49 protein-coding genes, 1 tRNA gene and 3 pseudogenes (1 of these 53 only partly in view) are annotated in these 57459 nt (G+C 64.4%); 17 read left to right on the forward strand and 36 right to left on the reverse strand.

What is annotated here, in order from left to right; genetic code table 11:
* Positions 1-267 precede the first annotated feature (267 nt).
* The 5 genes from GGD61_RS14695 to GGD61_RS14715 all read right to left on the reverse strand — a co-directional run bounded on the left by GGD61_RS14695 (position 268) and on the right by GGD61_RS14715 (position 6237).
* On the reverse strand, positions 268-1014 hold the full coding sequence (locus GGD61_RS14695) for an OmpW family protein (protein WP_092254143.1): 747 nt from the start codon (positions 1012-1014) through the stop codon (positions 268-270).
* 188 nt (positions 1015-1202) lie between these two features.
* On the reverse strand, positions 1203-1472 hold the full coding sequence (locus tag GGD61_RS14700) for a hypothetical protein (RefSeq protein ID WP_092254141.1): 270 nt from the start codon (positions 1470-1472) through the stop codon (positions 1203-1205).
* Positions 1473-1618: 146 nt separating this feature from the next.
* Positions 1619-3529 carry a propionyl-CoA synthetase gene (locus GGD61_RS14705; RefSeq protein WP_092254139.1) on the reverse strand — a complete coding sequence of 637 codons (1911 nt, stop codon included), beginning with the start codon at positions 3527-3529 and terminating at the stop codon, positions 1619-1621.
* A 373-nt stretch (positions 3530-3902) separates the two neighbouring features.
* A complete protein-coding gene (locus GGD61_RS14710) occupies positions 3903-5288 on the reverse strand; it encodes a tetratricopeptide repeat protein (RefSeq protein ID WP_183230851.1) in 1386 nt (461 codons plus the stop codon).
* 184 nt (positions 5289-5472) lie between these two features.
* Positions 5473-6237 carry a tetratricopeptide repeat protein gene (locus GGD61_RS14715; RefSeq protein WP_183230852.1) on the reverse strand — a complete coding sequence of 255 codons (765 nt, stop codon included), beginning with the start codon at positions 6235-6237 and terminating at the stop codon, positions 5473-5475.
* A gap of 116 nt (positions 6238-6353) precedes the next feature.
* Between GGD61_RS14715 and GGD61_RS14720 the strand changes: the two genes are divergently transcribed.
* Together GGD61_RS14720 and GGD61_RS14725 are read left to right on the forward strand one after the other, a co-directional pair.
* Entirely contained in the window at positions 6354-7931 is a 1578-nt protein-coding gene (locus tag GGD61_RS14720; RefSeq protein WP_092254132.1) for a sodium:proton antiporter, read from the forward strand.
* An 83-nt stretch (positions 7932-8014) separates the two neighbouring features.
* Entirely contained in the window at positions 8015-8785 is a 771-nt protein-coding gene (locus tag GGD61_RS14725; protein ID WP_092254130.1) for a hypothetical protein, read from the forward strand.
* 177 nt (positions 8786-8962) lie between these two features.
* Here the strand turns inward: GGD61_RS14725 and GGD61_RS14730 are convergent, their stop codons facing one another.
* The 5 genes from GGD61_RS14730 to GGD61_RS14750 all read right to left on the reverse strand — a co-directional run bounded on the left by GGD61_RS14730 (position 8963) and on the right by GGD61_RS14750 (position 14118).
* A complete protein-coding gene (locus GGD61_RS14730; RefSeq protein WP_092254128.1) occupies positions 8963-9769 on the reverse strand; it encodes an SDR family NAD(P)-dependent oxidoreductase in 807 nt (268 codons plus the stop codon).
* A 92-nt stretch (positions 9770-9861) separates the two neighbouring features.
* Complete coding sequence (locus tag GGD61_RS14735; protein WP_092254126.1) at positions 9862-10275, reverse strand: DUF1850 domain-containing protein; 414 nt, start codon at positions 10273-10275, stop codon at positions 9862-9864.
* Complete coding sequence (locus GGD61_RS14740) at positions 10236-12356, reverse strand: TRAP transporter permease (RefSeq protein ID WP_092254123.1); 2121 nt, start codon at positions 12354-12356, stop codon at positions 10236-10238. The genes GGD61_RS14735 and GGD61_RS14740 overlap by 40 nt, the downstream gene beginning before the upstream one ends.
* Before the next feature lie 156 nt (positions 12357-12512).
* The gene (locus tag GGD61_RS14745) at positions 12513-13460 is read right to left on the reverse strand and encodes a TAXI family TRAP transporter solute-binding subunit (RefSeq protein WP_018321299.1); all 948 of its coding nucleotides are present in this window, start codon (positions 13458-13460) and stop codon (positions 12513-12515) included.
* 178 nt (positions 13461-13638) lie between these two features.
* Positions 13639-14118, reverse strand: coding sequence for a hypothetical protein (locus GGD61_RS14750; protein WP_177237020.1), 480 nt, complete (start codon positions 14116-14118; stop codon positions 13639-13641).
* Positions 14119-14312: 194 nt separating this feature from the next.
* Here GGD61_RS14750 and GGD61_RS14755 point away from each other — a divergent pair, with 194 nt between their 5' ends.
* The gene (locus tag GGD61_RS14755; RefSeq protein ID WP_026202526.1) at positions 14313-14630 is read left to right on the forward strand and encodes a hypothetical protein; all 318 of its coding nucleotides are present in this window, start codon (positions 14313-14315) and stop codon (positions 14628-14630) included.
* Positions 14631-14801: 171 nt separating this feature from the next.
* Here the strand turns inward: GGD61_RS14755 and GGD61_RS14760 are convergent, their stop codons facing one another.
* A complete protein-coding gene (locus GGD61_RS14760) occupies positions 14802-16031 on the reverse strand; it encodes a hypothetical protein (RefSeq protein WP_018321297.1) in 1230 nt (409 codons plus the stop codon).
* A gap of 56 nt (positions 16032-16087) precedes the next feature.
* Positions 16088-16714, reverse strand: coding sequence for a CoA pyrophosphatase (locus GGD61_RS14765; RefSeq protein ID WP_092254121.1), 627 nt, complete (start codon positions 16712-16714; stop codon positions 16088-16090).
* A gap of 56 nt (positions 16715-16770) precedes the next feature.
* Here GGD61_RS14765 and GGD61_RS14770 point away from each other — a divergent pair.
* From GGD61_RS14770 to GGD61_RS14790, 5 genes and pseudogenes are all read left to right on the forward strand, one after another.
* Positions 16771-17225 (forward strand): annotated as a pseudogene (locus GGD61_RS14770) (PaaI family thioesterase).
* A gap of 313 nt (positions 17226-17538) precedes the next feature.
* Positions 17539-18549 (forward strand): aldo/keto reductase, encoded by a 1011-nt coding sequence (locus GGD61_RS14775; protein WP_092254117.1) that lies wholly within the window; start codon positions 17539-17541, stop codon positions 18547-18549.
* Positions 18550-18564: 15 nt separating this feature from the next.
* Positions 18565-19878: a tetratricopeptide repeat protein gene (locus tag GGD61_RS14780; RefSeq protein ID WP_092254115.1), complete on the forward strand. Its 1314-nt coding sequence runs from the start codon at positions 18565-18567 to the stop codon at positions 19876-19878.
* Positions 19879-20070: 192 nt separating this feature from the next.
* Positions 20071-20658 carry a hypothetical protein gene (locus tag GGD61_RS14785; protein ID WP_092254871.1) on the forward strand — a complete coding sequence of 196 codons (588 nt, stop codon included), beginning with the start codon at positions 20071-20073 and terminating at the stop codon, positions 20656-20658.
* Between the two features lie 142 nt (positions 20659-20800).
* Complete coding sequence (locus GGD61_RS14790) at positions 20801-22657, forward strand: sensor histidine kinase (RefSeq protein ID WP_183230853.1); 1857 nt, start codon at positions 20801-20803, stop codon at positions 22655-22657.
* Between the two features lie 35 nt (positions 22658-22692).
* Here GGD61_RS14790 and GGD61_RS14795 read toward each other — a convergent pair.
* Positions 22693-24270 (reverse strand): annotated as a pseudogene (locus tag GGD61_RS14795) (oleate hydratase); the annotation flags it as partial.
* 76 nt (positions 24271-24346) lie between these two features.
* Positions 24347-26173 carry a long-chain fatty acid--CoA ligase gene (locus GGD61_RS14800; RefSeq protein WP_183230854.1) on the reverse strand — a complete coding sequence of 609 codons (1827 nt, stop codon included), beginning with the start codon at positions 26171-26173 and terminating at the stop codon, positions 24347-24349.
* 247 nt (positions 26174-26420) lie between these two features.
* Between GGD61_RS14800 and GGD61_RS14805 the strand changes: the two genes are divergently transcribed.
* Together GGD61_RS14805 and GGD61_RS14810 are read left to right on the forward strand one after the other, a co-directional pair.
* Entirely contained in the window at positions 26421-26990 is a 570-nt protein-coding gene (locus tag GGD61_RS14805; RefSeq protein WP_092254105.1) for a cysteine hydrolase family protein, read from the forward strand.
* A gap of 167 nt (positions 26991-27157) precedes the next feature.
* Positions 27158-27481 carry a hypothetical protein gene (locus GGD61_RS14810; protein WP_018321286.1) on the forward strand — a complete coding sequence of 108 codons (324 nt, stop codon included), beginning with the start codon at positions 27158-27160 and terminating at the stop codon, positions 27479-27481.
* Positions 27482-27511: 30 nt separating this feature from the next.
* Here the strand turns inward: GGD61_RS14810 and GGD61_RS14815 are convergent, their stop codons facing one another.
* The 5 genes from GGD61_RS14815 to GGD61_RS14835 form a co-directional block, all read right to left on the reverse strand.
* Positions 27512-28786: an NAD(P)/FAD-dependent oxidoreductase gene (locus GGD61_RS14815; RefSeq protein WP_092254103.1), complete on the reverse strand. Its 1275-nt coding sequence runs from the start codon at positions 28784-28786 to the stop codon at positions 27512-27514.
* A gap of 9 nt (positions 28787-28795) precedes the next feature.
* A complete protein-coding gene (locus tag GGD61_RS14820) occupies positions 28796-29503 on the reverse strand; it encodes a dihydrofolate reductase family protein (RefSeq protein ID WP_092254100.1) in 708 nt (235 codons plus the stop codon).
* Between the two features lie 21 nt (positions 29504-29524).
* On the reverse strand, positions 29525-30199 hold the full coding sequence (locus GGD61_RS14825) for an FABP family protein (protein ID WP_092254098.1): 675 nt from the start codon (positions 30197-30199) through the stop codon (positions 29525-29527).
* A gap of 173 nt (positions 30200-30372) precedes the next feature.
* Positions 30373-30552 carry a hypothetical protein gene (locus tag GGD61_RS14830; protein ID WP_092254096.1) on the reverse strand — a complete coding sequence of 60 codons (180 nt, stop codon included), beginning with the start codon at positions 30550-30552 and terminating at the stop codon, positions 30373-30375.
* Positions 30553-30935: 383 nt separating this feature from the next.
* Positions 30936-31439 carry a TetR/AcrR family transcriptional regulator gene (locus GGD61_RS14835; protein WP_018321281.1) on the reverse strand — a complete coding sequence of 168 codons (504 nt, stop codon included), beginning with the start codon at positions 31437-31439 and terminating at the stop codon, positions 30936-30938.
* Between the two features lie 143 nt (positions 31440-31582).
* Here GGD61_RS14835 and GGD61_RS14840 point away from each other — a divergent pair, with 143 nt between their 5' ends.
* The 4 genes and pseudogenes from GGD61_RS14840 to GGD61_RS14855 all read left to right on the forward strand — a co-directional run bounded on the left by GGD61_RS14840 (position 31583) and on the right by GGD61_RS14855 (position 33950).
* Positions 31583-32281, forward strand: coding sequence for a type 1 glutamine amidotransferase domain-containing protein (locus tag GGD61_RS14840; protein WP_018321280.1), 699 nt, complete (start codon positions 31583-31585; stop codon positions 32279-32281).
* Positions 32250-32504 (forward strand): annotated as a pseudogene (locus GGD61_RS41655) (NAD(P)-binding protein); the annotation flags it as partial. The gene GGD61_RS14840 and the pseudogene GGD61_RS41655, both read left to right, overlap by 32 nt.
* A gap of 25 nt (positions 32505-32529) precedes the next feature.
* Positions 32530-33273, forward strand: a complete 744-nt coding sequence (locus GGD61_RS14850) for an SDR family oxidoreductase (RefSeq protein ID WP_092254092.1) — start codon at positions 32530-32532, stop codon at positions 33271-33273.
* 2 nt (positions 33274-33275) lie between these two features.
* On the forward strand, positions 33276-33950 hold the full coding sequence (locus GGD61_RS14855; RefSeq protein WP_092254090.1) for a cupin domain-containing protein: 675 nt from the start codon (positions 33276-33278) through the stop codon (positions 33948-33950).
* Between the two features lie 233 nt (positions 33951-34183).
* Here the strand turns inward: GGD61_RS14855 and GGD61_RS14860 are convergent, their stop codons facing one another.
* From GGD61_RS14860 to GGD61_RS14875, 4 genes are all read right to left on the reverse strand, one after another.
* Positions 34184-34432 carry a hypothetical protein gene (locus tag GGD61_RS14860; RefSeq protein ID WP_026202521.1) on the reverse strand — a complete coding sequence of 83 codons (249 nt, stop codon included), beginning with the start codon at positions 34430-34432 and terminating at the stop codon, positions 34184-34186.
* Positions 34433-34697: 265 nt separating this feature from the next.
* On the reverse strand, positions 34698-37253 hold the full coding sequence (locus GGD61_RS14865; protein ID WP_183230855.1) for an EAL domain-containing protein: 2556 nt from the start codon (positions 37251-37253) through the stop codon (positions 34698-34700).
* Between the two features lie 353 nt (positions 37254-37606).
* On the reverse strand, positions 37607-38386 hold the full coding sequence (locus GGD61_RS14870) for a DUF2182 domain-containing protein (protein WP_246785937.1): 780 nt from the start codon (positions 38384-38386) through the stop codon (positions 37607-37609).
* A 61-nt stretch (positions 38387-38447) separates the two neighbouring features.
* Positions 38448-39080 carry a DUF1326 domain-containing protein gene (locus tag GGD61_RS14875; RefSeq protein ID WP_092254084.1) on the reverse strand — a complete coding sequence of 211 codons (633 nt, stop codon included), beginning with the start codon at positions 39078-39080 and terminating at the stop codon, positions 38448-38450.
* 489 nt (positions 39081-39569) lie between these two features.
* Between GGD61_RS14875 and GGD61_RS14880 the strand changes: the two genes are divergently transcribed.
* Positions 39570-44399, forward strand: a complete 4830-nt coding sequence (locus GGD61_RS14880) for an NAD-glutamate dehydrogenase (RefSeq protein ID WP_183230857.1) — start codon at positions 39570-39572, stop codon at positions 44397-44399.
* A 247-nt stretch (positions 44400-44646) separates the two neighbouring features.
* Here the strand turns inward: GGD61_RS14880 and GGD61_RS14885 are convergent, their stop codons facing one another.
* From GGD61_RS14885 to GGD61_RS14895, 3 genes are all read right to left on the reverse strand, one after another.
* Complete coding sequence (locus tag GGD61_RS14885; RefSeq protein WP_246785938.1) at positions 44647-45006, reverse strand: hypothetical protein; 360 nt, start codon at positions 45004-45006, stop codon at positions 44647-44649.
* 494 nt (positions 45007-45500) lie between these two features.
* Complete coding sequence (locus GGD61_RS14890) at positions 45501-48050, reverse strand: autotransporter outer membrane beta-barrel domain-containing protein (RefSeq protein ID WP_183230858.1); 2550 nt, start codon at positions 48048-48050, stop codon at positions 45501-45503.
* Between the two features lie 245 nt (positions 48051-48295).
* A complete protein-coding gene (locus GGD61_RS14895; protein WP_092254078.1) occupies positions 48296-48859 on the reverse strand; it encodes a MarR family winged helix-turn-helix transcriptional regulator in 564 nt (187 codons plus the stop codon).
* Positions 48860-48986: 127 nt separating this feature from the next.
* Here GGD61_RS14895 and GGD61_RS14900 point away from each other — a divergent pair, with 127 nt between their 5' ends.
* On the forward strand, positions 48987-49973 hold the full coding sequence (locus GGD61_RS14900) for an AraC family transcriptional regulator (protein WP_092254076.1): 987 nt from the start codon (positions 48987-48989) through the stop codon (positions 49971-49973).
* A 125-nt stretch (positions 49974-50098) separates the two neighbouring features.
* Here the strand turns inward: GGD61_RS14900 and GGD61_RS14905 are convergent, their stop codons facing one another.
* The 10 genes from GGD61_RS14905 to GGD61_RS14950 form a co-directional block, all read right to left on the reverse strand.
* Positions 50099-51031: a hypothetical protein gene (locus GGD61_RS14905; protein WP_143109033.1), complete on the reverse strand. Its 933-nt coding sequence runs from the start codon at positions 51029-51031 to the stop codon at positions 50099-50101.
* Between the two features lie 364 nt (positions 51032-51395).
* Positions 51396-51471, reverse strand: a tRNA-Phe gene (locus GGD61_RS14910).
* A gap of 175 nt (positions 51472-51646) precedes the next feature.
* Positions 51647-51829 carry a DNA gyrase inhibitor YacG gene (yacG, locus tag GGD61_RS14915; protein WP_026202520.1) on the reverse strand — a complete coding sequence of 61 codons (183 nt, stop codon included), beginning with the start codon at positions 51827-51829 and terminating at the stop codon, positions 51647-51649.
* A 145-nt stretch (positions 51830-51974) separates the two neighbouring features.
* On the reverse strand, positions 51975-52604 hold the full coding sequence (locus tag GGD61_RS14920) for a Maf-like protein (protein ID WP_018321268.1): 630 nt from the start codon (positions 52602-52604) through the stop codon (positions 51975-51977).
* A gap of 153 nt (positions 52605-52757) precedes the next feature.
* Positions 52758-53225, reverse strand: a complete 468-nt coding sequence (locus tag GGD61_RS14925; RefSeq protein ID WP_018321267.1) for a low molecular weight phosphatase family protein — start codon at positions 53223-53225, stop codon at positions 52758-52760.
* A gap of 5 nt (positions 53226-53230) precedes the next feature.
* Entirely contained in the window at positions 53231-53728 is a 498-nt protein-coding gene (locus GGD61_RS14930) for a UPF0262 family protein (RefSeq protein WP_018321266.1), read from the reverse strand.
* Positions 53725-55020: a histidinol dehydrogenase gene (gene hisD, locus GGD61_RS14935; RefSeq protein WP_092254072.1), complete on the reverse strand. Its 1296-nt coding sequence runs from the start codon at positions 55018-55020 to the stop codon at positions 53725-53727. The genes GGD61_RS14930 and hisD overlap by 4 nt, the downstream gene beginning before the upstream one ends.
* A gap of 145 nt (positions 55021-55165) precedes the next feature.
* A complete protein-coding gene (locus GGD61_RS14940; RefSeq protein ID WP_092254070.1) occupies positions 55166-55615 on the reverse strand; it encodes a DUF2948 family protein in 450 nt (149 codons plus the stop codon).
* A gap of 82 nt (positions 55616-55697) precedes the next feature.
* Positions 55698-56357, reverse strand: a complete 660-nt coding sequence (locus tag GGD61_RS14945) for an NAD-dependent epimerase/dehydratase family protein (protein ID WP_177237014.1) — start codon at positions 56355-56357, stop codon at positions 55698-55700.
* A 26-nt stretch (positions 56358-56383) separates the two neighbouring features.
* On the reverse strand, positions 56384-57322 hold the full coding sequence (locus GGD61_RS14950) for an SDR family oxidoreductase (protein WP_092254067.1): 939 nt from the start codon (positions 57320-57322) through the stop codon (positions 56384-56386).
* Positions 57323-57406: 84 nt separating this feature from the next.
* On the opposite strand from GGD61_RS14950, the gene GGD61_RS14955 reads away from it, so the two are divergent.
* A protein-coding gene (locus GGD61_RS14955) for a TetR/AcrR family transcriptional regulator (RefSeq protein WP_092254065.1) crosses the window boundary here: on the forward strand, positions 57407-57459 show its beginning. The gene runs 589 nt beyond the window's last position; 53 of the gene's 642 nt are visible here — the first part of the coding sequence; it begins with the start codon at positions 57407-57409; its stop codon lies beyond the right edge, outside the window.

Consider the following 57459-nt stretch of genomic DNA (forward strand, 5'->3'; position numbering starts at 1 on the left):
CGGCTGTCCTGTCCGCTTCACCGCCATCGTCATTCCCCCAAGGCTTTGCCCTAGGGAATCACAACTGGCGGATTACGCAACAGGCCCCTTGTGGGGGAGGGTTAGGGAGAGGGGTATCCCACGGGGACACCCTCGATCAGCTCAAGAGCATCGCGCGCAAGTCTCTCGCACCTTTTCCTGGACCACCCCTCTCCCCCGCCCTCCCCCACAAGGGGGGAGGGAGTGCAGGGTCGGCTGCGGCCACAGCTTGTCTCCAAGCAACGCCCCTCAGAACTTGTACGTCACGCCCGCGCCGACCAGCCACGGATCGATATGCGCGGTGCCGGTGACCGGCAGGCCGGAGACGGTGGCGCTGTAATCCGGACGCAGCCAGAGCTTCTTGACGTCGACGTTGAGACCCCAGTGCCGGTCGATCATGTAGTCGAAGCCGAACTGCACGGCGCCGCCGAAGGCGTTGCTGACGTGCAAATTGGTGGTGGTGGCGACGATCGCGGGCGGACCGGCGATTGCGGCAGGCGTGTTGGCCGCGGAATTGTTGAAGAACACGGTGTAGTTCACGCCGGCGCCGACATACGGCTTGAACGCGCCGAACTGGTCGAAGTGATATTGCAGCGTCAGCGTCGGCGGCAGCAGCGTGGTCTTGCCGATCGGCAGGTTGGCGAGCGAGCCGGTGCCGCTGATCGAGTGCCGGGTCACGCCGAGGATCAGTTCGGCCGCAATGTTCCTGGTGAAGAAGTAGCTGATGTCGAGCTCAGGGACGACCTGGTCGCTGATCGAAAGGCCGGAATTCGGCGAGGACAGCGAGGGCACACCCACCACGTTGACGGTCGAGCCGCCGGCATCCGGCAACACGCCGAGCACGCGCAGACGCACCATCCACGGATTGAACGCCTCCACCGGCGGCGGCGCCTTCTTGTAGACCGGCAGATCGGCAGCCTGCACCGATGCAAACGTGCCCGCGAGCATCGCGCCAACCGTCGCAAGCCGCGCCAGGTTTCTTGTCGTTCTCTGCATTGCAATCCCCTTCAGCCTTCACTCGCGCGTCGTTGCGCGACATGAGCGTCAGAACAGAAAGGGGGCGCTGAAGGATTTGACTTCGATCAATTCAGCCAGAGGCCGCCCCGATTTGGCCGCGGCGTTGCAGATCTGTCACGGAAGTCACGAATGCGGGGTGCGCGGCGCGGCAGGATAATGCCGCCCCCTCAGGGCCGCTCGGGATGGTTCAACATGTATTCGCCGAGGTCGCGCTGGCGGCGATCGGCACGGGCGGTGGCGGCGTTGCGCTGCACGTCGCGATCCTTGCGGCAGGCCACGTATTCCGGCGAGCCCTGCGCATTGCCCCGGCTCAGGCAGACCGCATCGTCATCGTCGCCGCCCACCGCCACCGGCGTCTGGTAGCGCGCGGAGCAGGCGGAGAGAGCGATGGCGAGAGCTAAGGCTGCAAGCAGGCGCGGCGCGGCGGCGAGTGGCATACGAGGTCCCCTGTTGGCCGGCCCTGTTTAGCGCGGAATGAGGAGATTGTAAGTCGGCAACACCGTCATTCCGGGGCGGTCCGCAGGACCGGAATCTCGAGATCCCGGGTTCGGTCCTGCGGACCGCCCCGGGATGACGCTTCGCGTCACACCCGCCCCTTCAGCGCCTCCCCGATCTCGTCGAGCGTCTTGGGATCCTCGATCGTCGCCGGCATGGTCCAGGACTCGCCGTCGGCGATCTTCTTGATGGTGCCGCGCAGAATCTTGCCGGAGCGCGTCTTGGGCAGGCGGCCGACGGTGATGGCGAGCTTGAAGGCGGCGACCGGTCCGAGCTTGTCGCGCACCAGCGCGACGATCTCCTTCTCGATCTCGGCGGGCGCACGCTTCACGCCGGCCTTGAGCACCAGGAAGCCACACGGCACCTCGCCCTTGATCGCGTCCTTGACGCCGAGCACGGCACATTCGGCAACATCGGGATGCGAGGCCAGGATCTCCTCCATACCGCCGGTGGAGAGCCGATGGCCGGCGACGTTGATGATGTCGTCGGTGCGGCCCATGACGAAGACATAGCCGTCCTCGTCCTTGTAGCCGGCGTCGGAAGTTTTGTAATAGCCGGGGAATTCGCTGAGATAAGCCTCCCTGAAGCGCGCATCCTGATTCCACAGGGTCGGCAGGCAGCCCGGCGGCATCGGCAGCTTGATGACGATCGAGCCCATGATGTTGGGCCCGACCGGCTTTGCCGCCTCGTCGACCACGTCGACCTGGTAGCCCGGCATCGGCACCGTCGGTGAGCCGTGCTTCACCGGCAGCATGCCGAGCCCGACCGGATTGCCGGCGATGCACCAGCCGGTCTCGGTCTGCCACCAATGGTCGATCACCGGCACCTTCAGCTGCTGCTCCGCCCATTCGACCGTCGGCGGATCGGCACGCTCGCCGGCGAGGAACAGGGTGCGGAATTTCGACAGGTCGTATTGCCGGATGAACTTTCCTTCCGGATCATCTTTCCGGATCGCGCGGAACGCGGTCGGCGCGGTGAAGAACGCGACCGCCTTGTGCTCCGAGATCACGCGCCAGAACGCGCCGGCGTCGGGCGTGCCGACCGGCTTGCCCTCATACATGATGGTCGTCGCGCCGTGCAGCAGCGGGCCGTAGACGATGTAGCTGTGGCCGACCACCCAGCCGATGTCGGAGCCGCACCACCACACCTCGCCCGGCTTGACGCCATAGAGGTTGAACATCGACCATTTCACCGCGACGAGATGGCCGCCATTGTCGCGCACGACGCCCTTCGGGATGCCAGTCGTTCCCGAGGTGTAGAGGATGTAGAGCGGATCGGTCGCGGCAACAGCCGCGCATGCGGCCTTCTTGCCGTCGTTCATCGCCTTGCGGCGCAGGCTCGCCCAATCGTAGTCCCGCCCCGGGGTCAGGTCGCAAGTGAGCTGCGGACGTTGCAGCACGATGCAGGCCTTCGGCTTGCTGCCGGCAAGCCTGATCGCCTCGTCAAGCAGCGGCTTGTACTGCACGATGCGGCCGGGCTCGATGCCGCAGCTTGCGGAGAGGATGAGTTTCGGCTGCGCGTCGTCGATGCGGGTCGCAAGCTCCTTCGCGGCAAAGCCGCCGAACACCACCGAGTGCACCGCACCGATCCGCGCGCAGGCGAGCATCGCGACCACGGCCTCCGGCACCATCGGCATATAAAGGATGACGCGATCGCCCTTGGCGACGCCGAAATCCTGCATGATGGCGGCGAGCGCCTGCACCTCGTTCAGCAGTTCGGCATAGGTGAATTTGGTGACGCTGCCCGCCAGCGGGGAATCGTGGATCAGCGCGACCTGGTCGGCGCGGCCGCCTTCGACATGGCGGTCGAGCGCGTTGTAGCAGGTATTGACGACGCCCCCCGTGAACCAGCGGCCATAGGTTCCCTGCGAGGGGTCGAAGATCGATTTGGGCGGCTCGATCCAGTCGATCTCCTTCGCCGCCTCGGCCCAGAAGCCTTCGGGGTCTGCCAGCGAGCGGGCATGGACCTCGTGGTAATTGCTCTTGCCCTGGATGTTCATTCCCGCGCTCCCGTTACCTTTATCAGCCTGACCTTGAACCTTGCGGCCGGACGGTCGCCCCGCCATGACCCGGATCAAGTGCCGGCCTTGTTTGAGAGGTATTTTCCCGGGAACGGGCCGCGGTTCAAGCTGAAAAGGATGGGCCTTTTGGTGGAGACGCAATTGCTGCCGCATCGGCGCTGCGCTCCCTCTCCCGCTTGCGGGGGAGGGCTGGGGTGGGGGTGCCCCCGCGTCGGGATTGCCCGAGGCTTTAGCAGGAAGTCTCCAAGAGGAGAAAGCCCTCACCCGCCGCGCTCTTCGATCGCGGCGACCTCTCCCGCAAGCGGGAGAGGTGAGCGAGCCAGCCGCGCGACTTCGGCTTCTTCAACGCTCCTCAGCTCTCCATCGCGTTCAGCTTCTGCAACCGCTCCTGCATGACCTTCCTCAGATCATAGCCCGGCCGGCCGAAGCTGGCGTTACGGAGGCTAAGGAAATCGCGCTGGGTCTTGCGCAGCTCGCCGGCCGAGCGCTTGCCCGCCGATTTCAGCACGCGCTCGTAGGTCTCGGCGATCTGGCGGTCGAGCACGCCCAGCTGCGGATCGGCGCAGATCACCTTCTCGACCTCGCGCCTGGCCGTCGCGCATGCGAAGGACGGACCATTGCCGGACGCCGCATTCAGCGCCCGCGGCGGCTCACCGCCGAATTTCGCGATCTCCGCGATCATGCTGCGGCGGCCGTTGGCAGCATTCTCGTTACCGGGATCGAGCTTGAGCGCCGTCTCGTAATCGGCCAGCGCCTTCGTGCGCTCGCCCATCTTCTTGTAGAGCACGGCGCGGTTGTTGTAGGTCTGCGCGAAATTCGGATCGAGCTTCAGCGCAGCGTCGTAGTCGCTGAGCGCCGCTCCCAACTCACCCTTGAACTGATAGGAATCGCCACGGTTGGTGAAGAAGTTCGGCCGGGGCGCCAGGCGCAGCGCCTGGTCGTAATCGGCGATCGCCTTGTCGTACTCTTTCATGGCGGCATAGGTGAGCCCGCGATTGTCAAAATATTCGGGCACCTTCGGATCGAGCCTGATCGCCTCGCCGTCGTCGGCCACTGCCTTGTCGAGCTGGCCGAACTTCTTGTATGCCGCGCCGCGGTTGGTGTAGGTGCGCGGACGGTTGAGATCGAGCCGCAGCGCCTCGCTGAGATCCTTGATCGCCTTCTCGTTGTCGCCGCCGAGATAGTAGTTCACGCCGCGGTCGGACCATGCCTGTGCATCATCCGGCTTCAGCTTGATCGCCTGGTCGTAATCGGCGAGCGCACGGTCAAGCCTGCGCTGGGTGGTGTATACGACACCGCGCAGCTCGTAAGCCTCCGCATCCTGCGGATCGAGCTCGATCGCCTTGCTCAGATCCGCCGCCGCGCGGTTGAGATCGCCGCCGGCCTCGCGCAAGAGGTCGCCGCGCAGGCGCCAGGCCCTTGCATTCTTGCCGTCGATTGCGATGGCGCGGTCGATGTCCCGCAGGGCTTGGGTGAGGCCGCCCGAAGTCCGCGCATTGGCGTCGGCACGAACCAGCAGCGCCGCGGCGCGGTCGGACGCGGGGCTTGCGCTCTGGTCGATGATGACGGTGCAGGCCGGGATCAGCTCCGCGGGAGCAGCCTTGCTGCCCATCACGCAATCGGTGCCCGCCGAGGCAGGGGCTGCAAGGACGAGGCTCATCGCCGCCCCGAGAAGAAGGGCGCGAAGCGAGGTTTTGGCAAGCGAAGGCGCTTGCGCGGAAGAATGCGTGCCGCACATGGCATAGGGCTCCGTGGCGTCGGGTTCTCACCGTTGTCGCGGCAGAAAGAGGGTGGGTTCAAATCGGGCCTGTCAGGGACGCACGGGCCCGTGTACTCCCTCGCCCCGTTCTTACGGGAGAGGGCGGGGTGAGGGTGACGCAAATTCCGGCCTCTCCCCGCACGCGGGGAGAGGCGAAGAATCGTCAATGCCCGTCCACGCCATTCAGTCGCTGCAGTCGCTCCTGCATCGCCTTCTTCAGATCGTATCCTGGCCGGCCGTACCCTGCATTGCGGCGGGCGATAAACTCGTCCTGCTCGCGCTGGAGGTTCTTTGCTTCCGCCGGATTGCGCGCCTCCCGGATCACCCGGGCATTGGAGGCAAAGATCTCGCGGTCGAGATCGGCGAGCTCGCGGTTGCCGCAGATCGCCTTCTCCACGGCACGGGCCGCACGCCTGCAATTGAAGCTGGGCTTGCCGGCGACCGCCATCTGCGCGCCGATCCGCTCCAGCTCGCGCGCCATCGCCTTGTGATTGGCCTTGGCCTTCTCGTGGTTCGGGTCGAGCTTCAGCGCCGCGCCGAAATCCTGCACCGCCTTGGGCTTGTCGCCCCTCTTCAGCCAGAGCTCGCCGCGCGCATTCCAGATGTCCGCGAGCCCGGGGTCGAGCAAAAGGGCGCGGCTGTCGTCGGCGATGGCGCGGTCGACCTGATCGTGCCGCGCATAGAGCGCCGCGCGCGCGATCAGTGCCTTGATCAGATCGCCCTTCGCCGTCTTCTCATTGTCGATCACGGCGGCACAGGCCGTGACGGCCTTGTCCATGTCGTCCGCCGCGGTCGCCGCGAGGCATGAGGCGACATCGACCTGTATCACCGCAGCCGGCTCACCGCCGGTCGCAGCCCGGGCGGCATGGAGCGACAGCGCGCAAAACAATACGGCACCTGACGATTGAATGAGTTTTCGAAAACGCATGCTCGTTGCTGTCGGACGTCTGCTTTCGGTCTTGCCTTGAGCCTTGCCTTAAGTCTTGCCTTAAGTCTTGCCTCGCGGCCGTACTATCCGTCATACGGCCGGATTGGTGCTAGCTTGTGGCGCCGCTCAAACCGGCTTCGGGGATCATCGTGTCGACATTCGAATGGATCATCGCGCTTCTGCTCGGCGCCGTTGCCTTATCGGCGCTGGCACGGCGGATCAAGGTCCCCTACCCGACCTTTCTCGCCATCGGCGGCGCGCTGATCGCCTTCGTGCCGTCCAGCCCGTCCTGGACACTGGAGCCGGACCTGGCCTTGGCGCTTTTTGTCGCACCGGTGCTGCTCGATGCCGCCTTCGACACCTCGCTGCGCGATCTGCGCAACAATTGGGTTCCGGTCTCGACCCTGGTCGTCGCCGCGGTCGGCCTGACCACGGCCGGCGTCGCCTTCGTCGCGCACCGGCTGATGCCCGATATGCCGTGGGCCGCCGCGGTCGCGCTCGGCGCCATCGTGGCACCGCCCGATGCGGCCGCTGCGGTCGCGATCCTGAGCCAGGTCAAGCTGCCCCACCGCATGGTGAAAGTCCTGGAGGGCGAAAGCCTGCTCAACGACGCGAGTGCGCTTCTGATCTACCGCATCGCGGTCGGTGCCATCGCCACCGAGCATCTGACATGGAGCCAGGTCGCGCCGACGATGGCGCTGGCACTGGTCGGCAGCGTCGTCGCCGGCCTGCTCGCGGGCTACATCATCCCGCTGCTCCTGGAGCGGGTCAAGGAAGCACCGAGCGCGATCATCGTGCAGTTCGCCACAACCTTCATGGTCTGGATCGCCGCGGAGCATCTCGGCCTGTCCGGCATTCTCACCATCGTCGTCTACGCCATCACCATGGCGCGTACGGCGGGGGCGCGCATGCCGGCACGTTTGCGGGTGCCGTCTTATGCGGTGTGGGAAACCATGGTGTTCGTGCTCAACGTGCTCGCCTTCATGCTGATCGGCATGCAGATGCGGCCGATCTGGACGCGGCTCGATGCGGACGTGCGCTGGGAATATTGCGTGGCCGCGGCCTGGATCCTGCTGACGGTGATCCTGGTGCGCCTCGCCTGGGTGACGTTCTATCGCACGACCTTGCGTGTGCTGGTCGCGCAGGGGATCTATCATCCGAACGACCCCAGGGCCGTCGCCTCGCCCAAAGGCGGCCTCATCATCTCCTGGTGCGGCATGCGCGGCCTCGTCACGCTTGCCACAGCTTTCGCCTTGCCGGAGAACTTCCCGTATCGCGACTTCATCGTCTTCATCGCCTTTGCGGTGGTGCTGGGATCGCTGGTGATCCAGGGCCTGACGCTGCGGCCGCTGATCCTGGCGTTCGGCCTCAGGGACGACGATCCCGTCGGCACCGAGGTCGCGCGCGCTCGCGCCGTCGCCTATCGCGCCGCGCTCGATGCGATCGAGAGCGATCCCTCGGAGGAGGCGGAGATCCTGCGGCTCGAATATCGCGCCATCCTGATGCAGGCCGGGAGCGATCCCAACGGCGGCATCGCCAATGGCGAGCTGCCCGCCGATCCCCTGCGCCGCCGCGCCATCGCGGCCGCGCGCAAATCGATCTTCGACCTCCGCGCCACCGAAGTGATCGGCGACGATGCCTTCCACCGGCTCGAAGAGGAGCTCGATCGCGCAGAATTGAGCGCGGGGGGATGATTCTCTCGGCTGTCGTCCCGGGCTCGCGCCCCGGGACGACAGCGGGGTTTGAACCAAACCCCACCTTCCCAGACTCATTCCTGATGACGACTCTGACCGACGACCGTCGTGTACGCGCGCGAGATGCGTCGCCTGCGCGATATTTTTATCTGCATATGGCCCTGGCCTGCGCGGCCACCGCATTTCTCGGCTTCGCACCGACCTATTGGGTTCCGCTCGCCAACCGGACGCTGTCCGCAAGCCCCGTCATTCACTTTCACGGACTGTTGTTCTTCACCTGGTCTGTCTATTTCGTGCTTCAGACCTGGCTCGCGGCCTCGGGGCGCGTGGTCAATCACCGTTCACTCGGCATCGCCGGCGTGTCGCTCGCCACCGCGATGACGATCTTCGGCTTCCTCGCCTCCGTGCACGTGATGCAGCACTCCGCCGCGCTCGGGCAGAAAGAGGCCGGCATCGGCTTCTCGATCGTGCCGATGAGCGGGATTGCGTTCTTCGCCATCGTGTTCGTGCTGGGGATCGTGAACACGCGCAGGCCCGAGATTCACAAGCGCCTGATGCTGCTCGCCGCGGTCTCGATCCTCGATGCCGCGATCGCGCGCTGGTTCCTGACGTTCCTGGCGCCTCCGGGACCGCCCGGCCCGCCGCCGGTGCCGGTGACGATCGCGCCGGCCGTCGTCGCATCGCTTCTGCTCGTCGTCGCCATGGTGCGCGACTGGCGCAGCGAAGGCCGCGTGCATCCGGTCTACATCTACGGCACACTGGCCCTGCTGGCGGTGAAGGTCCTGAACTGGCCGATCAGCGAGAGCGCCGCGTGGCATTCGTTCGCCGGCGGAATTCTGGCACTGGCGCAGTAGGCGCTTTAGCCGCAACATCCATGTAACCCCGTCACCCTGAGGTGGCCGCTTCTTCAGCGGCCCTCGAAGGGCGACGGCCCGGCTGCAGCGGGGCCGCTCATCCTTCGAGGCTCCCGGCGCGATGCTTTTGCATCGCGCCACTCGCACCTCAGGATGACGGGGCTAGCCGGAATAAAATCACGCCCCCGCCTTGCACGTGATCCCGCCATCGACCACGAGCTCGATCCCCGTCACATATTTCGACTCGTCGGACGCCAGGAACAGCGCGGCGTTGGCGACGTCGAAGGCATCGCCCATGTGACCCATCGGCACCTGCGCATCGCGCGCGCGCCACATCGCCTCGACATCGCCCTTGGCGTAGCTGGCGGCAAGGCCGGCAGAGTGTTCGACCATCGGCGTCTTCATCAGGCCGGGCAGGATCGCGTTGACGCGGACATGCTGGCGCGCGAACTCGATCGCGGTGGTGCGCGTCATCTGGTTCATCGCCGCCTTCGAGGTGCCGTAGGTGACGTAGGAGATGCCCATGTGGCGGATCGAGGCGATCGAGGAGATGTTGATGATGGAGCCGCCGCCCTGCTTCACCATGACAGGGATGACATGCTTCATGGCGAAATAGGCGCTCTTGAGGTTGACGCTGAAGACGCGGTCCCAGCTCTCCTCGGTCACCTCGACCACGCTGCCCATCTCGGCGATGCCGACATTGTTGTCGAGCACGTCGATGCGGCTATAGGCCTTCAGGCACGCCGCCACCATCGCCTCGATCTCGGCAGACCGGGACACGTCGGCCGTGAACGCCGTCGCCTTGCCGCCTTCGCCGGTGATGATCTTCGCGGTCTCCTCCGCGGCAGCACCGTTGCGGTCGACGCAGAACACCTGCGCGCCCTCGCGCGCAAAGGTCACGGCGGTCGCCTTGCCGTTGCCCCAGCCGGGTCCGATCGAGCCGGCGCCCACCACCATCGCAACCTTGCCCTTGAGCCGATCCATCGTGTGTCTCCTTGTTGTTCTTGTTGTAGCCCGGATGGAGCGTAAGCGAAATCCGGGGCCACTGTCCCGGATTGCGCTGCGCTCCATCCGGGCTACGGATCGTTGCAAATCTTCATCGTGGTGACGTTAGCACCAATGGGATGCCCGACAATCTCCGACAGCGTCTGGCATTGCCCATCATGGCACAGCCGCCATTCGCCGGCCGCGCCCGAATTGCCGAGCACGACTTCCTGCATCGGTGCCTGCGCGGGCTGCCACTGAAACCAGCCGTCGACCAGCCGCGCCTCGGGCGGTGGCTCCATGCCGGGGCCGGTGCCCTTGACGCGGGCCTGCACCAGTTCGAGACCGGCGGGGGTGACGCGCCAATCCTCCTGCCAGTCGACTTTCGCGATCGAATGCGTCCATGCAAGCGTGAAGGCGGACAGCGCCAGCGCCTTCACGCCGAAAGCCGTTGCGAAGCAGAGGCTCACGCCGCCTCGACCGTCACAGGCGGGCGCTGCCGCCATTGCCACAGCACGACCCCCGCGGCGAGCACGAAGCCGGCGGTGTCGCTGAACGCGAATTCGCCGAGCAGGCAGAATGCAGCGCCGAGTGCGACCAGGCGCTCGATCAACGTCAGCCGCGTGAACAGGAAGCCGATCGCCACCATGCCGAACAGGCCGATCGCCACCAATGCCTTCAGGCTCGCTAGCGCCACCGCGCCGTAGAAGCCGAGCTTCGCCGCCATGGGGTCGCCGGCCTGGAGCATCAGGGCTGGCGAGTAGACGAAGATGAACGGAATGACATAGCCGGCGAGCGCGATGCGCATCGCCTCCCAGCCGATCTTGTCCGGGTTCTCCTTGGCGATCGGCGCCGCCGCGAGCGCGGCGAGCGCCACCGGCGGCGAGAGGTCGGCCATGATGCCGTAATAGAACGCGAACATGTGGCTCGCGATCAAGGGCACCCCCAGCTTGGCCAGCGCCGGCGCGGCGAGCGCGGCGGTGATGATGTAGGTCGGGATGGTCGGGATGCCGGTGCCGAGCAGGATCGACAGCAGCATGGTCATGATCAGCGCCAGGAACAGGCTCTTCTCGCCGAGACCGATCACCCAGCCGCCGAAGATGGTGCCGACGCCGGTCTGCGACATCATGCCGATGATGACGCCGACGATGGCGCAGGCCATGCCGACGGTGATCGCGGATTTGGCGCTCTCGGCCAGCGCATCGCGGCAGGCGCGCAACGCCGCAAAGCCGCCGCGCACGAAGGCGGTGATCACGATCAATCCGACCACGACGCTGGCGACCGGCACGATCTTGAGGCCGTCACGCGAGAGCGCGGCGACGACGAGCGCAAGGCCGATCCAGAAGATGGTGCGGATCACATTCGAGGAGGCGCCGGTGGTGATGGCGGTGCCGAGGATCAACGCCACCGTCAGCGCGAGGCCCATGCTGCCGGCATAGAGCGGCGTAAAACCCTCGAACAGCATGTAGACGAGCGCGGCGAGCGGCAGCACGAGGTACCAGCGCGTCACCAGCGCCCTCCAGGCGCTCGGGATCTCCGAGCGCTTCATGCCGACGAGGCCGTGCTTGCCGGCCTCCAGATGCACCATCCAGAACGCGGAAGCGAAATAGAGGATCGCGGGAATCGCGGCCGCCTTGACGATCTCGGAGTATTGCACGCCGAGCGTCTCGGCCATGATGAAGGCGACCGCGCCCATCACCGGCGGCATGATCTGCCCGCCCATCGAGGCCGTGGCCTCGACGCCGGCGGCGAAGGCGCGGCGATAGCCGAACCGGATCATCAAGGGAATCGTGAACTGGCCGACGGTCACGACATTGGCGACGCCCGAGCCGGAGATCGTACCCATCATGCCCGAGGCGAACACCGCGACTTTCGCAGGTCCCCCGCGGGTGCGGCCGAACAGGCCGAGCGAGACGTCGGTGAACAGCTGGATCATGCCGGCGCGCTCCAGGAACGAACCGAACAATATGAACAGGAAGATGTAGGTCGCCGACACGTAGATCGGCACGCCGTAGAAGCCTTCGGTGCCGAACGACAGATGCGTGATGATCTGGTCGAAGTCGTAGCCGCGATGATTGAGCGGCGACGGCAGGTACTGGCCGAAGAACCAGTAGACGAGGCACGCGCCGCACATCAACGGCAGCGCCGCGCCCATCAGGCGCCGCGTGCCCTCGAAGATCAGCACCGCCAGCACCGTGCCGACCACGAGATCAAGCCGCGTCGGGTCGCCGTCGCGCGCGATCAAATCGGCGTAGAAGATCCACTGGTAGAGCCCGCACAGGAAGCCGGCGCCGCCGATCACCCAGCCGAGCGCGCGGCCGGCGTTGCTCTTCGCGGTGAAATTGGCGATCAGGCCGAAGGTGAGCAGGACGAGGAAGCCGACATGGACGCCGCGCACCACCTGGCTCGGCAGATAGTTGAAGGCGGCGACATAGAGCTGGAAGGTGGCGAAAGCGATGCCGATCCAGTAGGCGAGTTGTCCCCACCAGCGAGGGCCGAAACCTTCCGGGAAACCGTGCTCGAAATTGTCGAACTCAACCTTGACCTTGTCGGGCTCCGGCGCCGTGCCCTCTGCCTTTTCCAGCATCTTATTCGTCCTCAGCCCTGTGGCTTATAACATCGAGGCATTGCTCACCACACCGTCATGGCCGGGCTTGTCCCGGCCATCCACGTCTTACGGTGTCTCCAAGAACGTGGATGCCCGGGACAAGCCCGGGCATGACGTTCGCGGATAGAGCGCGTCTTACTTGATCAGCCCTTTTTCCTTGTAATAGCGGATCGCGCCGGGGTGCAGCGGAACCGGGCTGCCGCTGGCCGCGGTCTCGAGCTTGATCTCCTTGCCGGCCGCGTGCGCATTCTGCAGTTCCGGCAGCGATTCGAAGACCAGCTTGGTCATCTGATAGGCGAGATCGTCCGATACGGCGGAGCTCGTGACGAGATAGTTGATCACGGCCGCCGTCGGCACGTCCTTGTCCTGGCCGGTATAAGTGTTGGCCGGAATGATCGCGGAGACGAAGGGCGGGCCGATCTTGTCGACGGTCTCCTTCGGCACCGAAACCACCGTGATCGGGCTCGAGGTCGACAGATCCTTCAGCGAGGCGACGCCGAGGCCGGCCGATTGCAGCGTGGCGTTGAGCTGGCGGTTCTTCATGAGGTCGACGGATTCGGCGAACGGCAGATATTCGACCTTGCCGAGATCCTTGTAGCTCATGCCGGCGGCGGCCAGGATCGCACGCGAATTCAGCTCGGTGCCCGACTTAGGCGCACCGACAGAGAGGCTCTTGCCCTTGAGGTCGGCCAGCGTCTTGATGCCGGACTCGGTGGTCGCGACGATCTGGATGTAGTTCGGATAGATCGCGCCGATGGTCCTGAGCTTGTCGAGCTTGGTCTTGAAGCCCGCCTCTTCCTCGCCGTCCCAGGCGGCCTTGAGCGAATCGCCGAGCGTGAACGCCAGCTCGCCGCGGCCCTGCTGCAGCAGGATCAAATTCTCGACCGACGCCTTGGTGGCCTGCACCTGCGTCTTCACGTTCGGAATCTTGTCGCCGTAGATCTTCCCGATCGCGACCCCGAGCGGATAATAGACGCCGGAGGTGCCGCCGGTCAGCACGTTGATGAAGGATTGCGCCTGCGCGCAAGGTGCCGACGCCGCCAGAGCAAGAGCCGCGGCCGCGCCGAAAATGGTCCGTTTCATGGTTGTTGTTCTCCCCAAACCGGCGGCGAAATTGGCCGGATGAGGGATGCGGGTCAACCCATCCAAAAGACAAAACAGGACTGCGGTAAACGGCCGATCCGGCTGGGTTTTTGGGAACCTGTGGGTGCGGCGAGGTGGCGCAGCCGTAGTCCGGAGCGGCGCCATCGCCATCGACGTTTCACTGGAACGTCATGTCCAGGCACTTGGAGATGTCGGAACCGAGGCCGGAGGAGATGATGATGCAGCCGCGCACCTTCTGCGCGCTGACATCGGCCGCCCACACCGAATAGCCGCCGGGGCCGAAGAACGAGTTGGTGTTCGGCGGCTCGGTCTCGGTCGCGTCGAAATCATACTTCCCATCGGTCTCGAAGATGCGCGGCTTCTTGATGCAGCCGCCGTCGGTCTGGACGTTGATGACCTCCTTGTTGTCGCGGGTCAGCGCCAGCGAGACCTGGCAGCGGAAATATTCCGAGGTCTTGGTGTTGAACAGATAGGTGTAGGACTTGCAGGTCGCCGTGTTCAGCTTGCCCGGGGCAAGGCCGCGGCTGCACGAAATGCGCTGGTTGTGGCTGAGCTGGTAATCATCGGCCCGGGCTGCCGGCGCCAACGCCGTCAACGACAATACAGCAGCCCAGCAAAGTTTAATCACATGGCGCATCCGAATCATCCCCACCAATAATTTTGTCGAGTTGCGTTCTAGACGGAAAGCGGAACATAGTCGCGAGGGGACGAAGGGAAAATCACAAACTGCTGGGCAAGACGTGATGCGCTGCGGCGCTTTCGCAAATTGACCCGGATACGCCGTTCGTGATTTGTTCAAGCCGGGTACCCCAGCGACGGGGAGGATGGATGATGGCATTTTCAACCAAGACATTTGCACTTGTTTCGGCTGCACTCGTAACGGTGCTCGGCGCATTCGCCGCGCCCGCATGCGCACAAACCCCGGCGACGCCGTGGGAGCTCAAGCCCGACACCGGCTACGCCTATGACAGGGAAGGCAAGACCTTTTCCTACAAGATGGGCACCAGCAACGCCGGCGAGCTCTTGAAGGGCGCCAAGAAAGTCCCGAAGGGCACGCTGTTCTTCATCGGCCACAACGGCCAGCTCTACATGCGCAGCGGCCCCTATCTGGAAGGCGACGGCAAGTTCAAGTTCGGCCCGGATCAGTAGGAGCGGCGGCTCTCGCCACGAACGAAGCTGCCGTAGGGTGGGCAAAGGCGCGTAGCGCCGTGCCCACCATCTCTCCCTATCGCAAAAGGTGCGTGGCAACGCTTCCGCCGCCGCTCTTCGAGCTATGGCGGACAGGTCGCTTTGCCCACCCTGCGGCAGCTCGCCAGCTCCCTAAAACGCCCCCGCCAATTCCCTTGCGCCGGGTTTGCTGCTGTTCGAATCCATCCGATCGTCCGTCACCGCCAGCAGCTTGGCCACCGTGTTGTGGCGGATCGCGACCGGGTTGCGCTCGTAGCCGCCGCGCTGGAAGAAGTTCGAGGTCGGCACCTGCTCGCGCATCGCCTGCGGCATCGTCACCATGTCGAGCCCGGTGCCGTCTCCGGTGAGGTTCATCATCTCGAGCTCGGCCGCCGTCAGCGGACGGGTGTAGCCCTTGGCGCGGGCGAACAGCACCGAGGTCAGCAGCTTGTGGGTCTGCAGCATCGGACCGACGTCGATGTCGAGCACCATCGCGTGCATGGCCCAGCCCTGCGCGGTGTTGCCGATCTTCTCGTGCTCCGACCAGGTATCGGGCACCGACTTCGCATGCGCCACCATTTTCTTCAGCACGACGAGCTTGTGCTCGAGCGACTGGCGCGCCGGTCCCGACGTGCGCGCCACCTTCTCGGAGAGCGCGCGAATGAGTTCGTGGCCCTGCTCGGCCAGCAGCTCGACGCTGTTGGTGGTCAGGAGCTGGTTGTAGCCCATCGCGGTCGAGATCGCGCGCTTGCCGCCATGCTCGATTCCCGCCTGCACGTCGTGGCTGCCGGTACCGCCGGTCTCGAACGAATAGACCCGCACGGCCTGCTCGCGCGTCAGCCCGGAGGCGAGCGCATAGCGCGCATAGGCGCGCTTGAATTCGATCTCGCTCGCCGGGCGCTGCGGTGTGAACTGGTAGAGCTCCTGCGCCGCGCGCAGGAAATCGGCAACCACGGGAATCGGTTTTCTGGGGGGGCGGTCCGGCGTTTCCTCCGGCTCCGGATTCACCGGCTTCTTCGGCCCGTTATAGAGTGGCGGATGCTCCAGCACGTAGTCGTCGAGCGTCACCTGCTGCCCGCTGCGCCGCTTGGCATTGCGGCCTTTCCGCTTCTCGGAGATTTGGCTCCAATAGGCGCCAGCCTCGGCGTCGAAGGCCGCGCGCGCCGCCTGATATTCTGCGAGCTTGCGGCGATATTCGAGCACCGCCGGGGACGCGCCGCCTTGCGCGAAGAATTGCGACAGCAACTGGGCGTTGGCATCGCGGACGGCAGGCGGCAGCGCGTCGATCTCGCCGCCACGCGCGGCGGGCGCGAGCAGGACGAGTGCGAGTGGAACCAGCGCAAGGCAATTTCGAGAGAGGCTGTTTCGAATCGAATGATGCATGCTGCCCTCTTAGCAGGCATCCGGTAACCGTCACGTTAACGCGCCGTTTACCATCGTCACTTCCAGGCGAACACCGGTTGTTCCAGCTCCGCCACGCGGGTGTGCCGGCCCGCAAGCACCTCGCGGAACTGGTAGATCAGGGCCGCGGTCGGCGCGTGGATCAGGCTTTCCTGATGATGGAAACGGATCACGCGGCGCGCGCTTTCGGGGATGGCGACGAAATCGAAGGCGTCGTCGCGCTCGATGGTGTCGAGCGCAATGCGATGGACCGAAGCCACCTCGTCCGGGTTCGGCCTGATCGCGGCACTATCGGCCGCCCACACCACCACCGGCGTGATCAGATACCCGGAACGGGTCGGATAATCGTCGAGCAGACCGAGCACCGCGTCGGCCGAAAGTTTTAGCGCGAGCTCCTCGTCGAGCTCGCGCAGCGCCGCCTCGACCGGCGTCTCGCCGACATCGCAGCGTCCGCCCGGCAGCGCCCATTGGCCGCGATGGGCGCGCAGATGCGATGCGCGCAGCGTGAGCAGGAATGCGGTGTCATCGCCCTCGCTCGCGGTCAGCACAACTGACACCGCGGCACGCTTCAGCGTCGTCGGCACTTCACCCGCCGGCAGCCGCATGAAGGCCGCGCAGGCATTCGCGATATTCCGCCGTGTGGCATCATCGAACGGTCTCATGATGCTTGACTACACCACGTCAGGCCTCGATGAAACGAGATCGCAAGGCCCGCACCTGAATGGACGACGACATGACCAACAAGGCCGCCGCAAGGCTCAAATCAGACGGCTGGAGCATCCTGGAGACCACGGGCTTCCTGCATCTGATCGGCCCCTTGTGGGAGCGCAAGGTCGACGGCCACTACGAGTTCGCGCTTGCCACGAGTTCGCGCTTGCCACCGAAGACAAGCACCACAACCGCCGCGGCATGGTTCAGGGTGGCGTGATGATGACCTTTGCCGACCGCACCTGCGGCATGACCGCCCGCTATATCTCAGGCAAAGAGTTTATGGCGACGGTGCAGCTTGACACCCACTTCGTCGAGGCCGGCCAGATCGGCGACATCCTGATCTCCCGCCCGCGCGTGGTGCGCTCGACGCGCAGCCTGATCTTCATGAGCACGGAAGTGACGGTGGATGGTCGCTGCATCGTGATGGCGAATGGCGTGTTCAAAATCTTGAAGGGGCCGGGGTAGCGCGCCGTCGGGCTGCCCCCGCAGCCCACCACACACTCCGCCGTCATCGCCCGGCTTGACCGGGCGACCCAGTACGCCGCAGCCTCTCGGCTCAACCATAGCCGTCTCTGGAATACTGGATCGCCCGATCAAGTCGGGCGATGACAGTTGTGAGGATGGCGGGCAGTTTCCGCCACGCGTCATTGCGACGAGCTCTTGCGACGAAGCAATCCAGCATCTATCCGCGGACGCATCTCTGGATTGCTTCGCTGCGCTCGCAATGACGACTGTAGCTGGCTATGCTGATCTCCATAAAGATATCGAGGACCCGCCCATGCAATACCGTCAGCTCGGCCGCAGCGGCCTGAAAGTGTCGCCGATCTGTCTGGGCACCATGATGTTCGGTGGCCCCACCGATGAAGCCACGTCAAAGCGGATCATCGACAAAGCGCATGGCGCCGGCATCAACTTCATCGACACCGCCGACGCTTACTCGAAGGGCGGCTCCGAGGAGGTGGTCGGCCGCGCGATCGCGGGCAACCGTCACGCCTGGGTGCTCGCCACCAAACTCGCCAACCCCATGGGCGACGATCCCAACCGCAGCGGGCTGTCACGGCGCTGGGTGCTGCAGGCCGTAGACGAAAGCTTAGCGCGGCTCGGCACCGACCACATCGACATCTACTATCTGCACAAGGAAGACCATTCGACACCGCTGGAAGAGACGGTGCGCGCGATGGGCGATTTGATCCGCGTCGGCAAGGTGCGCTATTTCGGCGTCTCGAACTACCGCGCCTGGCGGGTCGCCGAGATCTGCAACATCTGCGACCGTCTCGGCATCGACCGTCCCGCGGTGAGCCAGCCCTATTACAATGCGATGAATCGCATGCCCGAGGTCGAGCACTTTCCGGCCTGCTCCTATTACGGTCTCGGCATCGTGCCCTACAGCCCGCTGGCGCGAGGCGTGCTCACCGGCAAGTACAAGCCGGATGCAGCGCCCGACAAGGAGACGCGCGCCGGCCGCAACGACACCCGCATGATGCAGACCGAATGGCGGCCGGAATCGCTCCAGCTCGCGCAGGAGATCAAGACTCACGCCGAGAAAAAGGGCATTACCGCCGGCCAGTTCGCGGTTGCCTGGGTGCTCAACTCCGCCTTCGTCTCCTCGATCGTCGCAGGTCCCCGCACCGAGGCGCAATGGGATGGCTACATCAGCGCGCTCGACTACCGCTTCACTGGGGATGACGAGGCGCTGATCGACCGGCTGGTCGTGCCGGGCCACCCCTCGACGCCGGGCTACAACGATCCCGCCTACCCCATCGAAGGCCGCCGCGCGCGGACGGCGTGAAACCGGGAGACGACGATGGCGCTCGAAGACCGCTACGGCCTGCCGCTCTCCACCACATCCGATGCGGCTGCATCCGCCTATCGCGAAGGCGTCGATCTCATGCTCGCGGGCTGGACCGGCATGGCGGAGATGCTGGAGCGCGCGATTGCGACTGATCCGGATTTCGCGCTTCCCCATATCGCCCGCGCCCGCGTGCACGCGTTCTACCAGCAGGGCGATCTGGCCCGGCAAAAGGCGGCGCTTGCGCGCGAGCTGGTCGCCAAGCGCGGCACAGAGCGCGAGCGCTCGCATGTCGAGACGCTGGCGCTGGCGATCGAGGGCCGGCTGCCGGAGGCGATCGTGTCGACGCTGAGGCATATCGAGAGCTGGCCGCGCGATGCATTGGTGCTGTCGCTGCCGCTCGGCGCGTTCGGCCTGTTCGCCTTCTCCGGCATAGCCGACCACGACCGCGCGCGGCATGAGCTGTGCGAGCCGCTTGCGCAGCATTATGGCGAGGATTGGTGGTTCCTGACCATGGCCGGCTGGGCGATGACCGAGAACGGCGACGTCGCACGCGGTCGCGCCATGACCGAGCGCGGCTTCAATTTACGCCGTCAGAATGCCCACGCCGCACACGCGGTGCTGCATGCAATGTTCGAGGACGGCTCGATCGAGGCGGCCGACCGCCTCGTCGACGACTGGATCCCCTCTTACGACCGCGCCGGAATTCTGCACGGCCATATCAGCTGGCACCAGGCGCTCGGCGCGCTCGAGCATGGCGATGCGGCTCGCGCGCTCGCGATCTATGCCGACGTGCTTCAGCCATCAGTCACGCAGGCGCCGCCGCTCAACGTCATCACCGATGCCGCCTCGCTGCTGTGGCGCCTGTCGGCTTACGGCCATTCCGTGCCGAGGGAGCTGTGGCTCGACGCCGACGCCAGCGCGCAAAAGCTGTTTCCGAAGTCGAGCCTGTCTTTCGCCGACATCCACATGGCGCTGTTCGCGGCAGCGACGCAGAATCACGCGGCGCTCACCACGCGCCTTGCGGCCATCGAGCAGCGCCTCGCCGAGGGCAAGCTGCCGGCCGGCCCCGTGGTGCCGGCGATCTTCCGCGCGCTGGCGGCCTTTGCGGATGAGGATTACGCCTCATGCGCGCAAACGCTGGCGCCGGTCCTCGGCGAGGTCGTACGGATCGGCGGCAGCCATGCCCAGCGCGAGCTGGTCGAGGACACCTACATCGTCGCCCTGATGCGCAGCGGCGAGCTGGCCCGCGCCCGCGCCGTGCTGGATGCCCGCCTGCACCGCCGACCTTCGCTTCGCGATGCGCGCTGGCAGGCGGCAATGGCCTGAGTTCCGCCACGAAAAAAACACCGGCCTGACGGCAAGTGCCTGCGGGACGGTTTGGGCGATGTGGACGCCGTCGGGGGTGGCGCGGTGGTATTCCAGGCGGGACTTGCAGGACAAACGGGATCGCAACCAATTTGCGGTTCGATCGTTATGGTGCGGAACCCGACCGTGGTTCCCTGGCACGTGAGCCTTCCGATGCGCCTCTGCCGACCGCTTCTGGCCGCCAAGCTAGTCTTCGCCGCCGCGTTGGCAAGTCCTTGTTTTGCCGAGACTTCCAAGCCGATCCCGGTCAACAACCCGCCGGCGCCGCAGAATGCCTTCATCGACCTGCTGGCGCTGATGTCCGGCCACTGCAAGACCTTCAAGGTTGCCGGGCGCACCTTCGCCTGCAAGACGGTGGCCTACGCCCACGGCGACAAGGGCCGGGTCAATTTCGCGGTCGCGGTCGACGATCCCTCCGACGACAGCCACGTCGTGTCGTTCTCCGGCGAGAACGGCAAGCGCGCCGACGACAATTCCTACGAGCTGCCGATCGACCGCATGCTGCTCAACTCCAAGGACCGGCCCAGGGTCGACGGCCTGCCGGTGCCGGCCGAGCAGACCTCCACCGGCCTCTGCCGCCAGACCGGCAATTTCGCCGCCAGGAAGGTGACCGACGTCACCTGCTCCGCCACCGACAGCGAGGGCCGGCAATATGAACTGCTGTTCGTCTCCGACGGTACGCCGGTGAGCGTGCGCCGCATCCGGCAATCGCTGCCCTCGATCCAGGACCCGTTCAAATAGCGGCACTTCGTCTCGCCTGCTGTGTCGGCGAAGTGAAAGCGCATCCTTCCGTTTGAAACTCCAGGTCCGGCTTGTATGCTCTCGCGCGCGTCCTCACCGAGGAAGCCCGATTGCAACTGGAGGCGGGGCCGAGAGCCCGGCAATGCGTATGATCACCGGGCTCATGCGCATCCTGTTCATCTTCCTCCTCGCAAGCCTGTCGCGTGAATGCATCGCGGCCGACGGCAAGCGGCAGCGTTCGATCCTGGTTCTGGAAGAGGCTGATTTTCGCTCGCCCTTCTATTCCGAGATATTTGCCGGCATCCGCGCCGTCGCGAAGCCGAACGGGACGAGTCACACGGTGACCTACGGCGAGAGCCTCGATCTCGCCCGCTTCCCGGGACCGGACTACGAAGAGAGCCTGGTCGGTCACTTCAAGACCAAATATGCGCAGCAGCCGATCGACGTCATCGTTTCGATCGGAGTTTCATCGGCGAAATTCCTTCGGAAGCGCAAGCAGGAGATCTGGCCAGATGCACCGGTCGTCTACGGCTTCGTGCCCGATCTGCCCGAGACGCGCGCGCTGTTCCTGCCCAACACGACGACCGTCTTCACACGGGTGAGACCGGCGCAGCTGCTGACCGCAGCCCGCGCTGTCGTTCCCGACCTCAACCGGGTCGTTCTCGTCGGCGAGGCCTGGAAGAATCCGCTGACATACGGACACTGGAAGCAGGACTTCGCGGCGGCAATGCCCGACCTCGAAGTCACCGATCTGTCGGGCGCGGTGCTGCGCGAGGTCCGCGCTCACGTCGCGTCCCTGCCCGCCCGCTCCGCGATCTTGACCTCGGCGATGTATTCCGACGGCGAAGGCACTTATTATTCCCCGGCCGCCGCGCTCGCACGCATCGCCGAGAGCGCCAACCGCCCGATCATCATCACGTCCGATACGTTCCTCGGGCGCTCGGGCGTGGGCGGCTTCCTGCTGCTGCCCGAAATGATCGGACGGGAAGCCGGCGAAGTCGCCATGCGGATTCTCGGCGGCGAGGCCCCGTCGAGCATCGTCCCCTTCGGCGGGAATCACGTGAAGCCGATCTTCGACTGGCGGGAGCTGAAACGCTGGAACGTGGACGAGGCCCATCTGCCTCCCGGCAGCGAGGTGCGTTTCCGTGAACCAACCTTCTGGGAGAAGTATCACTGGCACGCCACCATCGTCGCCAGTGTCGTTCTGGTGCAGGCGCTGATGATCGCCATTCTGCTGCGCGAGCGCCGCTTGCGCTTCGTGGCCGAGGTCGAGGCGCGGCAACGCATGTCGGAGCTCGCCCACATGAATCGCCGCGCCACCGCGGGTGAGATGTCCGCCTCGCTCGCCCACGAGCTGAACCAGCCGCTCGCCGCCATCCTGATCAATGCCGAGACGGCCCAGCAGATCTTGCGGAATCCGGCGCCCGACCTCGGCGAGATCGGGGACTTATTGGACCACATTCGCCAGGACGATCAGCGGGCCGCCGACGTCATCAGCCGGCTGCGCTCGTTTCTGAAGCGAGACCCGACCGAACGGCGCGAGCTCGATCTCAATGCGATGGTTGGCGAGGTGTTTCGATTCCTCTCCGTGCAGGCCCTGACCCACGACGTCGAACTCATGACCGAACCCTCATCCGCGGATATCCGCGTTAAGGGCGATAAGGTTCAGCTCCAGCAGGCCATCCTGAATCTCGTCGTGAACGGCATCGATGCCGTGGCGCATTTCCCGGACAAGCGGCGCCGCGTCATCGGCCGAACCAGTCTTGCCGACGGTAATGTGGCCCTCGTCTCGGTCGCCGATGCCGGCGACGGGATCCTGGCGGAGAAGATGACGGAGATCTTCGAGCCGTTCTTCACGACCAAGACCCAAGGCATGGGCATCGGCCTCTCGATCGCCCATACCATCGTCGAGGCGCATGGCGGGCGCATCTGGGCAGAGAACGCGCCGTCAGGGGGCGCCGTCTTTCACGTTAGCCTGCCGCTGGCAGCGTTGCGATAGCTCCTATCGCAGGCGCCAGCGACGCTGGCCAGCCGTCACGCGAACGCCTTTTCCAGCGTTGCGAAGATCACCGCGAGCGACTTGTCGTGCCGCGTCACCGGCGGCACCGGGCGATCGATCTTCATGAGCTGATAGACCGCCATCTGCGCCGCGCGCACCGAATATTCGACCGTGAACACGACGTCGTCGGGGATTTCGACGAACTGGCTGACGAAAGCGAGGTTGACCGAATTCTTCGGCACCGGCAGCGGCCGGTCGGCCAGATTGCGCGGCATGAACATGCTGGTGATGTAGGGCATGCGGCAGGGAACGCAGATCGCGTCCGCGAACACGCTCACATCGAAATTCAAATGGCCGCACAGCTCCTTCAGGATCTCCGCGCCGCCGCAATCGGACATCGGCTTGGCAACGAAATTGCCGACGCGGTCGGGATGTAGCGCATAGCCCCAGAACACCTGCACATTGTTCGGCTGTCCGGCGAAATGCGGCTGGTGATAGAGCACGACCGACATCAGCCAGTTGGAATCCTTGAACGTGACGAGGCCGCCGGTGCCGGCCCGGTTGCCGGAGAACGCCTCCATCTTCTCGAAGAAGAGTGGATCGCGGCAGGTGACGGTGAAGGACAGCCAATAGGATTCAGGGATCGAGCTGTTGAACGCGGCGGGATTGCCGAATTCGGGACGCTCCTTCGCGATCGTCTCCCACAGCGCCCAGCCCTGGCTGTCTTTCTTGGTCAGATGCGGCGGCGGCTCGGTCATGGTGCCGAGGCTCGAGGCGTCCGTCATCGAGCCGTTCTGGAAGAATACGAGATCGCCGTCCTCGAGCCGGACATTGGCGATGCGGCCGTCGCGATCGAGCACGAGCTGGCGCACCCGCAACCGTCCGTCCTCGCTCTCGATCGCCATGTCGGTGACGCGGGTGCCGCGCACGAATTGCACGCCCTGCCGCTTCAGCCAGTCAGCAAGCGGCCGCACGATCGCATCATACTGATTGTAGACGGTGCGCTTGACGCCGGCGAGCGTCTCGATGCGCGGAAACTCGTTCATGAAGCGGTGCAGATAGCGCTTCAGCTCGACCGCGCTGTGCCAGGGCTGGAACGCGAAGGTAGTCTGCCACATGTACCAGAAATTGGACTCGAAGAATTTTGGCGAGAGCCAGTCGGTGATGCGGCTGTTGCCGAGTGTCTCCTCCGAAGCCTCGGTGAGCCGCAACAGCTCGAGCCGGTCGCGCGCGGAAAAGCCCATATGCGAGACGTCGAGCTTGAAACGGTTGCGATCGACCAGCCGCGCCTGCGAGTGCGCCGGGTTCTCCAGGTTGAACGCGATGGTCTCGTCGCGCACGCTGCGGCCGGGATGCTCGAGCGAAGGGATGCTGGAGAGCAGATCCCAGGTGCATTCGTAATGGTCGGTGGTCAGCATGCGTCCGCCGCGCAGCGAATAGGCGCCGTTCGCGAGCAGCGCGCCGTCGAGGCTGCCGCCGACCAGCGGCTGCGCCTCATGGATCACGATGTCACGCCCCGGCTGCTGCGCGTCGCGAATCAGGAACGCCGCGCCCGCGAGCGAACCAATGCCACCGCCGATGAAATACGCCTTCATGACTTGCCTCGACTGCCGTTCGAATTCGAGGGCGACATTGCATCGCGAGGCAGGGGCCGAAGTTGCGCTGGATCAACCGCGGGGAGAGGCGAATTCACGTCGGCGTTATCGCCGCGGGCTTCTTCGCATAGACGTCTTCGATCTCGTCTGCGAAGCGGCGTTCGAGCGCGGGCCGCTTGTTCTTCAGCGTCGGCGTGAGCAGGCCGCTCGCGATGGTCCACGGATCGAGCGTCCACCACACCGCGCGCGGTGTCGCGTAGGACGGATAGGCCTTCACGGCCGCGGCGATCCTGGCCAGCAGGGCGGCCCGTTCCGCCGCGCCGCCTTGCTTGCCGCTGGCAGCTAACCGTTCCTTCTCCTGCACCCAGGCCTTGGCATTCAGCACGACCAGCGCGGTAAGGAACGGCCGCTGCTCGCCGACCACCAGCGCCTGCTCGAACAGGGGATCGGCGAGGATCGCGGTCTCCAGATCCACCGGCGCGATCTTCTCGCCGGTCGACGTGACCAGGATGTCCTTGATGCGGCCGGTGATGGTGATACGCCCGTTCTCAATGCGGGCCTGGTCGCCGGTGTGCAGCCAGCCGTCGGCGTCCTTGACGCGGCGCGTCTCGTCCGGCTTGTGCCAATAGCCGAGCATCACACTGGGGCCGCGCACCAACAATTCGTCGTTCTCGCCTAGCCTCGCCTCGACGCCGTCGAGGACGTGGCCGACCGAGTGCGGATCATTGTCATCGATGGTGTTGACCGACACCACCGGCGAGGTCTCCGTCATGCCGTAGCCCTGGAGGACGTCGAGCCCGAGCGCGAGAAACAGGCGAATGACGGGCTGCGCGATCGGCGCCCCGCCCGAGACCGCGACGCGCAGGCGGCCGCCGAGCCGCGCCAGCACCTTATCGGCGACGAGCCGCTTGAGCAGCGGCCAGGCCAGCCGGTCCAGCAGCGACGGCACGCCATGCCGCTGCCGTGCATCGAAACGGCGCCCGCCGACGGCTATGGTGAGGTCGAGCAGCGCGCGTTCGATACTTCCAGCTGATGCGCGATGCTGCATGATCAGCGCGTAGATGCGCTCGTAGATCCGCGGCACCGAGATCAGCACCGTCGGCCGCACACGCTTCAGGTCCTCCGAGAGTTGCGGCACCGAGCGGGCATAGGCGACGCAGGCGCCGGCCGCGATCGGATAATAATAGCCGCCGGTGCGCTCGAAGGTGTGCGAGAGCGGCAGGAAGGACAGGAAGACGTCGTGCGGTTCGGCGGCGATGCGATGCGCGATCGCCTTCACATTGGCGACGACATTGCCGTGCGACAGCATCACGCCCTTCGGCCGCCCGGTCGTGCCCGAGGTGTAGACGATGGCGGCGAGATCGTCCGGCTGGATCACGACATCGGGCAGCGGCGCGGTCGCGCCGGCTGCTTGTGCGAGCCAGTGGTCGAGCCCGACGATGCGCGCGTCCGGCGTGATGAGCCCGCCTGCGTCCGCGCAGACGACGCGCTTGAGATGGTCGAGCGGCTGGCCGGTCGCCACGATCGCCTGCCAGCGCTCCAGTGTATCGACGAACAGGAGCAGCGCGCCGGAATCGACGAGGACGTAGGCGATGCTGTCGGGGTTGTCGACGGCATGCATCGGCACCGGCACGAGGCCGCGCGACAGCGCCGCCTGGTCCATGGCGATATGCGCAATGCCATTCGGCATCAGGATGGCGACGCGTTCGCCCGGCGCGAACTCCTCCGCGGCGAGCGCGCGCCGCCACAGCTCGAATCGCGCATCGATCTCGCGCCAGGACTGGCTGACCCAGCGCCGCGCGGTCGCATCGAAATGGCGGCAAGCCTCCGCCGCCGGCGTCGCCTTGACGCGCCAGTGCAGCAGCTCCGGCAGCGTCCTGATCCCGGCAAGTCCGTCCGGTTGACTCGTCGGCCCCGGCATGGCGTCCTCTCGCATCTCATCGATTCCCAACCATTTGGTGCCTCGACACTAGGCCGGCCAGCCCTTGCCGCTTTGATCCTCAGCAAGGCGGCCATGCAAGGACGCGTTCCTCGCGGCGCTCTCCGAACGCCACGGCTTTCCCAATCCGCATCCGGGCTACGGGGCTCGAAACGAGGGAAGATTGACATTGCCCGTCGTCGTCTTCGCCTCGCATAATTGACTCAGCAATAGAACCGAAAGCACCTCCATGCCTCGCTCCCTCCCCGCTCTCATCGTCGTCGACGTCCAGCGCGCGTTCGACGAATGGGAGGCGGCGGGACAGCGGCGCAACAATCCGGATGCGGTGGCGCGGATCGCCAGTCTGTTGCAGGCATTCAGAGCGCGCGGCGCGCCGATCTTTCATATCCGCCATGAAGGCACCAAGCCGAATTCATCGTTTCTGCCATCGCGTTCCGGCTACGCCGTCAAGGACGAGGCGCGCGAGCAACCGGGCGAGACTGTCATCATCAAGCGCGTCAACAGCGCCTTCATCGGCACCGACCTGGAAGAGCGCCTGCGCGCGGCCGGCATCGGCACGCTCGTGATCTGCGGCGCCACCACCAATCATTGCGTGGAGACGACGACGCGGATGGCCGGCAATCTCGGGTTCGACGCGCACCTCGTGCGCGATGCGACATGGACGTTCGACCGCGTCGGGCCCGACGGCGACAAGCATTCCGCCGAGCAAATCCATGCAATGACGTTGTCGAACCTCAACGGCGAGTTCGCGCGCATCGTCACCAGCGACGACGTGCTCGCCTCGTTCGCGGCCAAGTGATGGCAGCAACGCGATCAATGCCGATGATGCGACAATAAATCTCACGATGTGCGTTCACGCGCGCGAATCGGACGTCGCGATACTGCGTCGTTTCGACGCCCGCACTGGCCGGAACGCAGCCGACGCCCATCTGTTGTCACACGACATTCAACTGGAGTGATGACACCATGAAGTATCTCATTGTCGCGATGGCGGTCGGTGCTGCGGCGCTTGCCGGCGGATCGGCGGCGAACGCGGCCAATAATTCAGGCGCGAAGCAGAACGCGCCAGCCGGCCAGTCGACCGACATCAGCGCGCAGCACCGGCACCATGGCCACCGCCATCACCATCACTGGCGCCATCATCACCACCATCACGGCTACTATCGTCCGCACTACCGGAGCTACGGTTATTACCCGCGGCACCACGGCTATTACGGCGGCGGGCCGTACGGATATTACGGCGGCGGCGGTCCGGGCGTGACGTTCAGCTTCGGCGGCGGACGCTGGTAAAAGGAAAGGCCCGCGATGCGGGCCTTTTTCTTACCCCCGCAAAATCATCTCTGCCGTCTCCTGGCCGCTCGCCAGTGCCGCTTCCACCGTGCCCATGTCACGGCCGCGATAGAGAGCTTCGCCGGAGAACAGCACCAGGCCATCGGCACGCGCGAGGACCGCTTGTGCCGCGCGCGTCCGCGGCGTCGCCCAGGAATAGGCGCCGCGGGCAAAGGGATCATGCGCCCAGTTGGTCGCCGTGGCCGCCACAAGCTCGCGCGCGACGTCCTCACGCGGCAACTTGAAGATGGCAGCGAGCGAATCGAGCCCGGCGGCGATCAGTCCTTGTGGACCGAGGCTTTCCAGCTCCGCCGTGCGCGGGCCGCCGAACCAGCCGGTGAGCACGGCCTGCCCGCTCGGATATTGCGTCCACCACACCGGGATAGTCCGGTCGGACAGCAGAAAGGTCATGGCTGCGAGATCCTCGTGCCGCTCGCGCCACCACGGCCGCGCAAACCGCAGCAGGATCTTGATGACGTTGCCGAAGCCGATGTCATCAGCAGCAGCAGCAAGCTTCTCGCGCGCGCTCGCCGGCAGAGCCATCTCGCGCAGCAGCGGCAGCGGCACGGTCAGGATCACGCGATCGCAGGCGTGTACATCGCCGCCGCCGCAGCGAACCGCCGCCGTGTCACCGTCCTCCTCGATCGCCGACACTACGGCGCCGAGATGGATGGTCACGCCAGACTTGCGGCAATCGGCGGCCAGAAAGTCGATCAGCGCGCCATAGCCGCCATCGATGCGCGCCTGCGGCGCGTGTCCGCCATCCATCCATTCCTCGCGCAGCGCCAGCGTCGAGGCGCGCTCGGGGTCGGCCGCGTCATAGCCCTCGACCATCCGTTCGATCGATTGGCGCATCGGCGCATAGTCGTCCCCGGCGAAATGCCGGCGCAGGAATTCGGCGACGGAGAGATCGTCCTTCAAGTCCTTCAGCACGGCCTGAAGCTTCGCCTCGTGCGGATCGTCGCGCTCCTCGCGCAAGAGCGCCGTGCCGTCAAAGCTCCACTGCTCGCCTGCGATCTCGTGAAGGGACAGTCCGGCCTCGCGCAGCAATCCGCGCGTGACCGGCGCCTCGCCATGGACAAATTCGGCGCCGCCCGCGGCGGGGTAGCCGAACTCCGAGACCGGCAGCGGAAGGATGCGGCCGCCGCAGCGCTCGCGCGCCTCCAGCACCGTCACCTTGCGGCCGGCCCGCGCCAGCTCACGCGCCGCCATCAGGCCGGCCGCGCCGGCGCCGACGATGACGATATGCTCTGTTGTCTCGGGCATGGCCGCGCGTTACCGGCTCGCGGCTTGCGGATCGTTCGTGATCAGATAGCGCAGCAACAGGACACCGTCGCCGAGCTGGCGCGTACTCTCCAGCGTCATCGCCGTGATCGGTGCGCGCTTGTCGCTGTCCGCCTCGGTCGAAGAGAACACGAAGGGCGCGCCCTCTGCGCCATCGATCGCTGGGCTGAGAATCAGGTTGAACTCGTCGATCAGACCGGCACGCAGGAACGCGCCATTGGCGACGCCGCCGCCCTCCACCAGCAGCCGCTTCACCCCCAACTCGCGGCTGAGAATATCCAACGCCAGCGCCAGATCGAGCTCGGACTTGCCGGCAAAGATGTAGGATACGCCCTCGCCGCGCAGGCCGGCGAGATGCGAATCCGGCACGCTCTCGGTCAGCACGACGACGATCGGATCACCGCCGATGTCCGAGCGGCCCCAGCCGATCTTGCCCTGCGCATCGAGAACGATTCCATAGGTTTTCGCATCACGCCGCGCGAACCAGTTTTCACGCGGCAGCTTCGCATTCGTCGCGGGATAGGGCTGGCCCTTGGCGAACTCCGAGCCGGTAACGCGGCCAATCACCCAGGCATCGCCGCCGAGCTCGTCATGGATCTTCTCGAACCAATCCGTGCCCGCCCCCTTCGGGCGCCAGCGGCTGGGATGCGTGCGGCCGTCGAGGCTGGAGTGCATCAGACAGATGACATAGGGCTTCATGCGATTCTCCGACGCCGCGCTTCACACTGCCGACCCATCGCCCTTCTCATCGCTCCTGGCGCGTTCGTTGACGATCACCGCGAGCGGATTGAGCTGTGGTGGCGCGACGAGCTGCAGCGTGTTGGTGTCGCGATGGTCGAACGGCGCGCCGCGGACGAACAACTCGGTCTGGATCAGATAGGTCCAGCTGCCGTCGTCGTTGAAGGTGATGTCGCAGCGATAGGAGTCGGTGCGGAAGGCCTGTTCCAGAAAGTCGGTCGAGCAGATCCCGTAGGCGGTGTCGCCGCGCTTTGCGGTGACCGAGATCGTCTTGTCGTCGGGCCCGGCCTTGCCCGAGGCCAGCAGCACCTGCCCGCGCGGAATCGCCAGCGTCTGCATGATCAGGCCGGTCGCGGGCTCCCACAGCCAATAGCCGACCTGGTCGTGGAAGGTGATGTCTTCCTCGGGCGTGTTGATGTGGATGTGATAGCGCAGCCCGTACAACAGCTGCGGCCCGTTGGCCTGCGGATCGATCGGATCCATGCGGATGCGCTCGATGAAGGTCCGCCGCTCCGGCCCCTCCGCCTTCGGATTGATGTCGATGCCCTTGTCCGCCTGCCAATGCCCTGCGAGACGGCGGAGCGGGCCGAGATTGGCGAGGCCGTCGGGCGAGACGTCCTCGGGCTCGGTGAAGATATCGGCGGGAATGGGGAGCATGGCGGCCTCGCGGGAAGTTGCGGAGGCAGCAATAGCATGGCAGCGGGAAGCTGGCGCGTGCTCAGGCCTCACAATCGCGAATGGATACCGGCGTTGTGCGCGGGACGATTGTCGGGCTTTTCGACAAGACGACGAAGCCGAACCCGTTCGATTCGGCTCCGCCGCCGGGACGTTTAGTGGCGATGATCGCGGACCTCGGGTTGCGTGCGGTGGTCCCTGACGATGGTCTGATTGCGATGGTCGCGCACGATGGGCGGGTCGCGATGATCGCGGACGATGGTCAGCGCGCTCGCGGGTGTCACCAAGCTTGCCAAGGTGATCGCTGCGAAGGCCACAAGGATGGTATTGCGCATAAGTCTTGTCCTCTTCCCGGTGGATCACTGCGAACCACCTGACCGCAAGCTAGATCGACCCGCGAGGAAGATATGTGTCACCGGTCACGCGATGATCATCGCTCCTGCTGGCGACCGTGCGTCGTTCGATCGGAGGAAGAGGCACGAGAGTAGCCGCCGCGACTTCAACGCCAGCCCGCAGCGAGTGCCACGCTGCTGCAATACGCTGGGTGTGTCCGTCAGCACCGTGAAGAGCCACCTTTTCATTTCTTCAAAGAGACCGGCTGCCGGCGCTCGGTCGACCGGGTGAGGCTGGCGAAGTCGCTGACGTTTCCGGTGAAGCGCGAATCCTTATCGGAGGCCGCTATGGAGCTTCCCCTCCTCGATGTCGGCGCGACTCCGCCTCAACCGAGCGCTTCGGTTGCGCGGTCGAAGAGGGTCGGATCGCCCTGTGCGCTGGCCATCAGGATCGCGCCTTCGAGCGTCGCGAGCACCTGGGTCGCACGCTGTTCGGTGAGGCCGCCGGCGACGAGGCTGGCGATGCCCGCCTGGAAAAACTGCCGTACCTCATGGGCCACGTCCGGCGCCAGGTCGGGGACGGTAGCGCCGAGCGATCCGCAGAGGCACATCTTGGCGCCATCATCGAGGGCGCTGCGAAACACCGCCCGCCAGGCCTGGACCACATTCTGTCCGGCGGCGACCCCGGCATCGGCGGCCGCGACCACGCGTTGGTTGTAACGTCGAGCCACAGCGGCCGCCAGTGCGCTCTTGGTCGGGAAATGATAGTAGATGCTCGCGCTCTTCACCCCGACGTCGGCGGCGACCTCTCGAAAACTGAAGCCGCTATAGCCAGCCTCCCGGATTCGACGCTCCGTCGCGTCCATGATTGCTTCCACCGTGTCGGTCATAGCCTTCCAGTCTGCCAAGTCGTTCACCTACCTGTTAACAGGTAGATCTTGCTATCGCGCCTGACAAGCTGTATGTGCGCCATCATTATCTACCTGTCGACAGGTAGATATCCGCAAAGCTCTGATCACCTGAAGGAAAATTTATGGGCACTGGCAACCGACAAAAGCGCATCCTCCTCATCATGTCGTCGGTCGACGAGATGGGGATCAGCGGCAAGCAGACGGGCACCTGGTTCCACGAACTGGCGGCCCCCTATTACATCCTCACCAAGGCCGGCTTTGAGGTCGTCTTTGCTTCCCCACGGGGCGGCGAAGCGCCGATCGACCTCCTCAGCATGAAGTCGCCGTTCACCACCGAATATACCGAGCGCTTCCTCGCTGATCCGGTCGCAATGTTCGCTGCCCGCAACACCCGGAAGCTGCGCAATATCGACTACCGCACGTACGATGCCGTGTTCTTCCCCGGTGGCTATGGCCTGCTCTGGGATCTCGCGTCGGATTCCTACGCGATCAAGCTGATCCGTGACTTCCACAACGCGCAGCGTCCCATCGCGATGGTCTGCCACGCGCCCGCTATCCTGCGCGACGTCAAGAAGGACGACGGCCAATATCTCGTCAACGGCCTGAACCTGACCGGCTTCAAGAACGCGGAAGACACCGAAATCGAGTTGTTGCACCATCTTCTGTTCTCGCTCGAGGACGAGCTCAGGAATCGCGGAGCCAAATATCAGAGCAAGGCCAATTGGGAGCCGAACGTGGTCGTCGATGGCGTGCTGATGACAGGTCAGAGCCCCGCCTCCGCCGTGCCGCTTGCGGAAGCTCTCGCGAACCGCCTCGCCTGAATCATCGAAGGGTGCTCTCGGGAGCACCCTTCAACATGATCGTCACAGCGACACACGTGGACTGGCGCACGAGTTGCGAAAAATGAGCATGCGAACCAAGGTAGCCATTGTGGGCGGCGGTCTTGCCGGCCTTTACGCCGCGCGTCTGCTCGATGCGGCCGGCATCGACTTCCATCTGCTTGAGGCGAGAGATCGCTTTGGCGGGCGCAGGTCCTCGCCCGATTGATCGATGCACAGGAGACCATCACATGCTGAACGGAAAGACCGCGCTCATCACCGGCGGCAATAGTGGCATCGGCCTTGCCACGGCCAAGCGGCTTCGCGCTGAGGGCGTCCGCATCGCCATCACCGGCACTGATGCGGCCAAGCTGGAGGCCGCGCGTCAGGAAGTCGGCGGCGATACGCTCACGATCAGCGCCGACGTGCGCTCCCTTGCCGATCTGAAGGCGATGGTGCAGATCGTCGGCCACGCCTTCGGCAAGCTCGACATCCTCTTCGCCAATGCCGGCGTCGCCTATGGAACGCCGATTGAAACGACCGACGAAGAGAGCTTCGACCGCCTGATGGACATCAATGTGAAGGGCGTATTCTTCACGGTCCAAGCAGTGCTTCCGATCATGGCCGATGGCGGCTCGATCATTCTCAACACCTCATGGCTGGGTCAGGTCGGCACGCCGGGCCGGGCGGTCTTGTCTGCCTCTAAAGCGGCCGTACGGTCCTTCACACGCGTGTTGGCGGCGGAGCTTGTCGCCCGAAAAATCCGCGTCAATGCAGTCAGCCCAGGTCCGATCGACACGCCGATCCATCGCGCACCCGGGCAGACCGAAGAGGAGTTCAGGGCTTATGCTGATAAGGTCGGCTCCAAGGTTCCAGCCGGCCGCATGGGTAAACCGGAGGAGATCGCGGCGGCGGTGACATTCCTGGCCGGCGACGATTCGCGCTACCTGCTTGGAGCCGAGATCAATGTCGACGGCGGATTTGCGGAGATCTGATCATGCGCATCAATGACGACCTTTCTCGCCCTGTCATCGCCCACGCCTCGCAGGAGGACTGGATCCCGAGTCCGGCGCCCGGCGTCGACCGCCGCATGCTGTTTCGGATCGGCGAGGAGAAGGCGCGCGCCACCTCGATCGTCCGCTATGCGCCCGGCAGCGCCTTTGCGCGCCATGTGCATAGCGGCGGGGAGGAGTTTCTGGTGCTGGAAGGCGTCTTCCAGGACGACGAGGGCGATTATCCAACCGGGACCTATGTGCGCAATCCGCCGGGCACCTCGCATGCACCCGCATCACAGGGCGGCTGCACGATCTTCGTGCGGCTATGGCAGTTCCGCGCTGACGACAGGGCGCAGACCGTCCGCCTGCCGGGCGAAGGTCAGCCCGCGGAGCCGCGCCCCGGCGCAAGCGCCGCAACAGTGTTGTTCGATGATGGCCATGAAACGGTTCTGCTGGAGGACTGGCGGGCGACCGCGACCGTCATAGTGGAGAATTCGGGCGGCTTGGAGTTTCTGTTGGTGTCGGGCGGCCTCACGGTCGACGGCGAGGCGATGAGCCCGCAGGATTGGGGGCGTCTGCCGGCGGGCGTGAATCTGCATGCGCAGGTTGGCGCGGAGGGCGCCCGCGTTTGGATCAAGCGGGGACCGCTATTGCATCCTGACGTGTGCGAATTCTAGATCATGATCCGGAAAAGTGTGCAGCGGTTTTCCAAAAAGATCATGCTCAAACAATAAACTGAAGCGCGATGATGTTTCATCCTAATCTCATCGCGCTTTAGCACGGCCGTCGCGATGAGCTTGCGGCGGAGAACGGCGGAAGCACTTCGCCCCATCATTACGATGGCGAGGAGGTGTCGATCGCCCGGCTGATGCCGTCGCGATCGATCGCCGCCATCAATTGGTGGCCGCTCTCAAGCCGCTTCCGACACCGACTTCGCACGCTGCTCGAGCACGCCGATCGTGGAGACCAGATTGTCGCGCCGCGCTCGGAGGTTGAGTGCAAGCAGCGGATAGGTCGGCTGCTGCACGTCAAACACCCCGGCTTTGGCTTCCTCCTCGAGAATGTCGGTATTCAACAGCCGAACGCGCCACCACAAATCGGCGATCAGCGCATCGAGCCGGAGTTCTCCGGCAGTACCAGAACGGGACATTTCTTGCATCGCATGCCTCAACCTGAAACGGGCCTCCCTGCCGAGGCCCGGCTTTGGTCATGACTCAGCAAGTGGAGTGCCAGGATCGGCGGGTGCGATTGGGCTCGGGAATTGGTTCCACGCGGTGCGGTCCTTCGCCTCTCAGCGGAAGCTTAACGTGCCAGGGAACCACCAAATCTTCCCCCTTCCAAGCTATTCAAAGGGAGCCTTCACCTGCTCAGCTTTCCTGCTCTTGGGCGGCGGGCGATGATGGCAAACGCCGGAGGCATTCAGCTCACGCCGCCCGCCGTTTCCGTCGCGCCGGGGGGCTTTGCCACGAGAGGCCGGCGAACGGCACGGGCTTGCTGAAGTGAAATCCCTGGCCGAGCGGGATGCCGAGTGACTGGAGCCGTTTGACCTGCTCGAAGGACTCGACCCCCTCGGCGACGATCGAGAGCTTCAACGTCTTCGCGAGCTGCACGATGGACTTCAGCACGGCGACGGTCTCGCAGCGATCGATCCTGTCGATGAACGATTTGTCGATCTTGACCTTGTCGAAAGGAAAGGCCGTCAAATAGGACAAAGACGAGTATCCGACACCGAAATCGTCGAGGGCAATGGAGACGCCGAGCGCCTTGAGGCGCTGGAGCGTCTTGAGGTTCTCCTCGGTGTCGGCGAGGAATACGCTCTCGGTGATCTCGAGCTCGAGCCGGGTTTGCGGAAGGCCGCTCTGCGCCAACGCAAACGTCACGGTGTCGACGAGATTGGTGCCGGCAAATTGCAGGGCAGAGAGATTGACAGCGACCTTGACGTCTGCCGGCATGCTCATCGCATCGCGACAGGCCCGGGCCAGCACCTGATTGCCGAGCTCGACGATCAAGCCCCCCGCCTCCGCAACCGCAATGAACTCAGCCGGAGGAATGTAGCCCCTCGTGCCGTGATGCCAGCGCGCCAGGGCTTCGACCGATTTTACCCGACCGGTGCCGAGCTCGATCACGGGCTGATAAAACACCTCCAGCTCCTCGCGCCAGATCGCTTCGCGCAGCTCGATCTCGAGCACGTTACGCTGATCCGCTTCCGCCTTGAGCTCCGCTGAATAAAGGTGGAAGCAGCTTCGGCCGGCATTCTTCGACCTGTAGAGCGCAAGATCGGCGTTGCGAAGGATCTCATCGACCCGCGTGCCGTGCTCGGGCACGAGCGCAAGGCCAATGCTACAGCCGATCACGACGGGATGGCCATCGATGTGATAGGGCTCGGCAATGGCCTGGACCAGCCGCTCGGCCAGGCTTGCAGCGCCGTCGCGCATCGCGGCCACGATCACGGCAAACTCGTCGCCGCCAATTCGCGCCGCCGTATCGGCATCACGAATCTGCGCCTTGATCCGGTCGGCGACCTGCTTCAGCAACGCGTCGCCGCATTGATGGCCGAGCGCATCATTGACGGACTTGAACTTGTCGAGATCGAGCAGGAGTACGGCGAACCCAGGCTCCAGCCGGCGCGAGCTGGCCAGCGCCTCGTCGATGCGTTCCTTGAACAGGTTGCGGTTGGCAAGGCCGGTCAGGCTGTCGTAATGCGCCAGCCGCTCGATGCGGTCCGCCGACGCCTTGCGCTCGGTGATGTCCTCATGAGTAGCGACCCAGCCGCCACCCTCGCGCCGGCCGTAGGAGATGTAGACGACCCGCCCATCGGGAAACTGCACGGTGTTCGAGATCTGCTCCGACCGGGCGAGCCGGTTCTTCAAATCGACGAGATAGGTCTCGACGTCGAGCACGGCGGTCTGTTTTGCGAATATATCCCGGAAATGCATGCCGATCCGAATGTCTTCCGGCAGGAGGCCATAGAGTTCGAGCCATTGCGGGTTGAATGCGATCAGGCGGTCGCGGCCATGGAACATGCTCAAGCCCTGGGGAAGGTTCCGGAGCGCATCCTCGAACTTGCTGGCAAAATCGCGCCGCTCGCGGTGAGCGCGATCCAGCGCCTGCTGCCGTCGCCAATGGAATGTCGTCGCGGCGAGGATAATGAACGTAAGCAGCAGCGCGCCGCCGAGATAAACCTTCTGCCGGACGGCGGAGCGGGAATAAATCTCCTGCCCCGAAATGCCGACGGTGAAGATGAGCGGAAACGCACGCGACCTGCGCGCCGTGGTCAACCGGTCGCTGCGGTTCGGTCGGTTCTCGTTCCAATATTGCACATAGAAGCCGTCACCCAGCTCGCCCTCGACGCGGCTGGGTGCGTGTTGTCCCAGCACGGAGCCCTGGTCCACGCCCCGGGCGGCGAGCACGACGTAATTGGCATTTCTGAGCACCAGCGTTCCGCCGACGCCGAGCTTTGCCGTGTCGTAGAACCTGCCGACCACGTCGACGCTGATCGAGCCGACGACCACCCCGGCCGGATTCCGCGCGAGGTCGAACACCTTTCTTGCGAGCTGGATCGTCCATTTGTTCGAGGCCCTTCCCAGCACCGGCTTGGCGACGTAGAGGCGATCGTCGGCTTGCGCCATGACATTGATGAAGTGCTCGCGATCGCCGAGATAAAGCGGCGGGCCGGAATAGCCCGCGGTCGTCTCGGTCATGTATCCGTTCGATCCGATCAGTGCGAACTGAACCACGTCGCCGGTCGCAATGCGGGCCGTGTCCGACCATGACTTCAAGCTGAAGGTGAGCGGATCCTGGGCGTAGAGCGCTCGCACCACCAGCAATGACTGATCGACGCGCTCGAAGATGCGTTCGGTGTTTTCCTCGAACAGTTCGGCGACGCTGTTGCCGTGCGACCGCGCCTGCTCGACGGCGTCCATCCGCTCCGACGCGGTGATTGCGAAATAGCCGATCCAGACCAGGGGCAGAAAGAACAACGCAATCTGCAGCGGACCATTCCGCAGGATCGTTCTTCCCGCTTTGCGGACTGCCCCTGCGGGAATCACGACGCGCACCCCCGCTTCGGCCGCCAGGGCAGAACTGCGCTCGCCCGCAGTATTGGCATCGCCTTGTCTCCGCCTCGACTGCACAGGGACACCCGCGGCCGAAAGCGGCGCGCGGGTGCTGTTCATAGCGCAAAGGTAGCTGAAACAGCCTTAAGTTTGTGTTTGGGTAAAGCTCAATTCTTCAGATTAAAACATCCGTATCATCACGGAGGTCGGCTGGCCTTGAGCAATCAGGTACATGGGCATGTCGAAAGCCGCACATTTTTGGCCGCCTTTGGGCCTTTTCAGATTGCGCGCGCAAGAACGATCGCGCCGGACAGGATGAGGACCCCGCCTGCCGCATAGCTCAATCTTCGGCCGAACGGCAGCAGCTTCTCGCCGGCGACATAGAGCGCGATGCCGATGATCCAGGCCGGGTTCATCACGCCGCCGACGAACAGCAGCACCATCAGAAACCAGCAGCAGCCGACGCAGTAGCTGCCGTGGCGAAGTCCCATTCGCAATGCGCCGCGCGTGCCGGGCCGCCAATGTCGGCTGAAAAACAGCAGCGGGCTCTCGCAGTAGCGCAGGCACGCCTGTTTGAGAGGCGTGAACTGATATACCCCTGCTGCAATCAGAATGCCGCCACCCAGAATCGCGCTGGTGCTTGCCATCGCCATCGACAGCAATCCGAAGCGTTCGAACGCTCCCTGCACCACCACCGCCGCGAGACTGAACCCCGCCCACGTCACGAGATAGCCGGCGAGAAAGATCCAGGTATCGATTGCGGCGCGGGAGGCAGTCTCCTGCTTGCGCTTGACGGTCGCATACAGGAGAACGGTGGGCACCGCGCTCGGCGCCATCATCGCGATCATCATCACCCACCACATCACGAACAGCAGCACGCCATAGAATGGCGTCCACGGCATCGGCGCCATGTCCGGCATGTCGGCCATCATCTCGGTGTCCATGCCGGCGCCCGCGGCGAGATAGGCCCAGGCGAGCGCCACCACTGCGGCGGTCCCGATCGCGACGATCAGCCGGTCGCGGTGGAGCAAATGTTCCAGTATCGAGCGCCCCTGCATCGACTTGTCCATAGCGATGAGGAGCTGACACCGAGGTTTTTGTCTCGGTGTCAGCGCCGCATCATGCCGCTACGCCCTCGGGCGTCTGCACGACATTGGCGAGCGAGCTATGCGTACCGCGGGTCTCGAACGGGATCGCGCCGGTCGAGCGGATGTTGGCGGATGCGACCTCGGCCGCCCGATGTTCGAACCCCTCGGGCATGACCACCTGGATGCGGTGCGGATCACCGGTCACCGGATTCTTGATCGGCTCGACATCGGTCTCGAGCACACCCCTGGCGACGAGTTTTGCGACGCGTCCTTCTTTGTCGAAGGAAAACTCGAACGGCGCAAATACCGGATCGTGGATCTTGGTCACGATCATGCTGACGATCTGAAAAAGCGTACCTTCGGCCGAATGCTTGCCGGAAAAGATATCGAACAACGCCTGACGCTGCTCCGCCGTGGCGCGTTCGTCGATGATGGGCTGGATTGTCCCGTTGCCCTCATGAAGCGGCCCAGGGAAATCGACCGTGATGGCAAAGCAGAGACCATCGAGCCTGGTCCCTTCGAAATGTCCCTTGGCGATCCGCATGGCGACCATTCCCTTGCAATAGCCTTGGGTCGGCCGTGCGTTGAAATCGCAGGGGCAGCCAAACGCGCAGGTGCAGTTCTTCATCCATTCGCCTTCGAGACGCCAGTCCGATGCAGCCATGGCACATCTCCCAATGTGAGCGGGGACGCGGCAGCTGTCGGCGATTTGTTCAGCGTTATGTCGAAGCGAAACGTAGAGCCGCGAGCGGGATCGAAATCCGATCAGAAGGCCGGCCTCGCAAAAAAGTCGGCTGGCGAGCTGCCGTTCACCCAATGGCGAAAAGCATATCAGCTGTGGCCCTACGCGTACAGCGAACGCATGCGGCGAAGCTAGGGGGCGTCCGAAACTGAGAGGGATGGTGCGCCACTCCGAACAAAACTGAGAACTCGTATGCCATTGAATACACTTATGATTTCTCGTGGCATCTGCGACCCGGCCGTGTCGTAGGCCTTTTTGCCGCGGTTCCGCGCGCCTTGGCCGCCGGAGTGGTAAGATCAGGTGCCGAGGGCAGATTTCGCGGCGCCGGATCTCGGTCAAGATAACGGCGCTCGAAGCGATGAACTCCAGAAGCAAACTGATGATCGCGGTTGCGATCGGACGATGCGAGAGATGGAGGACGTTATGGAAGCGTGGCGTGACGACAAGGCCCGGTCGACCCTGATTCGCAATGCTGCGGCCAACGTGCAGCTAGGCAACGCGCCCCGGACTTTTGCCGAACTCCTGTTCGGCCACACCAATAGCGAGGATCTCGCCAACCACGACGCCGCTTCGCTGGCCTTCCTGGCCGAGCAGGCCTGGGAACATGTACAGCGGCGCACGGCGGGGCACGCCGATATCCGCATCGTCAATCCGACGATGCCGGATGGCCGCGAGATCTCCGTGCTCGAAATTCTCAACGACAACATGCCCTTCCTGTTCGACTCCACTTTGGCCGAGCTAGCCGAGCAGGGCATCGAGGTCGCCCTGGTCGCCCATCCGATCATCGCCGTGGAGCGCGACGAGCAAGGCAAGCTGATGCGCTTCCATGGCGAAACCCTGCCGGCGGGAGCAAGGGGCACGCGCGAAAGCCTCATCCATCTCCACATCGCCCGCATGGACGTCGACGCCGACCGCCAAAAGCTGGTCGATGGGTTGACCATGACGTTGAACGACGCGCGTGCCTGCGTCACCGACTGGAAGCCCATGCGCGCCCGCATCGAGGAGGCGATCAAGATCTTCTCCACCAATCCGCCGCCGCTGCCGATCGACGAGATCGCCGAAGCCAGCCAGTTCCTGCATTGGCTATGCCTGGACAATTTCACCTTCCTGGGCGTGCGCGAATATCGCTTCTCCCCCGACGGCGATGCGTCGGATGACATCACGACCGGCGAGGGCCTCGGCATCCTGCGCGATCCCGAGGTGAAGGTCCTGCGCCGCGGTCGCGAAATGGTGGTGATGACGTCGGAAATTCGCGAGTTCATGCGGGAGCCGAGCCTTCTCATCGTGATCAAGGCCAACGTGTCCAGCCGCGTTCATCGCCGCATCCGGATGGATTATGTGGGCATCAAGCTCTATAGCCCCGACGGCCGGCTCGAAGGAGAATTGCGCCTCGTTGGTCTGTTCACGTCCGGCGCCTATACCCGATCGGTCAAGCAAATCCCTTACGCCCGCCACAAGGTGGCGCAGGTGCTAAAGCGCGCCGGCTTCGACCCGAACAGCCATTCGGGCAAGGCGCTGACGCATATTCTCGAAGATTATCCGCGCGACGATCTGTTCCAGATCGACGTCGACACGCTCTACAATTTCGTCATGGAGATCCTGATCCTCTATGAGCGCCCCCGGGTCCGGGCGCTGGCACGCGTGGACAAGTTCGATCGCTTCGTCTCCATCCTCTGCTTCATTCCGCGCGACAAATACGATACCGACGTGCGCACGCGCGTCGGCGCCTTCCTCTCGCAGGTCTACAAGGGGACCCTGTCGGCCTCCTACGTGTCCTTCCCCGAAGGATCACTGGCGCGCGTCCACTACATCATCGGGCGATATGAAGGTAAGACCCCGGTCGTCGAGCGCGAGACACTCGAAGCCGGGATCAGCGCCATTGCCGAGACCTGGGCCGACAAGTTGAAGGTCGCGCTCGCAGCGTCTGCCGACGGCATGCGGGCGCGCATGCTCGCAAGCCGCTATGCCCAGGCCTTTTCCGGCGGCTACACCGAGATATTCAGCGCCGAACAGGCGATCGCCGACATCACCACCATCGAAAAGCTCACCTCAGCCCGACCGGTGACGATTTCGGTTTACCGCCTCGCGGGGGACGACGATCCCAGACGATTCGGCCTGAAGGTCTTCTCGGATGCCGCACCGCTGTCGCTATCCTATCGCGTACCGGTGATTGAAAATCACGGCTTGAACGTGGTCAACGAACGCACCTATCAGATCGTGCCGCGCACCAGGCAGGCGCCGGTATGGCTGCACGATATGACAATCGAGACCAGCGACGGCAAGCCGATCGCAATCAGCCGTGAATTCAACCACCGTCTGGAAGCCTCGATCATGGCGGTGGTCCGCGATCGCGCCGAATCCGACGGGTTCAACGCACTGATCCTGCGCACAGCCCTGAGTTGGCGGGAAGTATCGACGATCCGCGCGCTGTCGCGCTACCTCCATCAGATCCGCGCTCCGTTCACCCAGGACTATATGTGGGAGACCCTGCGCAGGAACGCCGCGATTACCGCCAACGTCGTCGCCCTATTCCAGGGCCGCCTCGATCCGCGCCTTGGACTCACGATTGCGGAGCGCTCGGCGCGCGAGATGGCTCTCGTCGCCGAGATCGAGGAGCAGCTCAAATCCGTCGCCTCGCTCGATGAAGATCGCATCCTACGTCGCTTCACCAATCTCGTGCAGGCAACCATCCGCACCAATTTGTGGCAGGTCGGTCAGGATGGACATCCGCATCCGGTGATCTCCTTCAAGTTCGACGCCCGCAAGATCGAGGCCCTGCCGGCACCGCGACCACTGTACGAGATTTTCGTCTACTCGCCCCGCGTCGAAGGCATTCATCTGCGCTTTGGCAAGGTCGCGCGCGGCGGTCTGCGCTGGTCCGACCGGCCGCAGGATTTCCGTACCGAGATCCTGGGCCTCGTGAAGGCACAACAGGTGAAGAATGCCGTGATCGTGCCGGTCGGCGCGAAGGGCGGCTTCGTGCCCAAGCGCCTGCCGTCACCCTCGGGTCGCGACCACTTCATGGCGGAAGGCACTGAAGCCTATCGTATCTTCGTTCGCACGCTGCTCGAACTCACCGACAATCTCGACGGCGACACCATCGTGCCGCCCGACTCGACTGTGCGGCATGACGGCGACGACCCCTACCTGGTCGTCGCCGCCGACAAGGGCACCGCCACCTTCTCCGACATCGCTAATGCGATCTCGGCCGAGAAGCACCATTGGCTCGCCGATGCCTTCGCCTCCGGCGGCAGTCAGGGCTATGACCACAAGAAGATGGGGATCACGGCGCGAGGCGCCTGGGAGGCGGTCAAGCGTCACTTCCGCGAGCTTGGCGCCGACATCCAGACCAAGCCGTTCACGGTTGCCGGCGTAGGCGATATGTCGGGCGATGTCTTCGGCAACGGCATGCTGCTATCGCCGGCGACGAAGCTCGTCGCGGCGTTCGATCACCGCGACATCTTCATCGATCCCTCGCCTGATCCGGCGGTCAGCCTCGCCGAACGCAAGCGCCTGTTCAGCCTGTCGCGATCGAGCTGGCAGGACTACGACAAGTCCCTGATCTCGCAAGGCGGCGGCGTGTTCTCGCGCTCGCTCAAGGCGATCCCGCTTGCGCCGGAAGTGCGCACACTGCTTGATCTCGACAAGCCGCAGGCCACGCCTTTCGAGGTGATGACAGCGATCCTCAAGGCCCGCGTGGACCTCCTGTGGTTTGGCGGCATCGGCACTTATATCCGCTCGTCCTCGGAAAGCGATGATCAGGCCGGCGATCGCGCCAACGATCCGATCCGCATCACAGGCGCCGATGTCCGCGCCCGGGTGATCGGCGAAGGCGCCAATCTCGGCGTCACCCAGCGCGGCCGTATCGAGGCGGCACAGAAGGGCGTGAAGCTCAACACCGACGCCATCGACAATTCGGCCGGCGTGAACACGTCCGACGTCGAGGTCAATATCAAGATCGCGCTGGCGCGCCCCGAGCGCGAGGGGCGCCTCAGTCCAGGCGACCGCAACAGCCTGCTCGCCGCGATGACCGAGGAGGTCGGCGCGCTGGTGCTGCGCAACAATTATCTTCAGACGCTGGCGCTTTCGCTGGCCGAACGGAAAGGGGTGGCCGAGATCAGCTTCCTCACCCGACTGATGCAGTCGCTAGAGCAGCGCGGCCTGCTCAGCCGCGCCGTGGAGTTCTTGCCCGACGATGCGGCGATCACTGAGCGTACGAGACGCAGCCAGCTCCTGACGCGGCCCGAGCTTGCCGTGTTGCTCGCTTACGCCAAGCTGACGCTGTACGACGACCTGCTTGCGACTGGCGTACCCGACGATCCCTATCTCGCCCGCGAACTATCCCAATATTTTCCGCGCCAGGTGCAGGAGCAATTCCCGACAGCGGTACAATTGCATCGGCTCCGGCGGGAGATCATCGCCACCAGTCTCGCCAATGCCGTGATCAACCGGGGCGGCCCGGCCTGTGTCGTGCGCCTGACCGACGAGACCGACGCCGATATCGCCACCATCGTCATGGCCTTCGTGGCGGTGGACGAATCCTACGGCCTCAAGCGGCTCAATGCCGGGATCGATGCACTCGACACCCGCATCGACGGGCAATTGCAACTCGGCCTCTACGCGGCGATCCAGGATCTCCTGCTCTCACGCATGGTCTGGTATGTGCGCAATGCTGATTTCAAGGCCGGTCTGGACGCCGTGATCGCACGCTTCGGCCCCGGAATCCAAGAGATCGCCGCCGGGCTCGACAAGACCCTGCCGCAGGATTCGCAGGCTGGGCGCACCAGGCGGCGGCAGGATCTGATCGATGCCGGTGTCCCGGCGGGCCTTGCCGCAGAACTCGCCGATCTCGATGCGCTCCTCTCCGCACCGGATATCGTCACCGTCGCGGAGCGCACCAACCGGGCCATCGGTGACGCCGCCACGACCTTCTTCGCCGCCGAGGCCGAATTCAGACTCGATCGGATCATCGCCGCCGCGCGCAGCATGCCGGCCAACGATAATTACGAACGTCTCGCCATCGATCGTGCCGTTGGCCAGATCGCGGCCGCGGAAAGAGCACTGGTCGCCAACATGCTGGCAAACGGCGAATCCGGCCAGCAGGCCACCGGCGACTGGATTGCGGCTCATCCTGAGGCGATGCGCGTTCGCCGCTTGGTCGAGGAGATCGCGGCCAGCGGCTTGACGCTCGCCAAGCTGACGGTGGCAGCCAATTTGCTGGGAGACCTCGTCCAGGCCTGAGTCCCGACGGCCGACCTCACTCGAAGCGATAGTCTGTGATGTCGACGCCAACGAGGCCGCCATGGGCCTCGATTGCCTGCTGCTGAAGATCACGCGTCTGTCCCCTCCCTCACTCGTCCAGGGTCGCGATCTCTGCCGGAAATCGCACCGCAAGGCGGCGCCAGTCGCCGCTATCGGTCGGCCAGGGCTCCAGTTCCTCGGTCTCAACTCTCGGTCAGGCGAGCAGGAACGGCATGTTCAGATAGGTCTACATGGCGCAGCCGGCGAAGTAGGCGAGTTGCAGTTCCGTCCACGGCGTTTGCAACTCATGGCCGGCAAAGCTCGCCCGCGGTTCAAGCAGCTCTTCGAGCACCGTTCCGTCGTCAGCTTCCAGAGCCACCCGGCTTGGCTCAAAGCGCGAGCGCCGATTGTCAGCGCCGAACGGAGCGTGTGACGCCCACTCCCTCTTCAGACCCGCGGTGACCTTGGTCCGCTCGAGGGTGACAGCCTGTCCCTTCAAGGACCACAGGACGCCGCCCTGCACGAGATCCGCCGACACCTGCTCGAACTGCCGCCACCGATCGAGGCCTCCATGAGCTTCGATGGCAATATCTTTGAGTTGCTTCATTATTGGGCTCCTGCGGAAGCCGCGCGCGATCGCGCGGCCTTTGTGGCGGGAGCCTAGGCGGTCGGCCAAGCCTGCCGAACGACTTAGATGCCTTGATTCCAGACACCGCCGCGAGCCGCGGTTTTCCAAATGCCTCTTCCACGCGTCGCTGCTTTGAAGGCGCCGGTACGATGCCGTTTCGAGCTGGTCGACGGTCAACAGATAGTGTCGATCGCGGAGGCCGGCGTGGAAGGGCGTGCGGAAGCGTGGTCCTGAACGCTGGATTTGACGTACATAGACTTAGCGAGCCCTAGGAAGAGAAATACGCGAGCGCGCTTCGCGCCGATCATCTGGCGAGGCGCAATCGTACAAGATCGTGCTCCAGCGTGGAAAAGCGTAGATTTGGTGCGCCATTCAGAATAAAATTACGAACTCCTATGCCGTTGAAATTGCTATATAATGCCAACAGTCAGGCCTTTGGCTATCCGCCGATGTCCGCAAGTTGCCCTCGCCGCTCACCATGCGTACCGCACCACGCCCTTGCCGGCATAGGAGTGGGTAACGGTGGAGAACTCACCTTCGAAGGTGCCACCCAGCGAAAAGCCATTCAGCCATTTGAGTTCGGCGGACGCCGTGGTGAGCGTGCTGTCATGCGCCGGCGCGGCGCCATTGACCACGAACGATGCACCCGGCAGGGTCTGGAATGTCGCGGCGACGCCGCGCTCGGTATTGAAGTCATGTGCCCAGGCGGCGCGACCGCGCAGGGTCAGGATTGCATCCTGCATCGCGAAGGATTTGTCGGCGCGAAGGCCCAGTTCGGTGCGGGTTGCAGTCACATCCTTCGCAGCATAGCCCAGCGCAAATGTGCCGGCCCCGGTTGACGCTCGTTCGGCATAGGTCGGCAGATCGAACCGTGTCACTTGTGCCGCAGCATAGGGGGTCAGCCCCATCCAGGGAGCCACAAAATGCCAGCCGCCCTCGAGACGGCCCGAGAGCGCGTTAGCGTTGAACTTCGCGCGCAGTTGATCGGTGCCGATGGCTCGATCAGTCGAGACGTCCTGCCAGCCATAGGCAAGCGCGCCGGAGAGATAGGCATTGCCGGCATTGTGTCGCACGAACGCACCGGCCTGAAACAGATCCGATGACCCCCGACCGAGGCCATTGGCAATGCTGAATGAAGTTCCGCCGCCAGCGAGCGCGAAGCCGACGAGCGTCTCGGGGGAGAGCCGGTAATCCGCGCCGACTGCGGTGCCGTAAATGCGATTAGTCGCGGTATTCGATCCGGTACTCACGCTGCCGTTCGTGGTCTGCGATCCGCCGTAGCCTGCGGCCCAGACACTCCAGCGGTTGACGGGCTGAGCCGACAAATATGGGTTGCCCGCCCCCGCCTTGACCGCCGCTGCATAAGCGTCTGCATTCGACCTCGGGCGTGTCGGATTCGGGGCTGGCTCCTCCGCAAACGAATTTGCGCCGGCGTGCGACGCGATGGCGGGACGGCGACCCTCGATGAACGGGTCACTCAACACGCCCATGAACTGGTTCATTGCATTGAATGTGCTCTGTTGCGCACCGGTCGCCACCTCGCCGGAGACCCGCGTCAAGCCGGCCGGATCCAGCGCACCGAACATCATCGGAATGCCGCCGCTCGTGTTGAAGAACGTGGTCAGCGCATTGGCGACGTTGCGCTGGTTGACGTTGAGGCCGGATGACGGCGAACTGAAGTTCAGCGCCAGATCGAGATAGACGTTGCTGGTATCGTAACTCAGGCTGGATCGAAAGCCAGACGGCAGATTGGTGTTGGCGAGCGCGCCGAACGTACCGCTAACACCACCCGCTGCGTTAAGGATCGTATACCGCTTGGCGACATAGGTCCCCGAGGCGAACGACGCATTCACCGTGGCGCTGCCCAGCGTCGCCGTTCCCGTGACGTTGGTCCGGTCCGCCGAAGCAGGCGACACCTCGACCATGTAGCTTGATGCAGCGGCGAAGGTAAGACTGCCCGCAACCTTCAGCGTTCCGATCGAGTTGCCTGGCGCCAGCGCGCCGCCGCCGTTGATAACCGTGTTTCCCACGGTGCCGGTGCCGCCGAGTGTGCCGCCGGCATTGACCGTCGTCAGCAACGACGATGCGATCGAGCCGTTCACCGACAATGTGCCGGCACTTACTGTCGTTGTGCCGGTATAGGTGTTGACACCGCCGAGGATGAGCGTACCGAGGCCCTGCTTGATAAGGCCGACCTGTCCGGCATCGTCTACGATGCGGCCCGCGAAATTACCCTCGCTTCCGACGGTCACATAGGAGGTCGTGTCGCCCGCGGTATTGGTGATGACGCCCCCGCCGAACAGAGAGAGGGCGCTGGCGCCGGCACTGTTGCCGTTAAGGTCGTAGGTGGCGCCCGGATCGACCTCCAACCCGCCGCGGCTGCTGGAGAGACCGAATTCGCTGGAGCGCGCCAAACGCACCGTGCCTGCCCGAACGTTCGTCGTGGACTTTTCGCCGACGAACGCCGCCGAGTCGATTTCGATCGTACCGCCGAAGCCATTGACGCCGAGGTACAGTATAGACCCTTTCCCCGCTCCGAAGGAGCCGCCATTGGCGATCTTCAGGCGCAAGGTCTCGCCGTTACTGACCATGAACCGGCTGATTATCCTATCATCCTGGCTCATGCCGCTGATGGTCAGGCTGCCCCCGGCCTTGAAGCCGACGTCTCCTCCGGAGAGAATAAGCTTGCCGCGGCCCGGCGCACCTTGCGCGCCGAACAGGAGGAACCCACCGGCTAGCCGAGTGTCACCAACGTAGTCGCTTACGCCGGACAGCACTAGGGTCCCAGACCCGGTCTTGTTGATGCCGTTAGCGCCAATCACGTCGCCGGATTGAAATGCGGGGTTCCCGGGGGCGACGTTGAGTGTGACGTCGCCCCCATCCAGGTCGATCGGAATACTGCGGACCTCGCCGCTCGCATAATCGATCGTCTGGGCGCGCGCTGCGGGGCTGGAGCTCAGCGCGGCGGTAACGAGTGAGCTCGTGGCCAAGAGAAATCGCACGAAGGTCTTTGGTCTGAGCACGGCTGTCCTCGCAATTTGCAAATCGCAGGCACAGGCATGCTCATCCGGTCACGCGAAAGCGCGCTCGGGTTCACAGCGAACCTTGCGGTGGATCTGGGACCTCTCAATGAGGTCTGGTGTTGTCCTATACCGAAGACAGGACGCGACCAGCAGCCTGGATCAATTGCAATTTTTTGGTCGACTCACGTTCTGGGACGCAAAGACGCAATGGCGATGACCGGCGCCACGATCAGACGGCAAGCGGTCTAGTCGCACGTTGCTTCGTCGTGGTCGATCGCCTCGGTCGGGCAGAAGACGAATCCATGCTGGCGCGCGATGTCGACCCGTGCCTGCAGAAAGGTGCGGCCGATCTCGGCGAGGCGCTCCGTAGGCACCAGCAGCAACCGCCGCCGATCCTTTGCGTCGGGAATACGCCGCAACGTCCCCGCTGCCTCCATGTCGTCGATATGGCGGCTTACGGTCGCCTCGGTGGCGAACAGCTGGAAATGGGTCGCCAGTTCTTTCAGCGTGATGGGATGGTTCTCGAGCCAACGAACAGCGACCATGCTGAAGATCATGTCGGCTTCGAAAACGCTGCGCCAAGGGTGTTTCAGCACGCCTTCCCGGATCATGCGCCGGCGAAACTCGGTGCGCCAGGCTAACCAGGCAACATCGAGGGCGAGTGCTGCCCGCTGCTCCCGCGTTAACGCGGTGTCGGGGTCCTGCACCAGAGCCGTATCCTCGTCCTGACCAACACGCTTCGGAGACTTCACGACGCCGCCGTCGGTTGTAAGATTCGGTTCAGGCCGATCCGCAGAGCCCTCGATCATATCGTCTTATTACCGGCCAACGGGACGCCATTTCTTGGCTGGGAGGGACCGCCCCCTTTGCCGAGAGCGACAATAATGGTTTCGGCCTCCTCTCGGCTCTGCGATATTGGCCTCGCAAACGACAATCATGGCTTTCATGACCGCACCCGATGACATTGGCCCGTTGCGCCTCTCCACCGCTGACATACCTGAGCGCGACCGGTTCGCGATCTGGCGCGAGGTCTATGGGCGCTTGATCCACCAAGTCGAGATTGAGCCACTGGACGGCGAACCTTTTTGCGCCGACCTCACGCTGAGGCTGTTACCCGGCCTCGGTGTCGCTTCCGGCCCCTGCTCGGCTGCCAATTATCGCTCGACGCCGCAACTAATCGCACAGAGCACGGACAGTATTGGCCTGCCTATTCTGTTGAGTGGCTTCGGAGTGATCCAGCAGTGCGGCCGCGAGACCAAGATCGGTCCCGGCGAAACTGTTGTCAGCACGACGGTCGACCCAGGCGTGTGGGCACTGCCGGAAGGAGGCTCATTCACCGTCATTCGCATTGCCCGTGACCTGATCGCGCCGCTGGTGCCCGATTTGGACGCAGCCCTCGGCCGCCCCATTCCGCATGATACGGATGCCCTCCGATTGCTGATCAATTATCTGAGCGTGTTTCGGGACCACGCCACCATCACCGACCTCGCGGTCCAGCGCGTCGTCACAACGCACATCGTCGATCTTGCAGCACTCGTGATCGGGGCTCGCCGTGATGCCGCGGAGGTCGCCGGGCATCGCGGCATGCGAGCGGCGCGATTGCGGGCGATCAAGGCCGACGTCATGGAGAACATCGGACAGCTCGACTTTTCGGTCACTGCGGTAGCAGCACGCCACCACGTCACGCCGCGTCACATCCACAGGCTGTTCGAAAGCGAAGGAGCCAGTTTCACCGAATTCGTCAACGGCCAGAAGCTTGCACGCGCGTATCGCATGCTGGTCGATTGGCGCTATCGCGCGAACCGCATCAGCGACATTGCCTACGATGCCGGATTCACGGACCTTTCGGCCTTCAATCGCATGTTCCGCCGACGCTATGCCACCACGCCGTCTGATGTCCGAAACCGGTCGCGCAAACCGTGAGACGGACCGGCTACAGCATGATCCGAAAAAGTGTGAAGCGGTTTTCCGAAAAAATCATGCTCAAAACAATAACCTAAAGCGCGATGACGATTCATCCCAATCTCATCGCGCTTTGGAGCATCAGCTCAGTTTCGTACAAATCGCCACGTGATTGCCGCTGCAACAGGCGCGACCACCGATCCGGAATTATGAGAGACGCTGCCTGCCTTTTCGATGCGCCCAGCACCTTGCCATGAGCGGGCCTGCGGATCGATCTTCTGATCCAGTATCTCCAAGTCGCCACCACCTTCGCGGAACGGTACCGAAGTCTCGTTGGTAAAGGCCTGGCCTTCGAGGCGGACAGGCACAGGTATCGCACCTGCCCCCACTCTCAGACTCAATAGGCCGCTCTGGCGGTCGACAGTGACATCGGCGCGGCAGAGTCTTTCGATCACCACGGCGGTCTCGACGGGCAGGGTAAGCTTGCCGCTGCGCCTGAAGCGATAGGGTGCAGCAGGTGCGGGAGGCGCAATGTTGACGCCGTCGCCCTCGTCTTCCACCGTGATTGTGCCAGTGGCGCAGACGCCGCGACGGTCGGGTATCCAGTTCTCGTAGCGTGTATCGTCCTGCTTCAGCTCGCCAAGCGCGCCGGGATTTCCTTTCAACCGTTGGCCGATCACCGTCATTGCCCGCGCGCGACAAGACTCATCCTCCCCGCACGCTGCGATAACTTTCCCGATCGCTTGCATACCGACGGGTATTTGTACGTCATCCCTCGTTATGCCGCCGACCTTGACCGCGGGTACCGTGCTCGCCCCTGGGACCAGCATGGCGAGTTCCACCTCGAGCTTGCGGCCGACCTTGAGGCGCGACCATTCAACCTTGTTCGGCAAGTCGCGGCGGCCTGCCCCCTTGAGCTCCACGGAAATCGAGAGGCGCCCCGTTGGGGCATTGGCAAACGGGTCTCGCATCTTCTCCTGCGAAAATGCTGATCCGACCGAGATGCCAATCGAAATGGCGAGTGCAATAGCGGTGGCAGAACATCGACAGACGCTCCGCTGCAATAGTTTCTTCGACATCTCGTTGCGTCCCGCCCACGCGCATTCGGGCTTGTCTCGAAAAATTTCCTCGGATCTTTTCGAGCTATCTCGTTCCGCAGGCCAGACAAATCGGTTGCAAAAATGAGGTCAATCTCCAGGTAGCTTCGGAACCTTTCGATGAGACCGAACACGATGGCCTTATGAGATTCGCAACCTTCCGCGTAATTGCCGCTTGGGAGGAAGGATCGGCGGGGCGCCCGATTCTGAAGGGCTTTTCAGAGGACGGTCGACGTCCAGCGGATGGCAGGAACGGCGGACTGACGTTCAAGAGGCTATAGGCGCTCAAGCCAGGTATTCGGACCTAGCGTCGCGATTCGCGCTTCTCGCTCTGAATAAGGACAATTGGTGCCCAGGGGCGGAATCGAACCACCGACACTGCGATTTTCAGTCGCATGCTCTACCAACTGAGCTACCTGGGCGTGCTCCAAGAGAGGGGCCAAAGCCCATCGAGCGGGCGGTTTATAGTGGGCCGGAAGCGGCCTGTCCACCCGGCTTCGCCAAGAGGCTTCGCCGGGCGCGGCCCGGCTGTGCACAAGCTGCCGCCGCTGGCGCGCGGCGCGTCGACCGGCCGAATAAGCCTATGAAATTATTTGCTTATTCTACATCGTCCACGTCATCGTCGCGGCCGGGGATGACGTAGGAGCCTTTCAGCCAGCGGTTCAGGTCGACGTCGCGGCAGCGCGACGAGCAGAATGGACGGGTGGCTTCCGATTGCGGCTTGCCGCAGATCGGGCAGGTTTTGAGCGGGCTGGCGGGCTTTTTGACGTGGTCGTCCATGATGTCGGCAGCTTGCACGGGGTGAAGGGGTTCAAGAGCCTGTCGGCACACGGGTTCCTCGTACCGGCGGCGCATGCGCCCCGTCAGGCCATTCTACTGTGCATGGGGTTGTTTTCGCGATTTTGTTGGGCCGCGGCTGGCCGGCTCACACCGCGGTGGCGTTGAGCCAGCCGAAGCGGATCGGAAAGCCCTCGCCGCCGAGCAGCGTCGTGGTCTCGTAGAGCGGCAGGCCGACGACGTTGCTGTAGGACCCCACCATCTTCACCACGAAGGAGCCGGCGATGCCCTGCACGGCGTAGCCGCCGGCTTTGCCGCGCCATTCGCCGGAGCCGATATAGGCCTGGATGTCGTCTTCCGAGAGACGCTTGAAGCGGACGCGGGTCTCGACCAGCCGCTGGCGGAACGCCTCGCGCGGCGTCACCAGGGTGATCGCGGTGTAGACGCGGTGGTTGCGGCCCGACAGCAGCCGCAGGCACTGCGCCGCCTCGTCCACGAGATTCGCCTTGGGCAGGATGCGGCGGCCCACCGCCACCACCGTGTCGGCGGAGAGGATGAAGGCGCCGCGCAGTTCGTCATCCAGCTGCACCGATTTGAGCGCCGCGTCCGCCTTGGCCCTTGCGAGCCGATTGGCACAGGCGCGCGGCAGCTCGCCCCGCTTCGGCGTCTCGTCGACGTCGGCCGGCCGGAGCGCGTCCGGCTCGATGCCGGCCTGGTTGAGCAGCGACAGGCGCCGCGGCGAACCGGAGGCAAGTACGAATTTGGGGCGGCCAAGCATCAGTGATTTGGGGGATGAGCAGGGGGTGAATTGCGCGCGGAACCTATCGGAAGGGGGCTGATTTCACAACCCGGGAACCCGAGCTTTGGTGATTCGAGGCTTCCGACAGCATGTGCCCACGGTGTGTGACGGCGGTGTTACGGGTGCCGAATGCTACCCGCTCGCCGCGCCCACCTTCGCAAAACGCCGGCGGATGCGCATCAACAGCTGGTCGCAGACGTCGCGATAGGCTGCCAGCTTCTGGTCGCGGCTGCCCTCGATGGTGGTGGGATCCTGCGTCGGCCAATATTCGACGTCGGCCGCCAGCGTCCGCGTCAGCTCCAGCGCCTTGTGGTGCGCCTCGGGCGAGAGCGTGATGATGAGATCGAAATTCAGCCCCTCCCAATCCTCCAGCTCCTCGAAGGTCTGCGGCTTGTGGGCGGAGATGTCCTGGCCGAGCTCGGCCATCACGGACACCGCGAACGGATCGAGCTCGCCGCGCCTCGCGCCGGCCGATTTCACGTAGAGGCCCTGCGGAAACATGTGCTGCAACAGGCTCTCGGCCATCGGCGAGCGCACGCTGTTCATCGCGCAGGCGAACAGCACCGATTGCGGATCGCGTGCGCGTGGCGGACCCGCCATCGCGCTTAGCCCTTCCAGTGCAGGACAGTAATGAGCGTGAACAGCCGGCGCGAGGTCTCGAAGTCGACCCGCACCTTGCCCTTCAGCCGCTCCTGCAGTGTACGCGATCCCTCGTCATGGATGCCGCGCCGACCCATGTCGATGGCCTCGATCTTGTCGGGGGTCGCGGTGCGGATCGCCTGGTAGTAGCTGTCGCAGATCATGAAATAGTCCTTCACGATCCGCCGGAACGGCGTCAGCGACAACAGATGCGCGACGACAGGCGTGCCGTCGTCGCGGCGGATGTCGAACATCAGCCGGTTGCCGGTGATGCCGATATGCAGTGTGAACGGGCCCTTCCCGTCGGCGCCATCGGGCGCGAACAGGTTCTGCTCGATCAGGTCGTAGATCGCGATCGCACGCTCATGCTCGATATCAGGCCCGGAACGGCCGATCGATTCTTCGTCGAGTGTGACGCCGACGATGCGATTGGTCGAGTCGTCCTGTTCGGGCAGCACTGTCATGACAGATTGAGACGCAATCCAATCGAACGCGAATGGGCGTCCAGCCCCTCCGCTTGTCCGAGCGTCATCGCGGCAGGACCGAGCGCGCGCAGCTGATCCGGGCCGCATTTCAGGATCGAGGTGCGCTTCATGAAGTCGTGCACCGACAGCCCTGAGGAGAATCGCGCCGAGCGCGCCGTCGGCAGCACATGATTGGAGCCGCCGACATAGTCGCCGATCGCCTCCGGCGTGTGGGGCCCGAGGAACACCGCGCCGGCATTGCGGATCTTCGCAGCGAGCGCATCGGGATCAGCCGTCATGATCTCGAGATGCTCGGCGGCAATCGCATCCGCGAGCGGAATACTGTCGCTTAAGTTCTTCACCATGATGATGGCGCCGAAATCGGCCCAGGACGCGCCGGCAATCGCGGCGCGCGGTAGCGTCTTCAACTGCGCCTCGACCGCCTTTTCGACGTCGGCGGCAAGGCGCGCCGAATCGGTGATCAGGATCGACTGCGCGCTGGCATCGTGCTCGGCCTGCGCCAGGAGATCGGCGGCGATCCAGTCGGCATTGCCGGTGTCGTCGGCGATCACCAGCACCTCGGAGGGGCCGGCGATCATGTCGATGCCGACCTTGCCGAACACCAGCCGCTTGGCGGCGGCGACATAGGCATTGCCGGGGCCGACGATCTTTGCGACCGGCGCGATCGTCGCGGTGCCGTGCGCCAGCGCCGCCACGGCCTGCGCGCCGCCGACGCGGTAGATCTCGGTGACGCCGCCGAGCGAGGCCGCCGCCAGCACCAGCGGATTGAGCTTGCCGTCCGGCGACGGCACCACCATCACCAGGCGCGAGACGCCGGCGACTTTTGCAGGCACCGCGTTCATCAGCACCGAGGACGGATAGGCCGCAGTGCCGCCGGGCACGTAGAGGCCGGCCGATTCGATCGCGGTATAGCGCCAGCCGAGCTCGACGCCGAGCGGGTCGGTGAAGCGCTCGTCCTTCGGCAACTGCCGGCGGTGATAGATTTCGATGCGGTCCCGCGCGAGCTTGAGCGCATCCAGCGTCGCAGGCTCGCAGGCCTTGTTCGCGGCCTCGACTTCGGCGGCCGAGACGCGCAAGGAGGCCGCATCCAGCGTCAAGCGGTCGAGCTTTGCGGTGGCCTCGAGCAGCGCGGCATCGCCCCGCTTTGCCACGTCGTCGACGATGGCGCGCGCGGCGGCTTCGACGTCGGCCGAGACCTCGCGTTTGGCGGCGAGGAAGGCCGCGAATCGCTGGTCAAAATCGGCGCTGCTGCGGTCGAGGCGAACGGGCATATCTGGCTTGGCTTCTGGCTGGTCTTTGGGGCGGATTGGCGCACCAGGTCCCCTGCTCAATGGCGCGGCGGGGAAGCGGCGTCAACCCTCGCAAGCCGCCGTTCTGGCGCAGGCCTGAGCCGGTGCGGCTGGTATACAGGTCACCTCATCCCTCCCCTTCGATCTCCAACCCCGTTCCCAGCGCGTCGACGCCGAGGTCGGTCAGCTCACATTCCAGGCATTCGACGTCGAGCCGGATGGCGCCGCCCTCGGCGAACAAGAGCAGGGCGCTGCCGCCGGGCTCCTCGTCGCGCCCGTCCCGGGGATGAAATTCGATGCCGACGAGGTCCAGGACCTTGTCGGGAGCGGCGAGCTCGATATTGCGCGACTTGCAGGCGAGCACGCGGTCGAAGCGGAGCGCGGCGACCAGCCGGCGCGGCTCGGCCTCGCCCTCCAGCGTCTGCTCCCAGTCCAGCCGGCTCATCCCGACCACAAGCCGCTTCTCGCTCTGCCGCCAGATGATGTCAGAGGCCTGGACACGGGCGTCCTGGACATGGGTCGAGATCACGGCGAGATCGTCGGCGTCGAGGGCGATCAGTTTGAGCTGGGGCGACATCGCCGACGCTTCTCCTTCGAAATGGACAGGGTTTAACGCGCACAGGCCCCGAAATTTCCGCTCAAACTAACGGGCAGGCAGGCTAGAGGCTATTGATATCCTCCATCTCCAGGACCTTCCGCGGATACCCCTCCCGGGCGACGCGGATCATGGCGCGGCCGATCTGCTCGGTCGAGGTGACGAGCCGCGGCGAGAGCCTGCGCAACACCGACCAGAGCGGCCAGGTTGCGGTATAGACCGCCTGCACCCAGGCGGTCTTGGAACGGGCGCCGTGCAGCGGCTGGATCGCGCCGGGCCGGAACATGTAGGCGGCCCGGAACGGCAGCTTCAAGAGATCGTTCTCGGTCTTGCCCTTGATCCGTGCCCACATCCGCGAACCCTGCTCGGTGGAATCGGTGCCGGCGCCGGTGACGTAGGTGAAGACCATCTGCGGATTGAGGCGCGCCAGCGTCGTCGCAGCCGCAAGCGTGAGGTCATAGGTGAGATGGCGGTAGCGATCTTCGCTCATGCCGATCGAGGACACGCCGAGGCAGAAAAAGCAGGCATCGAAGCCGGTGAGCTGGGCCTCGATCGTCGAATAGTCCAGAAAATTGACGTGGATGATCTCGGTGAGCTTGGCGTTGCGCACGCCGGTTGGGCTGCGGCCGACCACGAGCACACGGGCGACGCCGGTGTCGACCAGGCATTCGCGCAAAACGCCCTGCCCGACCATGCCGGTCGCGCCGAAGATGATGACTTGCATCGGGATGTTCCTGGCGGGCTCGCGGCTCATGCCGCGGCCGCGATCTCGTCGAAGGATACTCCGGTCAACGTCGCCGAGACATCCCACAGCATGGCAGCGGTGGCGAAATCCTTCGCGTGTGGCATCATCCGCGCGGGCGCTGGCGCCCCCTTCATTTCGTAGAATCCGTTCGGGCCGTAATAGCCGCCAGGCTCTGCCGTGGGCGAAGTCGCGGCGAGCAGCGTCGGCAGTGCGCCCTCGGCCGCGGACTGGCTGAACAGCGGCTGGAGCAGCCGGCCAATCCGCCACTGGAACGTGTTGGCGCCCGGCCCGTTCGCAATCAGGTCGGTGCGCGCAAAGCCGGGATGCGCGGCAATGCTGCTCACGCCCCAGCCGGCCGCGTCGCTGCGACGTTGCAATTCGAGGGAAAACATCAGCATCGCCAGCTTCGACTGGCAATAGGCGCGCCACGGACGATAGGAATGCTTGCTCTGCAGATCGTCGAAATTGATCGCGCCGGAGCGGTGCGCAAGGCTCGAGAGATTGACGACACGAGGTGCCTTCGCGCGGCGAAGCTGCGGCAACAGTTGCGCCGTCAACGCGTAGTGACCGAGATAATTGGTGCCGAGCTGCATCTCGAAACCATCCTCGGTCTGCTGCCGTTTCGGCAGCGCCATCACGCCGGCATTGTTGACGAGGAGGTCGAGCTGCTCGTTGCCGGCGGCAAAGCGCCTGGCGAAATCGGCGACGGAGGCGAGGCTAGCGAGATCGAGAGGCTCAAAGGCGATCAGCGCATTGGGAAACCGCTCGCAGATGCCTTCGATCGCCTGCAGGCCCTTTGCGTCGTTGCGTCCGGTGAGTATGACAATGGCACCGGCGCCTGCCAGCGCCATCGCCGTCTCGTAACCGAGGCCACCCGTCGCCCCCGTCACGACGGCCGTCTTGCCGGCGAGAGAGGGGATGTCTGCCGTGGTCCAGTCGGTCATGCCATGTCTCCGTTCGGGCCTGGAACGAGGCCCGCGACCGGTCTAAATGTGCACTTAGTGCAATTTTGCAAGAGGTGAACCGATTTGAAGGCTTCGAAGGTGGTCCGGAAACGCGCCAAGTTATTGTCCGGGGACGG

Origin of the sequence: Bradyrhizobium sp. SBR1B (assembly GCF_014198205.1) — a bacterium.
Lineage (GTDB): Bacteria > Pseudomonadota > Alphaproteobacteria > Rhizobiales > Xanthobacteraceae > Bradyrhizobium.

Coding starts and splice junctions, on each gene's coding strand:
- GGD61_RS14900 (WP_092254076.1), top strand. CDS start 48,987: ATGGCTTTCATGACCGCACCCGATGACATTGGCCCGTTGCGCCTCTCC.
- GGD61_RS14750 (WP_177237020.1), bottom strand. CDS start 14,118: ATGCGCCATGTGATTAAACTTTGCTGGGCTGCTGTATTGTCGTTGACG.
- GGD61_RS14800 (WP_183230854.1), bottom strand. CDS start 26,173: ATGCCGGGGCCGACGAGTCAACCGGACGGACTTGCCGGGATCAGGACG.
- GGD61_RS14785 (WP_092254871.1), top strand. CDS start 20,071: ATGCGCCTCTGCCGACCGCTTCTGGCCGCCAAGCTAGTCTTCGCCGCC.
- GGD61_RS14920 (WP_018321268.1), bottom strand. CDS start 52,604: ATGCTTGGCCGCCCCAAATTCGTACTTGCCTCCGGTTCGCCGCGGCGC.
- GGD61_RS14940 (WP_092254070.1), bottom strand. CDS start 55,615: ATGTCGCCCCAGCTCAAACTGATCGCCCTCGACGCCGACGATCTCGCC.
- GGD61_RS14870 (WP_246785937.1), bottom strand. CDS start 38,386: ATGCAGGGGCGCTCGATACTGGAACATTTGCTCCACCGCGACCGGCTG.
- GGD61_RS14905 (WP_143109033.1), bottom strand. CDS start 51,031: ATGTCGAAGAAACTATTGCAGCGGAGCGTCTGTCGATGTTCTGCCACC.
- GGD61_RS14830 (WP_092254096.1), bottom strand. CDS start 30,552: ATGCGCAATACCATCCTTGTGGCCTTCGCAGCGATCACCTTGGCAAGC.
- GGD61_RS14695 (WP_092254143.1), bottom strand. CDS start 1,014: ATGCAGAGAACGACAAGAAACCTGGCGCGGCTTGCGACGGTTGGCGCG.
- GGD61_RS14700 (WP_092254141.1), bottom strand. CDS start 1,472: ATGCCACTCGCCGCCGCGCCGCGCCTGCTTGCAGCCTTAGCTCTCGCC.
- GGD61_RS14710 (WP_183230851.1), bottom strand. CDS start 5,288: ATGTGCGGCACGCATTCTTCCGCGCAAGCGCCTTCGCTTGCCAAAACC.
- GGD61_RS14760 (WP_018321297.1), bottom strand. CDS start 16,031: ATGCATCATTCGATTCGAAACAGCCTCTCTCGAAATTGCCTTGCGCTG.
- GGD61_RS14705 (WP_092254139.1), bottom strand. CDS start 3,529: ATGAACATCCAGGGCAAGAGCAATTACCACGAGGTCCATGCCCGCTCG.
- GGD61_RS14850 (WP_092254092.1), top strand. CDS start 32,530: ATGCTGAACGGAAAGACCGCGCTCATCACCGGCGGCAATAGTGGCATC.
- GGD61_RS14715 (WP_183230852.1), bottom strand. CDS start 6,237: ATGCGTTTTCGAAAACTCATTCAATCGTCAGGTGCCGTATTGTTTTGC.
- GGD61_RS14825 (WP_092254098.1), bottom strand. CDS start 30,199: ATGCTCCCCATTCCCGCCGATATCTTCACCGAGCCCGAGGACGTCTCG.
- GGD61_RS14790 (WP_183230853.1), top strand. CDS start 20,801: ATGCGTATGATCACCGGGCTCATGCGCATCCTGTTCATCTTCCTCCTC.
- GGD61_RS14875 (WP_092254084.1), bottom strand. CDS start 39,080: ATGGCTGCATCGGACTGGCGTCTCGAAGGCGAATGGATGAAGAACTGC.
- GGD61_RS14755 (WP_026202526.1), top strand. CDS start 14,313: ATGGCATTTTCAACCAAGACATTTGCACTTGTTTCGGCTGCACTCGTA.
- GGD61_RS14810 (WP_018321286.1), top strand. CDS start 27,158: ATGAAGTATCTCATTGTCGCGATGGCGGTCGGTGCTGCGGCGCTTGCC.
- GGD61_RS14885 (WP_246785938.1), bottom strand. CDS start 45,006: ATGAAGCAACTCAAAGATATTGCCATCGAAGCTCATGGAGGCCTCGAT.
- GGD61_RS14930 (WP_018321266.1), bottom strand. CDS start 53,728: ATGACAGTGCTGCCCGAACAGGACGACTCGACCAATCGCATCGTCGGC.
- GGD61_RS14815 (WP_092254103.1), bottom strand. CDS start 28,786: ATGCCCGAGACAACAGAGCATATCGTCATCGTCGGCGCCGGCGCGGCC.
- GGD61_RS14740 (WP_092254123.1), bottom strand. CDS start 12,356: ATGCTGGAAAAGGCAGAGGGCACGGCGCCGGAGCCCGACAAGGTCAAG.
- GGD61_RS14820 (WP_092254100.1), bottom strand. CDS start 29,503: ATGAAGCCCTATGTCATCTGTCTGATGCACTCCAGCCTCGACGGCCGC.
- yacG (WP_026202520.1), bottom strand. CDS start 51,829: ATGGACGACCACGTCAAAAAGCCCGCCAGCCCGCTCAAAACCTGCCCG.
- GGD61_RS14735 (WP_092254126.1), bottom strand. CDS start 10,275: ATGGCGGCAGCGCCCGCCTGTGACGGTCGAGGCGGCGTGAGCCTCTGC.
- GGD61_RS14925 (WP_018321267.1), bottom strand. CDS start 53,225: ATGGCGGGTCCGCCACGCGCACGCGATCCGCAATCGGTGCTGTTCGCC.
- GGD61_RS14945 (WP_177237014.1), bottom strand. CDS start 56,357: ATGCAAGTCATCATCTTCGGCGCGACCGGCATGGTCGGGCAGGGCGTT.
- GGD61_RS14895 (WP_092254078.1), bottom strand. CDS start 48,859: ATGATCGAGGGCTCTGCGGATCGGCCTGAACCGAATCTTACAACCGAC.
- hisD (WP_092254072.1), bottom strand. CDS start 55,020: ATGCCCGTTCGCCTCGACCGCAGCAGCGCCGATTTTGACCAGCGATTC.
- GGD61_RS14880 (WP_183230857.1), top strand. CDS start 39,570: ATGGAGGACGTTATGGAAGCGTGGCGTGACGACAAGGCCCGGTCGACC.
- GGD61_RS14745 (WP_018321299.1), bottom strand. CDS start 13,460: ATGAAACGGACCATTTTCGGCGCGGCCGCGGCTCTTGCTCTGGCGGCG.
- GGD61_RS14855 (WP_092254090.1), top strand. CDS start 33,276: ATGCGCATCAATGACGACCTTTCTCGCCCTGTCATCGCCCACGCCTCG.
- GGD61_RS14805 (WP_092254105.1), top strand. CDS start 26,421: ATGCCTCGCTCCCTCCCCGCTCTCATCGTCGTCGACGTCCAGCGCGCG.
- GGD61_RS14950 (WP_092254067.1), bottom strand. CDS start 57,322: ATGACCGACTGGACCACGGCAGACATCCCCTCTCTCGCCGGCAAGACG.
- GGD61_RS14775 (WP_092254117.1), top strand. CDS start 17,539: ATGCAATACCGTCAGCTCGGCCGCAGCGGCCTGAAAGTGTCGCCGATC.
- GGD61_RS14835 (WP_018321281.1), bottom strand. CDS start 31,439: ATGACCGACACGGTGGAAGCAATCATGGACGCGACGGAGCGTCGAATC.
- GGD61_RS14780 (WP_092254115.1), top strand. CDS start 18,565: ATGGCGCTCGAAGACCGCTACGGCCTGCCGCTCTCCACCACATCCGAT.
- GGD61_RS14725 (WP_092254130.1), top strand. CDS start 8,015: ATGACGACTCTGACCGACGACCGTCGTGTACGCGCGCGAGATGCGTCG.
- GGD61_RS14860 (WP_026202521.1), bottom strand. CDS start 34,432: ATGCAAGAAATGTCCCGTTCTGGTACTGCCGGAGAACTCCGGCTCGAT.
- GGD61_RS14730 (WP_092254128.1), bottom strand. CDS start 9,769: ATGGATCGGCTCAAGGGCAAGGTTGCGATGGTGGTGGGCGCCGGCTCG.
- GGD61_RS14840 (WP_018321280.1), top strand. CDS start 31,583: ATGGGCACTGGCAACCGACAAAAGCGCATCCTCCTCATCATGTCGTCG.